General features: G+C 43.7%; 60 protein-coding genes, 1 tRNA gene and 1 pseudogene (1 of these 62 cut by a window edge). 11 read left to right on the forward strand and 51 right to left on the reverse strand.

The annotated features are described in order from the left end of the window. The 9 genes from ICN14_RS04335 to ICN14_RS04375 form a co-directional block, all read right to left on the reverse strand. Positions 1–752, reverse strand: the 5' portion of a protein-coding gene (locus ICN14_RS04335) for a transporter substrate-binding domain-containing protein (RefSeq protein ID WP_216225148.1). Its footprint begins 28 nt before the window's first position; only the first 752 of its 780 coding nucleotides appear in the window; the start codon lies at positions 750–752; its stop codon lies beyond the left edge, outside the window. 31 nt (positions 753–783) lie between these two features. Continuing rightward, complete coding sequence (locus ICN14_RS04340; RefSeq protein ID WP_216225150.1) at positions 784–1,197, reverse strand: carboxypeptidase-like regulatory domain-containing protein; 414 nt, start codon at positions 1,195–1,197, stop codon at positions 784–786. 144 nt (positions 1,198–1,341) lie between these two features. Then, on the reverse strand, positions 1,342–2,322 hold the full coding sequence (locus ICN14_RS04345) for a zinc-binding dehydrogenase (RefSeq protein WP_216225152.1): 981 nt from the start codon (positions 2,320–2,322) through the stop codon (positions 1,342–1,344). A 29-nt stretch (positions 2,323–2,351) separates the two neighbouring features. After that, positions 2,352–2,804 carry a DUF2452 domain-containing protein gene (locus ICN14_RS04350; RefSeq protein ID WP_216225154.1) on the reverse strand — a complete coding sequence of 151 codons (453 nt, stop codon included), beginning with the start codon at positions 2,802–2,804 and terminating at the stop codon, positions 2,352–2,354. A gap of 69 nt (positions 2,805–2,873) precedes the next feature. Next, on the reverse strand, positions 2,874–4,400 hold the full coding sequence (locus ICN14_RS04355; protein ID WP_216225156.1) for a cryptochrome/photolyase family protein: 1,527 nt from the start codon (positions 4,398–4,400) through the stop codon (positions 2,874–2,876). A 26-nt stretch (positions 4,401–4,426) separates the two neighbouring features. Further along, positions 4,427–4,981: a DUF3833 domain-containing protein gene (locus ICN14_RS04360; RefSeq protein ID WP_255535967.1), complete on the reverse strand. Its 555-nt coding sequence runs from the start codon at positions 4,979–4,981 to the stop codon at positions 4,427–4,429. Beyond that, positions 4,982–5,530, reverse strand: a complete 549-nt coding sequence (locus ICN14_RS04365; RefSeq protein WP_216225158.1) for a chalcone isomerase family protein — start codon at positions 5,528–5,530, stop codon at positions 4,982–4,984. Positions 5,531–5,534: 4 nt separating this feature from the next. Beyond that, a complete protein-coding gene (locus tag ICN14_RS04370) occupies positions 5,535–5,921 on the reverse strand; it encodes a thiol-disulfide oxidoreductase DCC family protein (protein ID WP_216225160.1) in 387 nt (128 codons plus the stop codon). A 5-nt stretch (positions 5,922–5,926) separates the two neighbouring features. Continuing rightward, complete coding sequence (locus tag ICN14_RS04375; RefSeq protein WP_216225162.1) at positions 5,927–6,196, reverse strand: TIGR03643 family protein; 270 nt, start codon at positions 6,194–6,196, stop codon at positions 5,927–5,929. A 60-nt stretch (positions 6,197–6,256) separates the two neighbouring features. Between ICN14_RS04375 and ICN14_RS04380 the strand changes: the two genes are divergently transcribed. From ICN14_RS04380 to ICN14_RS04390, 3 genes are read left to right on the forward strand one after another with little or no spacing between them, the layout of a single operon-like run. After that, on the forward strand, positions 6,257–6,952 hold the full coding sequence (locus ICN14_RS04380) for an SDR family NAD(P)-dependent oxidoreductase (protein ID WP_216225164.1): 696 nt from the start codon (positions 6,257–6,259) through the stop codon (positions 6,950–6,952). A 13-nt stretch (positions 6,953–6,965) separates the two neighbouring features. Next, positions 6,966–7,541, forward strand: coding sequence for a histidine phosphatase family protein (locus tag ICN14_RS04385; protein ID WP_216225167.1), 576 nt, complete (start codon positions 6,966–6,968; stop codon positions 7,539–7,541). Between the two features lie 37 nt (positions 7,542–7,578). Continuing rightward, the gene (locus ICN14_RS04390; RefSeq protein ID WP_216225169.1) at positions 7,579–7,959 is read left to right on the forward strand and encodes a DUF2237 family protein; all 381 of its coding nucleotides are present in this window, start codon (positions 7,579–7,581) and stop codon (positions 7,957–7,959) included. A gap of 4 nt (positions 7,960–7,963) precedes the next feature. On the opposite strand, the gene ICN14_RS04395 is transcribed toward ICN14_RS04390, so the two are convergent. Both ICN14_RS04395 and ICN14_RS10430 read right to left on the reverse strand, forming a co-directional pair. Beyond that, the gene (locus ICN14_RS04395; protein WP_216225171.1) at positions 7,964–9,220 is read right to left on the reverse strand and encodes a DASH family cryptochrome; all 1,257 of its coding nucleotides are present in this window, start codon (positions 9,218–9,220) and stop codon (positions 7,964–7,966) included. Positions 9,221–9,223: 3 nt separating this feature from the next. Further along, positions 9,224–9,403, reverse strand: coding sequence for a DUF2256 domain-containing protein (locus tag ICN14_RS10430; protein ID WP_216225173.1), 180 nt, complete (start codon positions 9,401–9,403; stop codon positions 9,224–9,226). Between the two features lie 57 nt (positions 9,404–9,460). Between ICN14_RS10430 and ICN14_RS04405 the strand changes: the two genes are divergently transcribed. Beyond that, complete coding sequence (locus ICN14_RS04405; RefSeq protein WP_216225919.1) at positions 9,461–10,360, forward strand: histone deacetylase; 900 nt, start codon at positions 9,461–9,463, stop codon at positions 10,358–10,360. Between the two features lies 1 nt (position 10,361). On the opposite strand, the gene ICN14_RS04410 is transcribed toward ICN14_RS04405, so the two are convergent. After that, positions 10,362–10,985, reverse strand: a complete 624-nt coding sequence (locus tag ICN14_RS04410; protein ID WP_216225175.1) for a hypothetical protein — start codon at positions 10,983–10,985, stop codon at positions 10,362–10,364. A gap of 220 nt (positions 10,986–11,205) precedes the next feature. Between ICN14_RS04410 and ICN14_RS04415 the strand changes: the two genes are divergently transcribed. After that, on the forward strand, positions 11,206–12,036 hold the full coding sequence (locus ICN14_RS04415; RefSeq protein ID WP_216225177.1) for a transporter: 831 nt from the start codon (positions 11,206–11,208) through the stop codon (positions 12,034–12,036). Positions 12,037–12,063: 27 nt separating this feature from the next. Here the strand turns inward: ICN14_RS04415 and ICN14_RS04420 are convergent, their stop codons facing one another. From ICN14_RS04420 to ICN14_RS04555, 28 genes are all read right to left on the reverse strand, one after another. After that, the gene (locus ICN14_RS04420) at positions 12,064–12,519 is read right to left on the reverse strand and encodes a potassium channel family protein (protein ID WP_216225179.1); all 456 of its coding nucleotides are present in this window, start codon (positions 12,517–12,519) and stop codon (positions 12,064–12,066) included. Between the two features lie 37 nt (positions 12,520–12,556). Then, a complete protein-coding gene (locus ICN14_RS04425; RefSeq protein WP_216225181.1) occupies positions 12,557–12,961 on the reverse strand; it encodes a translational machinery protein in 405 nt (134 codons plus the stop codon). Positions 12,962–13,009: 48 nt separating this feature from the next. Continuing rightward, positions 13,010–13,276 (reverse strand): DUF1488 family protein, encoded by a 267-nt coding sequence (locus ICN14_RS04430; RefSeq protein ID WP_216225184.1) that lies wholly within the window; start codon positions 13,274–13,276, stop codon positions 13,010–13,012. Between the two features lie 95 nt (positions 13,277–13,371). Then, positions 13,372–14,178 (reverse strand): hypothetical protein, encoded by an 807-nt coding sequence (locus ICN14_RS04435; RefSeq protein ID WP_216225187.1) that lies wholly within the window; start codon positions 14,176–14,178, stop codon positions 13,372–13,374. A gap of 101 nt (positions 14,179–14,279) precedes the next feature. Then, positions 14,280–16,073: an amidohydrolase gene (locus ICN14_RS04440; protein ID WP_216225189.1), complete on the reverse strand. Its 1,794-nt coding sequence runs from the start codon at positions 16,071–16,073 to the stop codon at positions 14,280–14,282. Between the two features lie 274 nt (positions 16,074–16,347). Beyond that, positions 16,348–17,004 carry a cupin domain-containing protein gene (locus ICN14_RS04445; RefSeq protein ID WP_216225191.1) on the reverse strand — a complete coding sequence of 219 codons (657 nt, stop codon included), beginning with the start codon at positions 17,002–17,004 and terminating at the stop codon, positions 16,348–16,350. A 148-nt stretch (positions 17,005–17,152) separates the two neighbouring features. Then, positions 17,153–18,031 carry a hypothetical protein gene (locus tag ICN14_RS04450; RefSeq protein ID WP_216225193.1) on the reverse strand — a complete coding sequence of 293 codons (879 nt, stop codon included), beginning with the start codon at positions 18,029–18,031 and terminating at the stop codon, positions 17,153–17,155. Between the two features lie 18 nt (positions 18,032–18,049). Then, positions 18,050–18,859: a hypothetical protein gene (locus ICN14_RS04455; RefSeq protein ID WP_216225196.1), complete on the reverse strand. Its 810-nt coding sequence runs from the start codon at positions 18,857–18,859 to the stop codon at positions 18,050–18,052. Positions 18,860–18,895: 36 nt separating this feature from the next. Next, entirely contained in the window at positions 18,896–19,375 is a 480-nt protein-coding gene (locus ICN14_RS04460; protein ID WP_216225197.1) for a hypothetical protein, read from the reverse strand. Positions 19,376–19,495: 120 nt separating this feature from the next. Continuing rightward, positions 19,496–20,179, reverse strand: a complete 684-nt coding sequence (locus ICN14_RS04465; RefSeq protein ID WP_216225199.1) for a response regulator transcription factor — start codon at positions 20,177–20,179, stop codon at positions 19,496–19,498. Then, complete coding sequence (locus tag ICN14_RS04470; RefSeq protein ID WP_216225200.1) at positions 20,164–22,002, reverse strand: 7TM-DISM domain-containing protein; 1,839 nt, start codon at positions 22,000–22,002, stop codon at positions 20,164–20,166. The genes ICN14_RS04465 and ICN14_RS04470 overlap by 16 nt, the downstream gene beginning before the upstream one ends. Continuing rightward, positions 22,002–22,805: a hypothetical protein gene (locus ICN14_RS04475; protein ID WP_255535968.1), complete on the reverse strand. Its 804-nt coding sequence runs from the start codon at positions 22,803–22,805 to the stop codon at positions 22,002–22,004. Before ICN14_RS04475 ends, ICN14_RS04470 begins: the two co-directional genes overlap by 1 nt. 13 nt (positions 22,806–22,818) lie before the next feature. Next, the gene (locus tag ICN14_RS04480; RefSeq protein ID WP_216225202.1) at positions 22,819–24,282 is read right to left on the reverse strand and encodes a patatin-like phospholipase family protein; all 1,464 of its coding nucleotides are present in this window, start codon (positions 24,280–24,282) and stop codon (positions 22,819–22,821) included. 93 nt (positions 24,283–24,375) lie between these two features. Then, positions 24,376–24,774: a hypothetical protein gene (locus ICN14_RS04485; RefSeq protein WP_216225205.1), complete on the reverse strand. Its 399-nt coding sequence runs from the start codon at positions 24,772–24,774 to the stop codon at positions 24,376–24,378. Between the two features lie 26 nt (positions 24,775–24,800). Next, on the reverse strand, positions 24,801–25,340 hold the full coding sequence (locus ICN14_RS04490) for an OmpA family protein (protein ID WP_216179849.1): 540 nt from the start codon (positions 25,338–25,340) through the stop codon (positions 24,801–24,803). 151 nt (positions 25,341–25,491) lie between these two features. Beyond that, entirely contained in the window at positions 25,492–26,796 is a 1,305-nt protein-coding gene (locus ICN14_RS04495; RefSeq protein ID WP_216225207.1) for a lipase family protein, read from the reverse strand. Positions 26,797–26,941: 145 nt separating this feature from the next. Beyond that, positions 26,942–28,648: an amidohydrolase gene (locus tag ICN14_RS04500; RefSeq protein WP_216225210.1), complete on the reverse strand. Its 1,707-nt coding sequence runs from the start codon at positions 28,646–28,648 to the stop codon at positions 26,942–26,944. A 251-nt stretch (positions 28,649–28,899) separates the two neighbouring features. After that, positions 28,900–30,003 (reverse strand): linear amide C-N hydrolase, encoded by a 1,104-nt coding sequence (locus ICN14_RS04505; protein ID WP_216225213.1) that lies wholly within the window; start codon positions 30,001–30,003, stop codon positions 28,900–28,902. A 223-nt stretch (positions 30,004–30,226) separates the two neighbouring features. Further along, positions 30,227–31,330: a linear amide C-N hydrolase gene (locus ICN14_RS04510; RefSeq protein ID WP_216225215.1), complete on the reverse strand. Its 1,104-nt coding sequence runs from the start codon at positions 31,328–31,330 to the stop codon at positions 30,227–30,229. A 176-nt stretch (positions 31,331–31,506) separates the two neighbouring features. Then, positions 31,507–32,196: a response regulator transcription factor gene (locus ICN14_RS04515; protein WP_216225217.1), complete on the reverse strand. Its 690-nt coding sequence runs from the start codon at positions 32,194–32,196 to the stop codon at positions 31,507–31,509. Next, positions 32,181–34,019: a 7TM-DISM domain-containing protein gene (locus ICN14_RS04520; protein WP_216225219.1), complete on the reverse strand. Its 1,839-nt coding sequence runs from the start codon at positions 34,017–34,019 to the stop codon at positions 32,181–32,183. The genes ICN14_RS04515 and ICN14_RS04520 overlap by 16 nt, the downstream gene beginning before the upstream one ends. A 152-nt stretch (positions 34,020–34,171) precedes the next feature. Then, a complete protein-coding gene (locus ICN14_RS04525; RefSeq protein WP_216225221.1) occupies positions 34,172–34,786 on the reverse strand; it encodes a membrane integrity-associated transporter subunit PqiC in 615 nt (204 codons plus the stop codon). Further along, positions 34,783–36,402: an intermembrane transport protein PqiB gene (locus ICN14_RS04530; RefSeq protein WP_216225223.1), complete on the reverse strand. Its 1,620-nt coding sequence runs from the start codon at positions 36,400–36,402 to the stop codon at positions 34,783–34,785. The genes ICN14_RS04525 and ICN14_RS04530 overlap by 4 nt, the downstream gene beginning before the upstream one ends. Beyond that, entirely contained in the window at positions 36,395–37,045 is a 651-nt protein-coding gene (locus ICN14_RS04535; protein WP_216225224.1) for a paraquat-inducible protein A, read from the reverse strand. The genes ICN14_RS04530 and ICN14_RS04535 overlap by 8 nt, the downstream gene beginning before the upstream one ends. Continuing rightward, a complete protein-coding gene (locus ICN14_RS04540; RefSeq protein WP_216225226.1) occupies positions 37,042–37,668 on the reverse strand; it encodes a paraquat-inducible protein A in 627 nt (208 codons plus the stop codon). Before ICN14_RS04540 ends, ICN14_RS04535 begins: the two co-directional genes overlap by 4 nt. Positions 37,669–37,759: 91 nt before the next feature. After that, entirely contained in the window at positions 37,760–38,260 is a 501-nt protein-coding gene (locus ICN14_RS04545) for a hypothetical protein (protein WP_216225229.1), read from the reverse strand. Positions 38,261–38,317: 57 nt separating this feature from the next. Beyond that, positions 38,318–39,130 carry a hypothetical protein gene (locus ICN14_RS04550; RefSeq protein WP_216225231.1) on the reverse strand — a complete coding sequence of 271 codons (813 nt, stop codon included), beginning with the start codon at positions 39,128–39,130 and terminating at the stop codon, positions 38,318–38,320. Positions 39,131–39,236: 106 nt separating this feature from the next. Then, positions 39,237–40,370 (reverse strand): linear amide C-N hydrolase, encoded by a 1,134-nt coding sequence (locus ICN14_RS04555; protein WP_370624812.1) that lies wholly within the window; start codon positions 40,368–40,370, stop codon positions 39,237–39,239. A gap of 432 nt (positions 40,371–40,802) precedes the next feature. On the opposite strand from ICN14_RS04555, the gene ICN14_RS04560 reads away from it, so the two are divergent. Further along, positions 40,803–41,420: a hypothetical protein gene (locus ICN14_RS04560; RefSeq protein ID WP_216225232.1), complete on the forward strand. Its 618-nt coding sequence runs from the start codon at positions 40,803–40,805 to the stop codon at positions 41,418–41,420. Positions 41,421–41,489: 69 nt separating this feature from the next. Here the strand turns inward: ICN14_RS04560 and ICN14_RS04565 are convergent, their stop codons facing one another. The 5 genes and pseudogenes from ICN14_RS04565 to ICN14_RS04590 form a co-directional block, all read right to left on the reverse strand. After that, positions 41,490–42,632 (reverse strand): linear amide C-N hydrolase, encoded by a 1,143-nt coding sequence (locus ICN14_RS04565; RefSeq protein WP_216863229.1) that lies wholly within the window; start codon positions 42,630–42,632, stop codon positions 41,490–41,492. A 132-nt stretch (positions 42,633–42,764) separates the two neighbouring features. After that, on the reverse strand, positions 42,765–43,874 hold the full coding sequence (locus ICN14_RS04570) for a choloylglycine hydrolase family protein (protein WP_216225235.1): 1,110 nt from the start codon (positions 43,872–43,874) through the stop codon (positions 42,765–42,767). 113 nt (positions 43,875–43,987) lie between these two features. Then, positions 43,988–44,372, reverse strand: a pseudogene (locus tag ICN14_RS10355) (pyridoxamine 5'-phosphate oxidase family protein). A gap of 190 nt (positions 44,373–44,562) precedes the next feature. Beyond that, positions 44,563–44,799: a hypothetical protein gene (locus tag ICN14_RS04585; RefSeq protein ID WP_216225239.1), complete on the reverse strand. Its 237-nt coding sequence runs from the start codon at positions 44,797–44,799 to the stop codon at positions 44,563–44,565. Positions 44,800–45,113: 314 nt separating this feature from the next. Then, positions 45,114–45,395, reverse strand: coding sequence for a DUF427 domain-containing protein (locus ICN14_RS04590; RefSeq protein WP_216225241.1), 282 nt, complete (start codon positions 45,393–45,395; stop codon positions 45,114–45,116). A gap of 95 nt (positions 45,396–45,490) precedes the next feature. On the opposite strand from ICN14_RS04590, the gene egtD reads away from it, so the two are divergent. The 4 genes from egtD to ICN14_RS04610 are packed head-to-tail and all read left to right on the forward strand — an operon-like array spanning position 45,491 to position 49,459. After that, on the forward strand, positions 45,491–46,438 hold the full coding sequence (gene egtD / locus ICN14_RS04595; RefSeq protein ID WP_216225244.1) for an L-histidine N(alpha)-methyltransferase: 948 nt from the start codon (positions 45,491–45,493) through the stop codon (positions 46,436–46,438). Beyond that, on the forward strand, positions 46,428–47,666 hold the full coding sequence (gene egtB, locus ICN14_RS04600; protein ID WP_216225246.1) for an ergothioneine biosynthesis protein EgtB: 1,239 nt from the start codon (positions 46,428–46,430) through the stop codon (positions 47,664–47,666). The genes egtD and egtB overlap by 11 nt, the downstream gene beginning before the upstream one ends. Beyond that, complete coding sequence (locus tag ICN14_RS04605) at positions 47,656–48,792, forward strand: MalY/PatB family protein (RefSeq protein ID WP_216225248.1); 1,137 nt, start codon at positions 47,656–47,658, stop codon at positions 48,790–48,792. Before egtB ends, ICN14_RS04605 begins: the two co-directional genes overlap by 11 nt. Before the next feature lie 10 nt (positions 48,793–48,802). Then, on the forward strand, positions 48,803–49,459 hold the full coding sequence (locus tag ICN14_RS04610) for a DsbA family oxidoreductase (protein WP_216225249.1): 657 nt from the start codon (positions 48,803–48,805) through the stop codon (positions 49,457–49,459). A gap of 86 nt (positions 49,460–49,545) precedes the next feature. Here the strand turns inward: ICN14_RS04610 and ICN14_RS04615 are convergent, their stop codons facing one another. Continuing rightward, complete coding sequence (locus tag ICN14_RS04615; RefSeq protein ID WP_216225251.1) at positions 49,546–50,148, reverse strand: nitroreductase family protein; 603 nt, start codon at positions 50,146–50,148, stop codon at positions 49,546–49,548. 146 nt (positions 50,149–50,294) lie between these two features. Between ICN14_RS04615 and ICN14_RS04620 the strand changes: the two genes are divergently transcribed. Then, the gene (locus ICN14_RS04620; RefSeq protein WP_216225253.1) at positions 50,295–51,320 is read left to right on the forward strand and encodes an alpha/beta fold hydrolase; all 1,026 of its coding nucleotides are present in this window, start codon (positions 50,295–50,297) and stop codon (positions 51,318–51,320) included. Between the two features lie 195 nt (positions 51,321–51,515). On the opposite strand, the gene ICN14_RS04625 is transcribed toward ICN14_RS04620, so the two are convergent. From ICN14_RS04625 to ICN14_RS04645, 5 genes are all read right to left on the reverse strand, one after another. After that, complete coding sequence (locus tag ICN14_RS04625) at positions 51,516–52,136, reverse strand: hypothetical protein (RefSeq protein ID WP_216225255.1); 621 nt, start codon at positions 52,134–52,136, stop codon at positions 51,516–51,518. A gap of 103 nt (positions 52,137–52,239) precedes the next feature. Continuing rightward, positions 52,240–52,316 (reverse strand) — tRNA-Ile (locus tag ICN14_RS04630). Between the two features lie 13 nt (positions 52,317–52,329). After that, positions 52,330–54,915, reverse strand: coding sequence for an RNA polymerase sigma factor RpoD (gene rpoD / locus ICN14_RS04635; RefSeq protein WP_216225257.1), 2,586 nt, complete (start codon positions 54,913–54,915; stop codon positions 52,330–52,332). 224 nt (positions 54,916–55,139) lie between these two features. Then, a complete protein-coding gene (gene dnaG / locus ICN14_RS04640) occupies positions 55,140–57,089 on the reverse strand; it encodes a DNA primase (protein ID WP_216225258.1) in 1,950 nt (649 codons plus the stop codon). Positions 57,090–57,128: 39 nt separating this feature from the next. Next, positions 57,129–57,575, reverse strand: a complete 447-nt coding sequence (locus tag ICN14_RS04645; protein WP_216225261.1) for a GatB/YqeY domain-containing protein — start codon at positions 57,573–57,575, stop codon at positions 57,129–57,131. Between the last annotated feature and the right edge of the window lie 96 nt (positions 57,576–57,671).

Genomic DNA, 57,671 nt, shown 5'->3' on the forward strand with positions numbered 1-57,671 from the left:
TTTGCAACGGATAGGCCTTGTACCTGATATTGACTAATCAGACCCGCCACTAAACCAGATTCAATAAATTCCGCCACACATGCATTTAAAAATTCAATCGACTCAAGGTGGGATTTTTGAGCAGCAACCGCCTGCTGAATTCCAGTGAATTGACCATCCAGAATTCTAGATCCAGGAATATCTCTAGCAACGGAAACTAGACCAGTTTTCAAACCTGCTAAAGCATCTAATTTTTCACTGATAAACAATTCATTGCTCGCTTTCACGCTATCAGCATGCACTAAGCTGGCATGCTTGAGGTTGCGCTGCAACCAAAGGTCATAAGCACTCTTATAAAAAGAGGCAATCCGAATGCCTGGCTGATCTACCTGCGATACCTCAGTAATAGGTGAATTGGCGGGCACCAAGTAAGTAGCCGCTAGCTCGACATAAGCAGGTGTGAATGTAATCTTTTGAGCGCGAGCGGGATCGGAACCCAATAATGAGATGCCACACCTCCCACTAGCGACAGCTTCAACCACTTCGACCTGCGTACTAAAGCCTATCAGGTTTACCTCTACACCCAAACGCTTTGCAATGGCTCGACAGATATCCGGTGAGATGCCAGTCGGCTCGCCAGTGGATGATCGACCAGTAACCAAAAGGATGTTGCCCAAATACACCCCAGCAGATAAAACACCGCTAGGCGCGAGCTGCTCTAGTACTTTAGGTGAAACGGTATTCAAAGACATCTCCAAATTTTTATCAGTCACCGAAACTATACCTAAGTAGAAATAGAATGAACTAGGATTTCCAAAAGAGATTGATCTTCTGTGGCGATTCTGTCTTGACAGTAACAGACCTCTTCTGAACCACGCCTTGATAGCTTCCCTCAAGCAGGTAATCGCCTGCAGGTAAATTCATGAGCATATAGGGGCCATCAGCTTGCGCATCAAGTACGACCTGATTCTTAGCGTTCAGAACTTTAATCTTGGCGCCGAAGATCCAAACACCGCGACCATTCTCTAACTGCGATAGCTCTAGCAATACAGGCCACTGCTTAGCCTCAGCCAAAATTGCTTGTGATTCCTCTTCCCCTACCCCGCCAGAGATGTAAGAAATTCCCTGGGAATATTGTGTATTCGGTATTTGCGCGAACACTATTGAGGAACAGGTAATACAGACCGCAGAAAGAATCGACTTGATATTGAAGTTCATGTGAGTCTCTTTTAGTGAGTCTAAGTGCTTCAATTCATTTTACAGTTAAGTAGATCAGTTGAGCAGGCATATAAAAAGTAAAAAACCCCGCACAGGCGGGGCTTTTCAATAAACCACATCAGATCAAATGTTCGGTAACCCACATTAAGGGGTAATCACAATCGCTCCCGAAACTTTTCTTCCCTCAGCTGCCTTGTGTGCTTCAGCAGCTTGCTCAAGAGTGAACTTAGCACCGATTTGCACTTTTACACGGCCTTGCGCAATCGCATCAAATACCGCGCGGGCATTTTCTTGAAGCAACTCAGGAGTGGCATTGTGAGGGAACACAGAAGGTCTTGTTAAGAAGAGGCAGCCCTTCTTATTGAGAATCTCTGGCTGAATCTCTGGCGCTGGGCCAGAAGCCGCACCAAATAAAGCCACCGTACCAAATGGAGCAGCACACTCGAGAGATCCCAGGAAAGTAGTTTTAGCAACAGAGTCGTAAACCACATTCGCCTTGCGACCACCTGTTGCCTTGATAACTTCCTCAACCCAATTGGGTTTTGAGTAATCGACCACAGCATCACATCCAGCTTCTTTTGCTGCAGCAAACTTAGCTTCAGAGCCAACAGTGCCAACTACAAAAGCACCTAATGATTTTGCCCAACCCGCTAAGATTTGGCCAACACCACCAGCAGCAGCATGCACAAGCACAACATCACCAGCTTTGACCTTGTAGGTCTTTTGAATTAAGTATTGCGCAGTCATTGCCTTGAAGAACACAGCAGCAGCAACTTCATCAGAGACATTGTCTGGTACCGACACCAGCTTATCCACCGCCACATTACGTGCGCTGGCATAAGCGCCGATACCAGCATTCATATACACCACACGATCACCCACCTTAAATCGAGTGACACCTTCACCAAGCGCCTCGACCACACCAACCGCTTCGTGGCCTAAGCCTGTTGGCAATTCCAATGGGTAAACACCTGAGCGCTGATAGACGTCGATAAAGTTAAAACCAATTGCAGTTTGACGAAGCTGTACTTCGCCTTTTCCTGGGGCTGGCAGCTCTTTATCAATTAACTGAATTACATCGGCACTACCGAGTTCTGAAAGACTAACAATTCGAGCAGTTGTCACAAGTCACCTTATTATTTTTATAGAAAAATTTATCTTACCGCAACAGAAGAAGATGGGATCTCTTCATCCTCAACGATAGCCCAGGTACTATCACCGAGCTTTTTAACTGCCATGACATAGGTCCAGGAATCAGGTATGCCACAACTCCATTGATCGGGGCCATTCTGAATCAATACATTTGCACCAATGCGGCTATCGAAATATAGGTGATAGGTTTTGCCATGTAGAGGATTGAAGCCAAATTTAGCGCTATGCACCATTTCTGTTGCGTCTAATCTTGCTTGAAGAGCACGCGCCTGCTTCATCAATACTTCCGCCTGCTCCATGATGCGGTCGTATTCAAGCTTGGCATTTTGGCGAGCGACATTGACCGCCTTGTCTTTCTCTTCCAAGACTTTGATCGGCGCAAATACAGGTGCACCCACTTCCATGGGATATTCAATACCAGCATGTCGTGCTGGATCGGTGTCTTCTATTCGCATTGCAATCTTTAAGCTGTTGATTTAATTGGTCAAAGTGTGACACAAAACCAAAAACTGTGCCGCCCCTGCCTATAAGGCGTTCAGATTGCCCAAAATGGTCTTAGCGTGATCCTGAATAGACCGTTGATCTGACTCATCAATTCTGGATAAGTTGGCGGTCATCAAACGGGTCCGCGGGCTTGCCTCAAATTGCTTGCGATGGTTAATGAGGAAGTTCCAATACAGGTTAGTCATTGGACAGGCCCCCTCACCAAAGCGGATATCAGGCTTATATTGGCATGAACCGCAATAGTTACTCATGCGCTTGATATAAGCACCGCTCGCAATATAAGGCTTGCTAGTGAAGCGGCCACCACTGGCAAACAAGGCCATACCCGCAGTATTGGGCAACTCCACCCATTCAATCGCATCCACATAAATAGCCAGATACCAATCACATACTTCTTTAGGCAGAATCTCAGCGAGTAGCGCGAAGTTCCCGGTGACCATCAAACGCTGGATGTGATGGGCATAGCCGTACTGCAGCGTTTGCCCAATAGACTCCTGCATGCATTTCATCTTGGTATCGCCGGTCCAATACCAGTCCGGCAAAGAGTTCTGGTGCTTGTAAAAATTGTCTTCGGCCATTTGCGGCATATCGAGGTAGTACATGCCGCGCACAAATTCTCGCCATCCTAAGATCTGGCGAATAAATCCTTCTACAGTTGCCAGCTCTAAGTCATGTTTTTTCCAAGCGAGTAAAACGGCATCGATGACTTCTCTGGGATTAAGTAATTTCAGATTGAGCGAGCTAGACAACAGCGAGTGCCAACCAAAAGGCGTATCCGTCCACATCGCATCTTCATAAATACCGAAAGTTGCTAAACGATGCTCCACAAATCCCTCTAGGGCTTGCAGCGCTTGCTGGCGAGTCACAGGCCACTGGAAGTGTGCCAATGATCCTGGGTGGTCTGAGTAACGCTCTTCCACTTCAGCCAAAACAGTTTTGGTAATAGCGTCTGGTTCAAATAATTCTGGGGGCGGGATCAAGCCGGGACCCTTCTTTGGAAAGGGCTTGCGATTATCTCGATCAAAGTTCCACTGGCCACCTTCAGGATTGCCTTCTTTGTCGACCAAAATATTGTGAGTCTTACGCATTAGTCGATAGAAATACTCCAGACGTAATTCTTTCTTACCAGCAACCCAGCTAGAAAATTCCTGACGTGAGCAATAGAAATGTGGATCCTCCTGCATTTCTAATTCAATGGTTAATTCAGAGGCTAATTTTTCAATTTCACACTTGAGTCGATATTCCCCCGGCTCAAGACAAACCAAATGAGTACATTTTTCTTTTTTAATAATCGCTCGTAGCGTGTCGCCAATAGATTTAGGAGACTGCTTGATATATTGCAGCGGTATACCAAGCTCTTCTAGCTGCTTGGCAAAGTGGCGCATTGCCGATAAAAACAAAGCAATTTTTGCCTTATGAGACCAGACATACTGAGCCTCATCCGCAGACTCAATCATGACTACCTGATCGGTCTTAGGATTGATTTTTTTTATTACCGGGCTATTGATATCTAATTGATCACCCAGAATGAGAACGAGCTTCTTCAAGTATCTATCCTCGCTAATTGCCGGGCCTAGCGCTTGTAAAAGCTCAGGGTAACCTCGCCAAGATCAATACCAAACTTACTCATCTTGGCTTTATTCAGCATGACCTTAGGCGTTACCAGGTACATCCAATCATTAAATTGCACGTGATAGATCGTCCCATCTACTGGTAGTGCCAAGGTGTATGTCCAATTGAGTGCATTGCCTGCTGATTCCCCTAATGCGTCACCTACAACATCATCTGCCCTACCAATATATTTACCAGGGGCAGTTTCAGTCAAAGTCCAAATACGCTTTTGCTTAGTGCCATCGGAGTATTCAAAGCTCTCATCAAGGGTGCCTACTTTTTTACCGTCAATCACTTTCCACTGGGCAACCAAAAGGACGGTAAATCGTTTTTTTACCTCACCACTTCGATCAGTAAAGATGCCATAGGCATCTATCGTGCCATTAAAGTATTCACTAAGATCTAAATTGGGTTTCTCATTTGCATACTGCGTTACTGATGGTGAGGAGCAGGCAAACAAACCTGAAATCACTAAACCTAGGATCATCCATTTTGCAGCGGTATAAGTTTTGCGCATTTAACATGCTCCTGAAATAAGCGGTGGCGGGCAACCTTGCCCTAATAATTCTGTCCTGAGTTTTGGCGCACTCGTTTTTGAATCCAACCAAATGCCAAAAAAGGCTTTTGCAAAATCAGCTCCCTGAATTTGCGATATCTTCCTGCCCTCATAAAAGAAGCTGGTGCCCTGCTTAGGGATATAGACAGCAGCAATAGTCTGGCCGGGCTCCACATTAGGAAGAATGCTTGCTAACTCCTTACCCCAAGATGCCGCTTGAGAATCAGAGACGCCTAAATTTTTCATCTCTTCGGCCGTACGGTTGGCAATTGCTTCGCCCGTGAATGATCTCTGATACTTCAGCTCGAGAGCAAACTCTTGAGAATCCTTGGCTGCGCCACGGTACAGATTGGCATCGTAAACATGAAAACCCCAAAAGTTCAGTCTACCCAAACCCTGTAATTGGACTTGACCCATCATGCTCTTAATATGTGGCGGTTCCTTAGGGAAACTGTTTGGAGTGAGTACGCTGAGAGCTAAAGTAAGTACCAATGCACTGGAGAGCTTCATATCTTTATCCCTTTCTATTTACTAGTCGTAAAGCAAGGGGTCCAAACAAGGCGGAGATCGCATGGCGATGCTTTGCGAAGAATCGATAGCCTACGTTCCAAAAAGGCTTGAGAGCTGGTCTAGAAAAAATCCATGCGAGCTTAGGGAGATTTGCTCGACTATAAGCTGCTGTAAATACCTCAACCCCTTGGATCAGTTCACCATCATCATATTGTGCACACATAGAAGCCAGGGCCTGATCACAAGAGACGCCAACACGATCAGGGATGTATTGGTCAGAATTAATATCAACAAAGCTGAGCAAGCCTGCCTGATTACGCCCAGAGAGAAATTGAATTTCCGCCTGACATAAAGGACAAAGACCGTCATAGAACATAGTCAGCTTTTTCATGATGCTTATTTTTGCTTGTACTGAGTTGCGCAATAAGCGCGAGTAACCAACTTACTGCGAAGGGCAACATGCTTGGTTGCCCTACCAGTGACTCGCTTGCGCCATAGCTCAAATGAATTGCGTTTGAGATTTTTCCTCATTAAGGCCTTGACTTGGGGCTCGGAATACCCAAAAGTAGCTTCGATCGCATCAAAAGGGGTGCGATCCTCCCAAGCCATCTCAATCAATCTCGAGAGATCGGCTTCTGATAGTGTCTGAGGAAGGCGTGTTGTCATCAAGCAAGTTTAAGACTTATTCAATAAACTGGCTGAGACCCCATTCATTTCCCCTCATACATGCCATTAATCCCTAAACCCTTCCGCGCACTTGTAATTGGCTCCTCCGGAACCATCGGCTCTGCCTTTGTGGAATTACTGGAAAATGATCCGGCATGCTTAGGGGTAACGGGAATTCATCGAAACTCCGATAACCCGATTGATTATCAAGATCTGAGCACCATTGAATCTGCGGCAAAGGCCCTCTCAGATGAAGCGCCCTTTCAGCTCATCATCAATACCATCGGCATATTGCATTCTGCCGATTGGATGCCTGAAAAAAAGCTCGATGATCTCAATGCCGAACAATTGCAGATGTTGATGCAAATTAATGCCATCGGGCCTGGATTGAGTATCAAACACTTTTCCAAGTTACTCGACCCCGCTCACTCTGTCATGGCAACGCTCTCTGCCAAAGTCGGGAGTATTGAAGATAATCGCCTCGGTGGGTGGTACAGCTACCGCGCCTCTAAGGCAGCATTGAATATGCTGATTAAGACAGCATCGATTGAATTCTCTAGAACTAAACCCAACACTGCTTTGGTGGCAATGCATCCAGGGACAGTCAATTCCCACTTATCAAAACCTTTCAAGGGCGAGCAAATTGGCAGACCTCCTTTGGAGGCTGCCATGGATATGTTGAATGTTCTTCTCTCGATCACCAAAGAAGATTCAGGAACCTTTCTAACTTACTCTGGAGAAAGATTACCCTGGTAATTCACAACACCTTATGAAATATTATTCCCAATTTTTAATTGCTCTACTCATGCTTGTCGGGGTGCAGACCACGACCCTCGCTCAAACTGAGTTAGCTAGCGCGATGCAAGATGGTCAACATGTCTTACTCATGCGTCATGCTGATGCGCCTGGATATGGTGATCCTCAGGGCTACCAACTGAATCAATGTGCCACACAACGTAATCTAGGAGAGCGTGGCAGAAAACAAGCTCAAGCGATTGGCGAGTGGCTAACCAAGCAGGGCATTACCAAGGCCCAGGTCTATAGCAGCGCTTGGTGTCGATGTCTTGATACAGCAACCCTTCTTAATAAGGGTTCAGTTAAAAAGGAGGCAGCGCTGGGGTCTTTCTTTGATGATATGAGTCAATCTAAAAAGCAGACTGAAGATTTAGCAAAGCTCATTCAGGCTGAGCGCATCAAATATCCAAACGCACCGATCATTATGGTGACCCATCATGTCAACATCGAATCTTTCACGGGCAAGGTTCTCAATTCAGGTGACATGATCTTAGTTAAGGTCAATTCCTCTGGACAAGCTGTATCGCACAAGCTCTACCCTAGCCCATAACTTCATCAATCAACACATCACTTCCACAAGAGCGACCATGTCAACTGAATTACCCCTCAATGTTTTAGGCCAACCACTGGTTCCCTGCTCCTTTGATCCATTAACAGGATTTTTCAGAGATGGTTGCTGCAAGACCAATGAGCAAGATGCCGGAAGTCATTTGGTTTGCGCAATAGTCAGCAATGACTTTTTGCAATTTAGCCTGAAGCGCGGCAACGATCTGATTACCCCAAGACCGGAGTACCAGTTTCCAGGACTGATAGCAGGGGACCAATGGTGTCTATGTCTTAATCGCTGGATCGAAGCTCTAGAAGCCAACTGTGCACCAATGATTAAACTAGAAAGTACGCACATTAAAGCTTTGGAGAAAGTCTCCCTAGAAGTGCTAGAGCAATATGCGGAAGTAGAAAAACTGTAAAAACTTACTCAGGTGAGAGCCAAAGTTTTCGATAGATTTCTTGAGGATCGTGATCCTGAGTTTGCTTGGCCACATTAAATGGCCTGCCTCCCCTAGGGTCTGTTCCACGTCCAGCGATATACAACCAATTACCTTGATTACTGTAAACGTCATAGTCTATTAATTGGGATTCAAACCAGGCTGCGCCAGCGCGCCAGTCACCTTTCATATCGTATATCCAGTAACTCGCCACAATCTGACGCATCCGATTAGAGAGATAACCGCTTTGCTGAAGCTCGCGCATACCAGCGTCCACTAAAGCAGTTCCAGTAGTTCCTGTGCGCCACTGCTCAAAGCTGGGTGCGTAAGATGGTTTTACGGGTACACCGGTTAAGCCACTAGCGCGATACAACTTCTGACCATACTTAAAGTGAATAAAGCGGAAATAGTCACGCCACAGTAGTTCAAACCAAAGCCAATAGGTACCATCATTCGCGCCGTAACAATGCTCGTACTCGTGGAGTTGCGCCGCTATATCGCGCGCGGAGATGCAGCCCAAGACAAGCCATGCTGAAAACTTACTGGAGTAATCCATGCCAATGAGTTGGTTACGAGTCTCCTTGTAACTATCTGGTAAACGACGCCCAAAATATTGCTTCAGGTGAGCATGCGCATGACTGGCTCCCCCTATTAAATAAGGGTGTAAAAATGAATGGGCTCTAGAAGGCAATATGGAGCCCTGAGGCAAGGTTGCCGGTAGCGCAGGAATTTTCTTGGGCGCATTGATGGGCTGGGCGAACTTGAGCTGAGCCTTTTCAACCTCGCGACGAAATGCAGTAAATACATCAGGCATTTTTTCCAACTCAAATGGGAAGGTCTGTGGATCCAACATGCTGGATTGCCAGAACTCTTCAACATCAACACTCTGCTCCTGCAACATTCGCACTTGCTCAATTTCTTCTGGCGCTTCGATTTGTTCACAATAGATTGCTTGTGCAGACGTATCTTTGAGTAAGCGCAGCAGCACCTCCGCTGGCTTGCCAGAAAACTCCAGCAAATCTGAACCCTGTGCGCGCAACTGAGAATTTAAGTCATCCAAAGATGCTCTCAAAAAAGCCTGGCGATGCGGTCCTTGTCGCTCAAAACCATAAACTGTTTCTTGCTCTTTGGAGTCATGTATATAGACCGGCAGAAGATGATCTGCGCTTAAGCAGGCCTGCGTAAATGCAGGATTATCTGCCAAGCGCAAATCATTGCGAAACCAGTAAATCAATGTCTTCATAGCTTAAGCCTCAGTCTTGCCAGTAGGCTTTTTAGAGCGACAAGCATCAGAGCAATACTTCACTTCATCCCAATTTTTAGCCCAAGACTTACGCCAGGTCATCTCTTTGCCACAGACGAGGCAAGTCTTACTGGGCAAAAATGATTTATTTCCCTTAAAACCTGCTTTTTCAGATCGAGACATACCTACCTATAGAAAAACGAATAGACTCTTGTGCATACCGCATACGTGAGACAGTCTTTGAAAGCTTTTTATACCGACCACTATGTTTTACCACTTCCACCGGGACACCGCTTCCCGATGGAAAAGTACAGCCAGCTACGAGACCTGGTCACCAATCTAGATGGAGTCAAGCTTGTCGAGGCGCCAGCTGCTACGGATACGCAGATTCTCTATGCCCATGACCCTCACTATCTAATTAAAGTCATTTCAGGAGGCCTTAGTCCAAAAGAGCAACAGGAGATTGGCTTTCCTTGGAGCGAGCTCATGGTGGAGCGCTCTAGACGCTCGGCCGGCGCTACTGTCGCAGCCGCCAAAGCCGCCTTAAATGAAGGCTTAGCAGCAAATCTTGCGGGTGGTACACACCATGCCTATCGCAATATGGGTAGCGGCTTCTGCGTGTTTAATGATTCCGCAATTGCAGCAAGAGTATTACAAAAGGAAATTCATGCAAAGCTCAAGGTAGCCGTTGTGGATTTAGATGTACATCAAGGTAATGGCACGGCATCTATCCTACAAAATGATGCCTCTATATTTACCCTCTCCATCCATGGGGAAAATAATTTCCCATTTACCAAAGAGCGGAGTGATTTAGATATTGGGCTGCCTAATGGATGTGAGGATAGCGATTACCTTAGGGCCCTTGATCAAGGCTTAGAAATGCTCAATAGATTCAAACCTGATTTCATTATTTATCTGGCTGGGGCCGATCCACATGAAGGAGACCGCCTAGGAAAACTCAGTATTAGCAAAGATGGCATGCGCCAGCGAGACGAAGCTGTTTTCCAGTATGGGCTAGATCACCAAATCCCGATTGCATTTAGCATGGCAGGTGGCTATGGCAGGGAAATCCAATCAACCGTAGGTATTCACTTTCAAACCATTCAAACTGCACTGCGATACCAACAACAATTTTTATAAATTACTTGCTCTTCGTTGGCAAGGAGTTCAAAGTTTTGACATCGTTTAATTGCTTGTCTACAAGGTACAGCGTTCCACCATAATTTGCCTGTAGATCATATCCAGACAAACCCACTGTATAAATTGAAATATACGGATTGAAAGAGCGTACAGTTCCGCCAGAACCTGCAGAAAAATTAGCGTCAACATCCATACCACCACGTTGCCCATCAATTGAAGTTAATAAGAACTGATCGATGGCATCTGTATTTTTAAAGATGATGACTTGGTACTGCTGCTGATATCCCGCGCCAACTCCCTCACCAGTTTTCATTGCCTCCATAAAGATAGGGGTTGGACGACGCTTATCAAATAGCACGCCCTCACCCCTGGCAAGCACCAGCAATACAACATTCACGTTGGTGGTATCAAAGACGGCATAACCTGGTGCGGCTTCAATCTCTTTTTGGATCGCCGGATTTTGCTTAATTAAAGCAGCTAGGCCCGTCTTCGACATCGCTAGAGTAGCTTGTCGTTTCTGCAGAATCTCTTGCTCGGTCAAGGGCTTTCCATCAATCCCGGTTGACTGACAGCCCACTAGAATGAACGCACAAAGAGCAGCCAACAACCTTGAGAGAAGCAACATAAAGCCTTAAATGAGAAGAATTAAAGTCCACAAAACTTATAAGGATTATAGATTAGGCATAAAAACCATATTTTATATGGTTTAGAGAAGCAATATTAATTAGTAATAATTGTAAATACCCACCAAAATCATCGCCTTTATAGCAAGCACTCGCTAAAATGCAAACGCTATGTATTTCGTTCGAGTCACTTTTCTCTTTTGCATCCTTTTCACGTCATTCATGGCGTGGGCAGTCGACTTGCAACCTAACGATATTGTTGCCCCCCTGCCCAATAAAAATTATGTGACGATTAGTTATCTAAATACCGAGAACTCAACGCTGTATAAAAATGGTTCAGCGCAAGCCGGAAACCCAGTCATTGATACGCAAAGTGCAATTTTTCGTGGGACGCGAAGCTATGATCTTGGCAGTCTGCCAGCAGTCAGCTTCATACAAATACCTTATGGATCAATTCAACCAGCGGGCTCACTAGCAAGTCAAGCAAGTACTACCGGAATTGGTGATCTCACTCTTGCAACAGCAATATGGCCATATCACAACAGAGCTAGCAGAACCTACCTTGGCCTAGCGGGCTATCTGATTAGCCCGACCGGCAGCTATTCCAGTCAACGAGCTTTTAACACTGGTGAGAATCGCTTTCGCACAGACTTTCAGATGGGCTTCCAAACGCCGATCACCTCTAGCGTGGATGGCATGATTGCAGTCGATACCATGTGGTTTGGCGGCAATAGCCAATGTGCAGCTACCTGCAATTCGCTGACCAATGTATCGCTGAACCAAAAGCCCCTAACCACTACACAGCTTGGTCCCATTTATCGTATTAATGAAATTTTCACCGTAGCGGCTTCGTACTTTTATGTAGCAGGTGGTGCAACTTCAATCAACAATAACTACATGAATAACGTGACTAACACGCAAAGATTTTTATTAAGTGGACAAGCTCACACACCAATCGGAAGATTCTCCCTACAGTACGGACGAGATACGGAAATTAAAAATGGCTTTGTTCAAACTCGCTTGCTAGCTGTACGACTCATGAAAGAGTTTTAAGAAATAAGCCTGGCTTATTTATATTGCTTAGTCTGAGTGTTTTTTGTAAGTGGTCCAGTATTTCTGCATCTCAATAAATAGAAATGAAGCGGACCAAGTAATGAGGATGAAGCCAGTTAGCGCCTCGACCCCAGTGAGATACCTCAAGTAGCCTTGTGCCACAATCTCTCCGTAACCCAAAGTGGTAAAGGTAACGAATGATAGATATGCACAATCGAGCAAGATGCCGTGCCCTGAGAGGTTGCCGACTAGACCTCCCATAGAGGGAAACTGCAAGGTAAAGAAATAGCCAAAGGCGAACAACCAGATCTCCACCACGTGCGCCATGAAGATAGCGCCAACCCCTACTAGCACCCTAAAACGGGGCGCAATATGGGCCAACTTAGGCAGCAATCTATCCAACTGAAAAAGCGCCTCGTAATGAAGCAGAATCGCTAAGAGCGCTAGCGATGCATTGACGATGAAAGCAATAATCAGCAGCATGAATAAATTATCCCCCATTTACAGGGGGATAAATAAATCAACCAGTAATGATGGTGTCGCCTTTTAAAGCATCAACTTTGGCAAAGTATTTTTTTGCATAAGCTAATAACTGACCATCACTTGGATGATCAACCGTCTCAATACCAACCACTTTTTCAGCAATAGCATGATCATGCTTAGTAGCATGCTTCATTAAATCCAATTTTGCAGAGCCCGGCCCCACAATCAAAATCTCTTTAGATTCCATGACCGCTTGAATGACTTCATGCAAGTAATGCTGATCTGGTTCAGTACGCGCACCACTGACAGAACCACTTTTGTGATGAACATTTTTATGAGTAGACCTAGTCTTAATGACTTCGCTCTCACTTGCAGTCGGATTGAAATAAATAACGTGAGCTTCTTGATGATCAATCCAAATAACTGAGTGATTAAATGACATATTTTCTCTTTCTAATTAAAAAACGGTTTACTACAACAATAAAAATAATTAATCCAAAATCAAATCATGGCTAAATAAGTGAACAGCACCATCAATAGCATGGCCATTCAAAATCTTTTGCTCGGCTATCGAAAGTAGCTTTAATTGATGGGTCTTAAACAACTGCAATGCATTTGTTTCAACACCATCAGGATCTAAATCTTGCAGAGCCTCATAACTAAAGCTGCACTTCAGAGGCTTTCCTTCAAGCATTGCTGGGTAAGAGACATCGCCGTTATCTAAAACAGCTGCAGGACCGAGAAATTCAAGCTTCATGGGGGCTCACTTTATTAAGAATAATCAAATAACTCTAATATTTTGAACCTAATAGGAAGAGTGTACTTGATGCAAATCAACTCACCCACCCTTAACTAGCCTGCATCTAGCTTTCGTTGGGCTAAAAAGTTCTGAATAGTTCTAGCTAGATGAATATCGTGAACTTTACTTAAGGCTGCAGATCGCCTCAGAAGATCCTCTGCTGGGGTTTTAAGGCATGGGTTATTGCTCACAAATAGAATTTGATTCATCCGGTCATCCTCCACTACCAGTACGGATGGATACTCAAAAACTCGGTCGATTCGCTCTTGATAAACCTGGTTGAGCCCTGCTGCGCCAGAGAAATTAATTACCAAGACGCCATTGGGGTTTAAGCATGCCAAGCAACTGGCATAAAAATCTTCACTGCAGAGTTGGGATGCCTGCCCCGACTTGGTGTACCCATCAACCAGCAGCACATCAAACTTCTCCTCAGAGTCTCGCAAGTACGCTGCACCATCAGCCTCTAATACCTGAAAATGAGCGCTATTTTCTGGGACATGGAACTTATCTTTGAGGGCAATCACTTTGGGATTGTTTTCCAAAACTAGGATGGATGCACCTGGTAAGTAATGATGGCAGTATTTGGCAAGCGATCCACCACCCAAACCGATCATCGCAATACTCTGAGGATTTTCATGAAAAAGCAAAAAGCCCATCATCGTCTCGGTGTAGCTGACCACTAAACGAATAGGGGTCTGCATATCCATCAGGCTCTGAGTCGAGTCGCTATCAAAATAGAGCGCCTTAAACTTCTTGCTCTCTACGACATAGGGCTCACCTTGGGTGCCGTCAAACCGCTCTTTTAATTTAGAAAGGCTTTCCTTAAGGCTTTGGATTCCTGCTGAATGGATGAGCGACATCCCTCATCATAAAGCCCTTCACTAGTATGAAAGCAAAAGTATTTTCTGACAAAAAAATACCAACCCGGAGGTTGGTATTCTTTAACTAAAACTAGATTGAATTACTGAAGTGGTCTAGGCTTCTTAGTTTCTGAAACCGGAATGACCTTGCCACCCAAGACTGTTGCATACACTCCTACATCCTTGATCTTGATGGCAGGTACGGTTTGCGGGTCAGCATTAAGTACTGCGAAGTCGGCAAATTTACCCGCTTCAATACTACCTACTTTATCTTCAACCCCTAATGTATAGGCAGCATTAATCGTTACCATCTTCATCGCTTCTGCTGAAGACAAAGCTTCTGCTGGAGCCCATACTTTGCCGTCGTTATAAACATCGCGACGAGTAACAACAGACCACGCCTCCTTCAATGGATCAGGCGCAGCAACTGGGGCATCTGAATGGATGGAGGTGACGATGCCACTACGAACCAATGTACCAACGCGGGTTGCGTATGATGCTCGATCCACTCCAAGGGAGTTATATTGAAGTTTTGCTCGCTCGGATACATAAGTAATATTAGCTGTTACAACTGCGTTCAGGGCTTTAATCTTAGCCACCATTGCAGTAGTTGGAATGCCAAAGTGATTCACTGTGAAGCGATGGTCAAAGCGCGGCTTAGAATCCTGCAAAAGCTGCAAGGCATTAATGGTATGGGCATTACCCACATCACCATTACTATGAACATGAATATGAAAGCCCGCATCCCACCAAGGCTTCATAGCGGCTGAGAAATCCTGAGCTGATTTGTAAGTTGATACGCCAGCGCTTCCATTGATAAAGCTAGGATGCGCCATTTTCATAGTCTCAGGCATATATCCTGCATCGCTATAGAATTTAACGCCCTGAAAAATCAATTGATCGTTATCGTTCTGACTTAGGTTTAAAGCCTCTTGAATTGCCTGATCGCCATACTTTGCCTTAAACGGATCGGCATAGATTACGGGAACTACTCGAATTGAGCTGACAGGTGATTTAGAAAATGCCTTAGCCATTTTCATTTCAGCCTCAAGATTAAGTGACCCGAAAGCCAAATCGCCTGTAGTGGTAATACCCGCCTGTTGCATCAGATCACTCATATAGAGGTAATCATTTGGAACTTCATTTGGCTTCAAGATATCCTTGCCAGCAACTTTCATCACATACATTACGGCAGCCAAATCAATAAATTGTCCATTGAGCTGACCGTTCTTATCAATGCCTACCCCTGGAATATCTTTTACTTTATCTGGAGTAATACCATAGTGATTGATCATCCCGCTGTTGACATACATATCATGTCCAGAGCCATTCCAAAGAATGATTGGGCGAGTGCTGGAAACTTGATCTAGTAACTGGCGATCAGGTACTTTGCCCATCGCGACCTCATCCCAACCCCAAGCCAAGAGCGTTTCATTGGGGTCCTTAATATCGTTGGAGTACTTCTTCAATGCATCCATAGCCGCCGGTAGATTAGGCACGCCCGCAAAAGGAGCCCCCCAAGGGTTAGGCATTGGTGAGGGAGTAACCAAGGGCTTATTAAATAAAATTCCGCCCAATAACACGTGAGCATGAGGCTCAACAAAGCCTGGATACATCACTTTGTTAGCAAAATCACGATTAATCTGAGTTGGATACTTATCAGTCCAAGGTTTCATATCGTCCAATGAACCAACGGAAAGAATGCGGCCATCAGCAACAGCAACGGCAGTGGCATTCGGAATCGCAGGATCCATCGTGACAATTTTTTTAGCCACAAATACAGTGATATTAGAAAGCTTAGGCGTAGATGGAGGATCGATTAACTGAACTGCACTAGCTAGGCTAGAGAAGATTCCAAGAATGCCAAGAGAGATAAGTTTAGATTTGAGATTCATAAGTATTCCTGAGATGAGTCGTTTTCAAACATGATACTAAATAAGATAGCTTCAACAAACTGGGATTTGTAAGGTGTTGCTAATGTAAACACCCGCCGAAGCGGGTGCATAGTTTGTCAAAAAAGCCTAATAGGCTACATATCCCATGTTAAATAAAGTTAATGCCAAAATCCTACCAATCCCTACAAGATCTAACCTATAAATACAGGGTTACAGCTCAAAGTTATCTCTTACCACTAACCAAGCAACTCTTGAGTAACGATATCCCCTAGATTCAATTATTTAAAAGATGTCCTGTTTTCACAAAAATTGTGCAGCCCTCTTTACTAAAAGGCTGATGCAGGCTCATATGAGGGCTTCGAATCCATGAGCCAGCAGGATACCGCCCATGCTCATCTTCGAATACGCCCTCCACTACAAAAATCTCCTCACCGCCATAGTGCTTATGGGGATTGAAGTAGGTTTGAGGTGCCCACCGCACTAATGTAGAGCCTGCACCCTGCCTCATTAAAGGCATTACGGTTAAGCCTGGAACCATCCCCTGAAACCATGGCGTTGAATGTGTATCCACAATCTCTCGCTCAACTTGCTCAGATCCAAGGTGTCTCAACTTAACAAAAAGAGTGCAGCCATTCTCGCTAAAAGGCGCGTGGGAAGAGCCAGGGGGATTCATGATGTAAGTGCCAGCAGGATAGTTTCCTGTCTCATCACTAAATACACCCTCTAATACAAAAATCTCTTCACCAAACTCATGGCTATGAGATGGAAACTTTGCACCAGCCTCATAACGCACAATTGAGGTGGCCTTAGCCATCTCATCTCCTTGACGATCCAGCATCCGCCTCTCAACGCCCATAGAGGGACTTGAAATCCAGGGTAAATCATGATGATTGAGAACTACACGCTTACTGTAGTCAGAATGTATATCCATTGATAAATATTTAGATTAATTGATATGAATGTCCAAGAATACCAATGGAACAGAATTGCCGCTCAAAGAAAAACCCTCATCATCTCTGACGAGGGTTCTTTTAAGCTACTGGTCTACGCAATAGGGTACTAAACCCTAGTCATTGCAATTACTTCAAAATAACCAGAGTTGCTGTAGCTCTTGCACCCCAACCCGATGGACCACCAGGAGTATTGCTGACGTAATAGATTGGACCACCGCCAATCGAGAATGGGACACCATCAACTACAAATAACTTAGAAACTCCCGCGTAAAGTGGATTAGTCGTACGATGCGCATCATAGTTATAAGAGGCTTCCATATTGGCCGTGTAAGTCCACGCAGTTTTGGTGGTGTACGCAACAAAAGGCTGTCCATACAAATTATTCTGCGTGCCATACGTGGGATTACCGCCCACATTCCAGGACTGGTAAGCCAAAGCGCCATAGGTCCAAGGGCCATCACGATTGAGCACTACCGCAGTCACACCGGCACCAGTTTGCTGCGAGCCGAATTTTCCACTGTTACCGGATGGTGATTGCGCATAAGGGCCAATACCCCAAATCCATGAGGAGTTGGTATTAGGAGCATAGAAAGATTCCAGAGTCACGCTGGCAATACCGTAACCCGAGAACGCTTGTCCATTAGCAGCCTGAACACTAGTCTCTCTCACACCAGCGACGATTGGACGGACAATAAATGTATCGCCTCCACCCAAGTTAAAAGGGGCTACCGGTTGGAATAACAGGGTTTGCTCTGAGCCGCCTTGATTTTTACCAAGGCCGCGACTGAACTCATACTGAAACGGTACGGAGATCATATCAGCGATTGGGTTTGCTAATTTTTTAGCGATATCTACGCTATCTACCGCTGGCTTAGGAGGAGTCAATACTCCTGAATTCTCAACGGCAACAGTGCCAGCACGCGCAGGAATTTCTTGGGCGAAAGCAGAAGATGCAAAAGTCACAGCAGCAGAGGCTATTACTATACTTTTAATAATGTTTTTCATGGGGTTGTAATTAAAAAATTAGAAGTTAAAGGTTGCCATCACCTGCGGGCCATGGAAGATACCCTTGAGCAATGTTGAATCGTTGTTGCCGCTCTTGATCTCAAAGCCAATAGCGCGATAGGTCAAGGATAGGTCTACCATTTTGCTGAGCGCAACGCCTACACCGGTTGATGCCTGCCAAGTTTGATGATTTGGACCGCCAGCAGTACCAATATCGGCATAAAGAGGAACGTACCAATTAGAACCCAGGATGCGGTAACGGCTGTTAAAGCCGACAACACCATAAGTCGCATGCATAGCCGATGAGACATTTTCTCGCACAGAAGGATCAGCCTGCAGCGCCACATCATATGAAGTTGTCAAACCGACCCAACGCACACCAAGCAAAGCATCCACATAGGCATCTTGGTTATTGAATACAGTGTAAGAACCCATCAAGTTAAACAATGATGCTTGGAGAGTTGATTTATCACCAGCTCTATATGCCGGATCGCCTTTGAAATTAAAGCTACCTGATTTTTGCAAGGTAGCAGTAGCAAAGTCAGCCAACACGCCCCATTTACCGTAATGCGCTTCACCCGCAATCATCGCACCTGACTTGAGATTGCTAAGTAGATTATTCATCGAGATGTCGGCATTTTTAGATCCAGCGCCACCAGCACTAACAGTGGTGTTTACCTGTGGAATCCAGCCGTATGGAGAGACTGAAAAACGCCACTCATCTGTAACTTGAGGAATTGGTGAAAAAGCTTCTTGAGCGTGGGTAGTACCAGCAGAAGCAAACAATGCTGAAGCCGAAAGAATGGCTAGTAGGATTTTCTTATTCATAAAAGGACTGTTGTAGTTAGGTTGAAGAGAGGTTAATTAAAGATTTGTATTTCTTGTGGTGTCTAAGTAGCTATTCAAGGAGCTGACCATAGACATGGTTGATGAAGCGGCCCAGGCAAATGAAAAAAGACCTGAAAATGCAATGAAGACAGGAATCAAATGCCAGCCTTCCGCCATTGCAGCAGGAAAATCTCCCAAGGTTGTATAGCTACTCGCACTTAAATGAAGTGCATTAAACCAGTTAGGCACAATTCCAATTAGCTGCAACGAGAGAGCCCAGATACATACGGCCCCTAATTGAGCAAGCGCAAGCAATTGAGTGCAGACAACAAAGAAAAAGGTAGAGCGTAATTTAGAAGGTATGGGGTGGCTCCCTACGGTACTTCTAAAAAAGGAAACAATCGCCGCGAAAGCAAAGCCGTCAATGGTCAATACCAGCCCAATCATGAAAATGCCAAATGCAGTCTGAGGGACTGAATTATAGAAAGCAAGATCAATGCTTGAGGTAGGCGACATGGGGTCCGGAAAGTCAAAAATCAAAACCTAGTGATTTTAGACCTGAATGATTTATATGACTGAAATATATACAAAATTTATTAGGAAAACCTGCAAAATCATTCCAATCCTTACCAATCCCTACAAGACTATATGAATATCCACCAAAAGCTGATATCCGTCGCCCCGGAGAGCCCGAAGCGACTTATCCACCCCTGCCTCCACGAATTTCTTGCGCAACCTTGCAATTCTGACCTCTAAAGTGGCTTTAGAGGTTTCATCCACAGGTTCGCTACAAATCTCCAATAGCTGGTAATAAGGCAAATTTGAGGAGGATGACTCACTTAGGGCCTTAACAATCAAAACTTCCTGCCGATTAAGATCAACCGTTTTAGCGGCAGTCAAAGTCATATTTTTGAGATTGAGGACAATTTCTGGCTTCGGCTTTTGAGTGCTAACTCGCCTAGCAATGCTGCCAATAGCAGCCAATAACTCGAAATTAGACACTGGCTTAGTCAGATACAAATCAGCGCCAGCCTCATAGCCACCAACCTTATCCTCAACTGCAGTACGGGCAGTCAGCATCACAATCGCAAGATGAGGGTGATACTTTTTATAACGCGCGGCAATACTAAAACCATCCTCGCCCGGCAAATTGACATCAGCAATCAAGATATCAAAGATATCGGCTGCAAATAATTCATCTAATTGCTTAGCTGAATCCGCGCCTTGGACAAAGTAACCTGCAATCGATATATCTTGGATCAAGATCGACCTGAGATCGTCATTGTCCTCAACAATAGCTATTTTTAAATTGGGATCCATACCGTAAATGTAATTGAGTCTTGATTGATATGGCACTTTATATCACCAGCCAAAGCATAGGTTAACTCTCGCACAAGAAATAATCCCAGGCCAGATCCACTAATCTTGGCGGCCGCAGGACCCCTGTAATATTTATCAAACACCAAGCTTGGGTCTGGGGCGCCGATAGGGCCGATCTCATTTTGAATACTGAATTTCAGGCGGAAATTATCTTCAATGCCGTCAATACTGCTGCTGATCTGAATTTTGCTATCCGGCGCTGAATATTTCGTAGCATTAATAACTAAGTTAGAAACAATGATACGCATAATATCTCGATCAGATCTGATATCAATATGATCTTCACCCAGAATTACAAATCGCCCCTCTAATTGCGTGTCTGATGTCACAGACAACAAGAGTTCTGAAAAATTAAAGGGGGTTTTATTAATCGATAAAGCATTTAAATCAAGTTGATCAAGCTGGATGCACTTGTCAATAATGGAATCAATATTGCTAACAGCCCTATTGGCAAATTCCTCGAGATCTGAACCCGTTACCTTACGATCCACAACTAACTTAAGAACAGATAAAGGAGTTCTGATTTCATGGGTCAACATAGCCATCAGCTTGCCCTGCTCTTCTCGCCGAAATTTTTCATATTCAGCTTCTTTTTTAAGAGCTTCTGATTTCAGAGTCTCATTCTTCAAGATCGCCCTGGCACGGTACTGTAATAACAAGAAGAAAATAAGTGCACTAAAGACGTTATAGAGAAGGTATGAGTGGAGCGTTAATTCTTTACCCTCCACTATGCCAAGTAAGGGCAATACCGAAACCGACCACATCAATAGATTCAAGGAATAGTAAATTCGTAAAATATTCACTGGCAGATTGATATTTTTCTGATTGTTGCTATCAAAAGTTCCGAACCATGCCGTTAAACAGAATACGCATATTGTTGCCATGACTAAATTTGCATTGAATTTCAATGATTCATTGGTATACCCAAGAAGCAGCAAAGAAATCACAAGCAGGGAGGCGATAGATAAGCCATTGAATATAAAACGGTAGGTACGCTTAAGCCCATACTCCTCAAACAATAATTTATTAGCCAAAATTGCAATGAAGGGATAGCTCACCACCACTACATAGGCTAAATAATTGATCGTAGAAACATCAATATATCGATCCAGAAAAATACGTGCATACCCAACTACAAAGAAGGTATGAAAAAACGCAAAGAACTGTTGAATCGTAAAAACACCAAGAACCAATTCACGATTCGTAAGCCAAGCGCCAAGAAGGCCCAGCGCTAAAGTGAATGTAAAAACAATGTAGCCGATGTAGAGCAAGCCATCAATGTGATCACCGCCCAAGTATTCCGCTGCTGGCATCACGTCAAATGAAAGCAAATAACTTCTATTAGACTTAACACTCAAGAAAATTTCCCGCTCTTGTTGCAAGGACCCCAACTTGAAATTATGGTTATAGGATTGAATGTCAGATTCTTTCCAGGGATGCTTAGCACCAGTAACTCTTTTTGAGACGGCGCCTTGAGGGTCAAAAAGCTGAATCGTTTCAGCGAAGGTTGGGCGTATACGTAAAACTAAATCTTGATCCGAGGGACGAATGCTTAATTTAATCCAATACGTAGAGGCGCTATAACCTTTGGCAAGCCACCCTGTATAGGAAGTAAATTTTTCGTTTCGGATCTGATCAAGACTGAGTGCATTGGTCTTGTCTTCAAAAAAGGCTTGCTGAAGAATGTAGTCCTCATCTGCCCTGACCTGACTAACAAAGGAAATGAGTGCTATTGCAACTAACGAAAGAAGTGCTTTAAGCATTAAAAGTTGAAAGAAATTTTCGCGTAACTGGACCAGTCATATTGACGATAAGTTTGCACAAGCTGCTTACTAGCTCCTACTGCAACTACCCAGTGCTTTGAAAGCCGATGAGTCACCATGGCATCAATTGGCACAAACCACCCTCCTCCAGCGGAGTTATAGACCATCCCATTCTCATCCCAAAACCGCAACATAGTATCTGGCGTTAACTGAAAACCAATTGTAGGGAATAACTGCAAACTCCTTAACAAGGCCGGCTGGCTAGGATTAGCAGTCATGCTATTGTTTTTCGTATCAAAGCCATACATATAGCGAATTAATGGCGAGAAATCGGTTACATGCAAGAGGGTGTCGATTTCTGGCTGGAATGACCATCCCAACTGAGGCCCCACTGCCCACTGCCCATTATTACCAAATGGGAAAATCACGCGCCCACCAACTAATGCACCTAGGGACTTTAATAAACCATTGTCTTGCCCCCAGATGGTGACCATGGTTTGACCAGCGCTGTACTGCCCTGAATTATTGGCAGATGATATTGAATTGAAATTAGAAGAATAAGCGGTATCCAAGCGAATACGCCCACGCCATTCACCAAGCGCTAAAGGGTTGTAATAGCGCAGCCTAAGCGTATTTTGATAATTGTCATCACCGTTGTAATTGTGATACGCCCAAACTTCCAGTACCTTACTATCTGAGAGCTGCTGAGAATCATTGTCAAATTTTGAAACGGGCACTAATAAATCTTCGGCATGTGCTGCCGAGATAAATAAGCAAAGGAGGAGTGATAAAAAATATTTCATTACTAGGGGCTAGTTACTGTTTGACGATTCTCATGTTGTCATCCTTCATGATCTTTTGAACTTCTGGAGAGCTGAGGATAATTTTTTTAGCAGCGGCTCTTAAGCGATCTACGGCCTCAGGCGGTAATGAAAACGAAGTTGGCAAGCTATTGAGGTATTCATACTCTGCTTTGTCATCCAGCATATTAAATGCGACATTAACGGCATATAAATCAATATCAGGCGTATTTACAATTTTGGCTAATACAGGGTCTTTGTTGCTAGTAAACAATTTAGATTTACGTAATTTTCGCATGCCATTCCAGCGGGCCTGAGTATCCTTCAGGGTCTCAACCTCTTCATAAGAATAGTGATCAATCGGAACGCCCGTAGCCTTAATAAGCAAATCAATACTGCCTGGGCCATTCACCGATCTATTCCAAGAGGTTTCAGGGGAAGAAAGAGAGTTGACTACCACGACAATAATTCTCTTTACGCCATCAAATGGTGTTGATAAGCCTGCGAGTTGCATGGCCTCGAGTCCCTCTAAAAATTCCAGCAACTCACGCATTGCTAGATTATCTGCAAGGCCACCATCTACTACATGTATATAGGGATTATCTTTTTGGTCATGATAGGCCTTTAAATCTTGCATTGATTTAATTAAACGCGCGGCCGGCCTTGGCGCATTGGCTGAACTTCCAAAGTAATGAAGATAATCAGGCTCAATAAATTTACACTGGCCAGCGTAATTGTTATAGGTTACCGGCGATAGAATAAAAGGTACAGCAGAAGAAGATGCAGCTGCACGCGCCAAAGGCACGCCATAAACATCTGAGCAAAGGTAGTCAAAAAAATCTTGATCAAAAGCAAAGCCAGCGCCGGAGGAAATATCGGTACCTGAGGCTAAAACAAAGGGAGAGTTGCGCTTTGGTAAATCGCCATAGGTAGCACCATGAAACAAAATCTCATCATAGAGTTCGGCAGCTAATTCAGAACGCCCCCAACCTGTTGAGGCCAAGTTGGTCCAATTTACAGGATTGACTGCTCTACTTATTAACTCCCCCTGCACATCACGCTTTAAAAAATCGGCATCGTAGAAATCAAATAGCTTTTCACCGTGTAATCCATAGGCAAGTGCGGTAAAGCTACCACCTGATACACCAGTGATGAAATTGACCTGATCGATCGCGCGCACTTTTCGACCGTTTGATTCAACCAGCTCGATATCGCGAAGCGCCTCAAGTACGCCATAAGAAAATGCAGCCGCTCTTGTGCCGCCACCAGAAAAAGCCAAGACCACCAAAGTCTCTGGCATTTTTCCATTTTCAAATCTATCTAGATTTAAGAAACGATAGCCCTTTTGCAACTCAATCTTATCTATGGCTGGATTGATTGGCCTGTTGGCGCATCCCACCGCACCTAAAAGTAAAAATGCGCTTACCAGCAGTAGGAGCGCAGATCTTGCCTTGTTAGGGGTGGCGTTTAGTAACTTCAAGAAATTATTTCAATCTAATTGCGATTAATCGACATTTAAAAATGCAAAGAAACCACCCGTAGGTGGCTTCCGATTCATTGCATTAGCAATAAATTATGGCGTTACAACGTGCCATACATTATTGACGTTATCACCAGTCTTATCTCCAGGATTCTTATCCTTTACGAAGAAATAGAGTGGCTTGCCCTTGTAGGTCAATTGCTTCTGACCATCGTTTCGAGTAATCGAAGAAAAATTTCCGGAAAGCATAATACCTGGCTCTACATAAACTGGAGGCCAATTATCTGCACACGTAGATACGCACTCTGATTTACCAGAACCAGCCTGATCTTTATCAAAGGTATAAACGGTTTTGCCATAACTGCTTGTCAAAATTCCATTAGTAACTTTTACAAAATCCGCTGAAGATGTTTTCACATCAGGCGTACCGGAGCATGCAGCTAATGACAGTGCTACAACTGCTAGCGCACAAATTTTTATTAAATATTTCATTCTTTATCCTTTACTTGTGCTGTGAATTAATTACCTGGTCCAACCAAGGTAACTTCAATACGACGGTTTTGTGCGCGACCATCTGGGGTTGCGTTAGAAGCTACAGGATTGGACTCACCCATGCCTTGTGCAGAAATTAAACTTTGACTTACACCTTTGCGAATCAGGTAATCAACTACGTTATCTGCACGCTTAGAAGATAAATCGAGATTGGTTGTAATCCCTTGGTTGCGCAATTCAGGTCCAATTGAAAGATTGTCTGTGTAACCACGAACAACTACTTTAGTATTTTGGAAACCAGAAAGTGTTGGCGCCATTTTTGCCAGCACTTGATCAGCTTTTGCATTCAAACGGTAACCACCCTCTGGGAATAAAATCTTGTCGCGAATAGTAATGCGCAATTCACCCTGGAGTTGACGAATCTCAACTTCGTCACCCTGATAAGCCTGTTGAAGCTGGGTGTACGCCTGGTCCAACTGGTTGTATTTATTTTGACTTACACAGGCACTCAACAATGCAAGTGCTGCGATGGAAAACGCGATAAATCCTTGTTTCATAAAGCTCATGTATTTTCTCCAGAATCTTTAAAAATGGTTACTTAGATGCTTACTTAATATAGCCCAAAGGCGTACTTAAACCTTACAAAAGCCTACAAAACCCAAAAAAACAGTCAATAAAGGGGTATTTTCAGGGTCCACCATTCATAACAACACCCTACTAGTTTTGAGGACAGCCATTAGCCAATGGCTTACCAGCCACTCGATCCTTCACCCACTCAAGATACATAGGCGCTGAAACGCCAGGGGTTGTAAAGTGAGTTTGCTCTCCAGGCAACTGGTTTCTTCCTACGTTCGCACCCATGGCACACATTTGCTTTTGATACAGCTCATGCATGACTGGAGGAACTGCAGTGTCTTTGGTGCCCCAGTAAATTACAACCGGCGCTACTGGCTTAACAGGCTTCACGCTACCATCAACGAATGCCTTCACCCACGCTAAAGAATTACTGGGTTCTGGCTTTAAAAGAGATTTATAGCTATCTCCATAGGCATAACTAAAGGTATCAGCCAGTACATGCATACATTTATTGCTTGCTAGCTGATTGATAACCTTTACGCCGTCATCGGTCAATACATCAGTCAACTGCAAACTAGGGAATGCCGCTTGAGTACCCCAAAGCCCCATCATATAGTGTGCAAATAAAAATACATTTGGGACATTTGCCTGAGTAAATCCATTCATGAGCTTGGTTGCACCAGCTTCATCAGTAGGTACATTTGGAAGCATGGCTGCAACATCTTCAGGTGCTAAGGCAACAAATCCAAGGTACTGTAGGTTATCGGCAGCAGTGCCTTGAAGAGCATGGTACTCAGGAAGGCTCGCAGCGGCAATAGTAGCTCCACCACCCTGCGACCAACCGTACACTAGGGTCTTCTTGCCGGCCCCCACTTCTTGCATAGAGCTAGCTGCCCTTGCAGAGTTAATTACATCTCTACCGTTTGTTTGTGCCACGGCATATTGATGCTTGCCACCACCACCTAAACCTTGGTAGTCGGTAGCAACAACAACATAGCCTTGATTAATAAACTCTTGACCATTCGGAATGCCGTAATCAGTCCAAGAGTTGCCGCCCATCAAGAAATATTCATTTAAAGCCGCTGTTGGATCAATGATTTGCGATGGCCCACAATTTTGCGCTGATCCCGTTGTGCCATGAGCCCAAGCCAGAATAGGCCTACCCTCTTTTGGAGCTGAACCAACTGGAGCAATGATGGTTCCTGTAGCAATCGTTTTGCGTCCCGCCACATCAGATGAGATATAGGCAATCTTCCAAGCCTGTGCACCCTTAATAGAAGTCTCTATTTTTTCTTTCTTGATCACCTGCCCCAACTTACCTTCGGGGGCCATTTTCATGACAGAGGCATAAAAAGGTGGCATTGGTGGATCTGCATATACAACCGGGGAAAGAATACTCAAGACTGTACCGAGCGCCAAAACTGAAAGGATAGAAATTGTTTTCATGGTCTAAGGGAAATTTGGCTATAAAAGTTATATTAAACACCAAACCCATATGGACTCACAAATCACATATGAGTAATTCAAATGCTTTAGATGAATAAAGAAAAAACCGCCAGAAGGCGGTCTTAATCTTGGATCAATTAAAAGATTATTTCAAGGCAACAGGCTTGCCATCAATATAAGTACCCATTACTTTGATATTACGAATTTCAGCAGGAGGCGTTGTGCGTGGGTTCTTAGCAAGAACTACCAAGTCAGCCTGCTTGCCTACTTCTAAGCTACCGACAAGCTTATCTGTGAACATGCTATATGCAGGATCAATTGTTACCGCACGGATTGCATCATCAACAGAAACAGCCTGATCAGGACCCAGTACTTTTTGTGGTGGTAACTGCCATAAGCGTGTCACTTCTTCGGAGATGTAATTTAAAGGGCTAACGTTAGATACTGGAGCATCACTATTCAATGTAAATCTTCCACCTGCACGTTTAAAATCTCCAGCAGAATCAATGTGCTTAGCGCGGTCTGGACCGAGGATTTCATTATTAAATGCGGCACCCCAATAATCTACGTGGCCAATCGTAAAGCTCGGTACTACACCTAACTTAACCGTCTTCTTAATTTGTGCTGGGTTGCTCACAGTGTAATGCTCAATACGCAAACGTCGATCTTTTGAGTTGCCACCGCCTGACAATAACTTCTCATAGTTCTTGAGGGTTTGGTCAATCGCTCTATCGCCATTAGAGTGAATGGCAATCTGCCAGCCTTGGTCATAGTAAGGCTTGATTAAGTTGTAAAGCTCATCATCTTTAAAGTTGAGAGTTCCTTTTGACTTGCCACCCTTAGGGTAAAGGTATGGCTCGTTTACTGCGCCTGTTAAGCCCTGAACAGATCCATCTGAAACATATTTAATGCCAATGAAGCGCAAATAATCATCGCCTTCATTGGGTTTAATTGCGTTAAATCCTGCTGGCATTTGCGTGCCATATAAATAGCCACGCAAACGAATTGGTGAGGCATTTCTTCCAAAAATATCCCTATAGATGGCTACTTCTTTTTCTACGCCAAAGTTACCACCAACCCCAAGATCAGCAACAGACGTAACACCTTTGGAGGCCATCGAATTCATCGTAGCTTGAACTGCCTCTATGAGCTTAGGCTGAGTAGGCACTGGAATCTTGGCGAACACAGGGTAAAAGGCTGGCGCCTCCATCATCTTCCCGGTTAACTTGCCTTTGGCATCTCTCACATAAGAGCCACCGCCCGGAGGATTCGGTGTGCTGTCCGTAATACCAGCTAATTCCAAAGCCTTATGGTTTGCATAAGCAAGGTGGGCAGATTGATTCACAACAAAGATTGGAACTTCCGTGGAGACTTTATCTAAATCATCAGCAGTAAGTTCGGCCATAAAAGGCGAAGTGCGGGATGGATCAGTACCAAAAGCAGCTAACCACCCTCCTTTTGGAACATTTTTTAAGTTTGCCTTCAGCTTGGCAGTGATGCTATCAACCGTGTCATAAGGCAAATCGAAATTGGTCAAGTTCAAATACGTACGCTCAAACACCGTCGTAAGAATGACGTGAACATGAGGCTCAACAAAGCCCGGCATCAAAGTTTGACCTTTGAGATCCACTACCTTGGTGTTATCAGCTTGCCATTCTTTAGTAACAGCGTCCTTAGATCCAACAGCAACGATTTTGCCGTTTTGCACTGCAAGCGCTTGAACTTCTTCATTCTTGGCGTTTACAGTAACAATTGGTCCACCATAAAAAATGGTGTCTGCATTGCCTTTGGCAAAAGTCACTGCGCATTGAGCCATCAACAATGCGGAAAGTAGTTTTGGTGCAAATTTCATATTTAACCCTTCGATATTTAGGCAACTTAGAAATATATCAACTAGGGTTAATGAAAGCTTTCAAAAACTTACACACCTTTTCATTTATAAGGAGCTCCTTTTGAAACCCTATATCTTGGGTGTATTGCAATATGAAGTGCGTGGAGACTGCTGTCTACTTATTGGATAAACGAACATTTCTTTGCCAACAAAAAGCCACCCCGAAGGATGGCTTTTCTTGAAGAGCACTTTCACTCTAAAACGGCAATCAATTACGGAATTGATTTGTAGGTAGTAGTTTGCTTGACTTCCCACATTTTGACTTCTTTAGCATTCCAATCGTGGTCTTTCATCTTGAATTTCACGATGTCATAGCCACCGAAGAATCTCGCATAGTATTCAAGATTTTTAGGATCAGCCACAACGGATTGCTGAGTGTAGTCATAAAAATATTTACCCTTCGCATCAGGCTTGCCACCATTAGCAACGCTTGAACCAGGAGGAATATCAAACATATTCAAAAAATGCCATGCAAGCTCCACTCTTGGTAAGTCTGCAGCATATTGGTCGGCGTTTTGTGTATAAAAAGCAGCTCTTAAAAAACGGCTTGATGGTAAAAAGTCGCCTGGCAATCCATGCATACCACTGCCAGCACCTCTAGGAGCGAATTTAACGCCACCAATTGTTTTAGATGCAATATCAATGGGAGATAAATTCAAATAATTTTCAAGATTCATCAACTGCCAATCAAACGGAGGCTCGTTTGCCATTGCTCCGGTTGGATTGTCGTAAATATTGAGATTACCTTTAACGTACTCAATGACTATGCTCTTACCTGTCATATCGTGGAAGCTATAGTGCATTTTCGCAATCATTTTCCAAGTGCCAAACTCAACATTGCTAACAAAAATCTTTGGTAGCCCCTTTTTAATGTCTTCTACATTATCAAAATTACTTAAAACATAATTGACGACTTCAAATGAAGCAATGCTGTTTTTAACATCTGCGCCTGTTGGGTTTTGATAAGCAGATGAAACTGGTAAATACTGCATGCCACCAGCCAAACCTTTTTCATTAATGCCGTCAATGATAAGTTCTTTGTCGTATGCATTCAGACCTGCGAAGGCATACTTACCCGTCCAATGCTTGCCAGAACCCCATACACCGTCGGTACCAGTTCCTTTGTATTGATGGGCTCTTGGATACAAAGCCATTTTCATCGGCAAATACTCTGCAAACTCAACGGTTCTGCCATAAACATAGCTACCATCTTTAGTTTTTAATGTAAAACTAGTGCAAGCGTTGCTTATTGCAGGTGTAATGGCAAATGTAGCGATCAGCAATGTGCTAATGACCTTAGATAGCCTAATCTTCATGGAGTCTCCAAATAGAGTTGTAATTAGCTGCGAAATTTAACAAAAGCAGCTGGAGATTTCTTACAAAACATTTCATACCCGTGAAAACCAGATGAATTGGGGGTGTTTTAGACTAATTCTAGGGTTTAAGCATCAAAATCGGCTTTTTATAGACCCCAAATAGAAAAACCACCCCAAAGGGTGGCTTTTCTTGTTAAATCTTAAGTCCAAGAATCAGGACAAATTACTTCATCTTTTTATAGGAAGAAGTGCTTTCGTTATCCCATTGCCTTACTTCTTTGGCATTTAGGTCATAGTCATTCATATTAAATGCAAAGATATCACTTCCACCAAAGTATCTTGCGTAGTAAGTGAGCTTCTTGGGATCGGCAACAGTAGTGTATTGCGTATAGTCTGAGCCATAACTTCCTTTTGCATCAGGCGTAGCACTTCCCAATACTGATCCAGGAGGAATATCAAACATATTGATGAGATGCCAAGCCATCTTTACTTTATCAACATTTGGGGAGTACTCATCTGCAGCCTGTGAGAACTGTACGGCTCTCAAGAAACGACTTTGACTCATGAAGTCACCAGGCAGTCCATGTAAACCACTTCCAGCACTTCTTGGTTTCAAGGGAACACCATCAATTACTTTGGTTCCAATCTCGACAGGAGATAGATTCAAATAATTTTCTAGATTCATCATCTGCCAATCAAATGGAGGCTCATTGGCCAGAGCTCCAATTGGGTTATCGTAAATATTCATTTGGCCTTTAACGTACTCAACCACAATACTCTTGCCGTTCACATCATGAAATGAATAGTGCTGTCTAACTACATCATTTCCCCACTGCGTGAACTTTGAGTTGTTGACAAATATCTTCGACAAGCCTGCCTTAATCTCGTCTGTATTTGCAAAATTACTCAAAACATAAGCAATTACTTGATATGAAGCGATACTATTTTTTGCATCATTTCCGGTTGGATTTTGATATAAAGCTGCAACAGGTAAATTCTGCATGCTACCTGTTAAACCCTTCTCGTTCATACCATCGCCGATAATATCCATATCGTATGCACGCAGACCCATAAAGGCATACTTGCCATTCCAAGCTAAGCCAGAACCAGCTACGCCATCGGGTCCAGTTCCTTTGAATTGATGACTTCTTGGTGTGAGAGCCACTTTCATCGGTATTACATACCCATACTCGATTGTTCGCGCATAGACATAACTACCATCTTTATTTTTTAAAATAAAACTAGTACACGCGTAGCTGATTGCCGGCGCCACAGAAAAAGTAGCAATCAGCACAACGCTGATAGCTTTAAATAATTTCATCTTCATTGGATCTCCAAAGTGATTTGTAATGGAGATTGCAATCTAACAAAAATTATTTTTAATTACTTACAAAAAATTTCATGGGCATGAAATAAGGAATGGCACTCAAGCGAGAGAGTGGCTTACTTAGGGTAAATAAAAATACTCTGAAAATATTTCAAAAGATTTCAAATCATTACAAATTATTGCAATACGATCTGAACGTCCACAAGAAGCTGATAGCCATTTCCACGCAAAGCGCGGATAGACTTTTCAACACCGGCCTCAACAAATTTTTTACGTAGTCTGGTGATTCGAACTTCTAGACCGCCTTTAGCAGCTTCATCAAGATCATCGTTACAAATCTCTAATAGCCTGAAATAGGGCAAATTAAATGATGGGGACTCACTCAAGGCCTTAATCATTAATGCCTCTAGTTTGCTTATGTCAACGGTTTTTAGTGGCCCTGTGAGGGTTAGACTTTTGAGATTAAGCAATATGTCCGGTAGAACACTTTGCGCATTGACACGCCTTGAAACACTCCCAATCACTGCTAGTAATTCAGTATTGGAAACTGGTTTTGTCAGGTAGATGTCTGCTCCAGACTCGTAACCAATTACCTTATCCTCTTCTGATGCCCTAGCTGTCAGCATCACAACGGTGAGGTAGGCATTCTGTCTTTTGTAGCGAGCCGCGATATCAAAACCGCTCTCACCTGGCAGGTTTACGTCGGCAATTAAAACGTTAAAGCTATCCAAAGAGAATATTTCCTCTAACTGCTCGGATGATTCCGCCCCTTTAACAAAGTAACCGGCGCTCGATAAACCTCTTATCAACAGGGCTCTTAAGTCAGCATTGTCTTCAACAATAGCAATTTTTAGATTGGAATCCATACTGTGAATGTAATTAAATTATCCTTGATGCTGAACTTTACCTCACCACCCAAGACATGCGTTAACTCTCTCGCAAGAAATAAGCCCAATCCCGAACCGCTAACCATAGTGGCAGAAGGACCTCGGTAATACTTCTCAAACGCGAGCTCTGGATCAGGCGCACCCATGTTGCCGATCACGTTCTGAACACTAAATTGAAGGCATCTTGGTAAGTTGCTGTCCAGAATTTCCGTATCAATAACTATATTGGTCTCTGGAGCGGAATATTTAATAGCATTACCCAAAAGATTGGAAACGACAATGCTCAGAACCTGCAAGTCAGATTCGATATCAATATCTGTCTGCTGCAATATTGAGAATCTATTTTCTAGTCGAGTATCAGAAATGTTTGATTTCAATAAATCTGAAAAATTAAACTTTGTCTTGTGAATTTGAATTACATTTAAATCAAGCCTATCAAGCTGAATACATTTATTGATAATAGAGTCAATATTAGTCACTGCCCTATTTGCATATTCCTCAAAATCAGACCCGACAACCTGCTGATCTATGACGAGCTTTAAAACTGACAAAGGTGTTTTGATTTCATGGGTGAGCATTGACATTAACTTGCCCTGCTCTTCACGCCTGAGCCTTTCATTTTCAAATTCTTTTTTAAGGGCGGCAGATTTAACAAGTTCATTTTTTAAAATAGATTTAGCGCGGTACTGAAGTATCAGGCAGAAAAAGAGACCGCTCAAAACGCCGTAGACTAAGTTGTAATGAATCGCCAAATCATTAGACTGAGTAAATCCAAGTAAGGGCAGAATCACAATTGCCCACATTGCTAAATTGAATGTGTAATAGAGTCGCAGAATGTTGATAGGGAGATAAATATTTTTTTGTGAGCCAGAACTACTGGTGCCAAAAAAAGAGGTTACCCAAAACAATATCCCCATTAGGATGATGAAAGTTGCATTGATTTTTAGAGCGGTGCCGGTGTTACCTGCTAATAACAAGGCAATAATCAGCATTGAAATACAAATCACACCATTAAACAAGTATCTATAGAAACGCTTTAAAGAATACTCACTAAAGAGAAATTTGGTTGCCACAACCGCAGTAAACGAGTAAGTCACCACCAATACAAAGGTCATGTAATTAATGACAGATTGATCGATGAAGCGGCCTAATAAGAGCCTTGCATAGCCATACAAGAAAAACGCATGGAGAAATGAGGCGAATTGCTGGATAACAAACATTCCCAGCACGAGCTCACGGTTACCAAGCCAAACCCCGAATAGCCACAAGGCAAGCAAAAATATAAAAATAATGTAGGCCGCATAAATCAGGCTACTGGTGTACTCAGCACTGAAAAATTCTGAGGCCGGCATCACCTCAAAGCCCAGCAAATAGGTGCGGACTGATTTGACCTTTAAATAGATTTGACGCTCATGCTCATTCGACCCCAAATTAAAGTTGTGATTGAGCGTCTGTATCTCTGAATCTGATACCTCGTGCTTAGCCCCTGTAACTCTGTTGGCTTCCAGGGCAGATGAATCAAAAAGTTGAATGTACTCTATAAAGACTGGTCGTATTCTGAGAACTAAATCTTTATCCGAAGGACGAATATCCAACCTAATCCAATAGGTAGATGGCTGATAGCCTTTTGCCAACCATCCCTCGTAAGAGGTAAATTTTTCTTTCTTTACCTCTTCGAAGGTAAGCGAATTAGTCTTATCTTCAAAGTAGGCCTGACCCAAGAGATAGCCTTCACTTGCACTGGCGCAGCCAATGAAGAGAGCAATAACTAAAAAGAGGGATTTGACTAAAGTCTTCAGCATTAAAGTAAAGGCAATTTCTTAAAGTGAGTCAATCATACTGGCCTCAGGCTACCCCACAAAGCATATTTACCTGTGACCACAAAGCTCGTAAGAGCTATGCAATGATTAAGCAGCAGCCTTTGCAATACCCTTTAGGGCCAGAAAGAGCTCGACTAATTCGGAACCGAACGTGCGATTTCCTGGCTCACCTTAACAAATGCCCGGGTCTGCGCACTTACCAGAGCATCTACCCCAGTACCAGTAACTGGCTCACGCACTAATGAGCGACCCATTAAGTTTGCTGACTTTGGTGCCGCATTTTGACTTGGAGCCTTTTCGGCAGATTGGTTTTTAGCTAAGGCTGGCTTGATAGTCCAGAGCACATCAACTACAACGCTATCGCCTTGTTTGCTCTGAAGATTTTGCACATCCACTAGCACTTGGTAATCAAAATTGGTTTGGGTGCTTTGTGCGAAATTCCAAACATTGGAAGTGCCGATATCCTTAGCTAGATTTGAGGCAATCACGCGCCCAATTTCACTTTTGAGTGAACCAGCCCAACGATCGTATTCATATACTTGAACCTGATTGTCGCTACCTAGGATGACCATTTGCGGCTGATCGATCATCTCAGGCAATGAAACCGGCCCAACCATCACTCGCGTATTTTTAGCCCCTGCTAGTGCTTGAGGTATAGGTTCTGCGTGGAGTGTGTAGAAAGTCGTTTTAGGCGAGCTACATCCATTCAATACGAGCATCAGCAATGCGGCCGTTAAAAGGATCCTCATTTTTTCACCGCCTCTGCAGGCTTACCAAATATCAAGGATTGCGGTTGTTGATCCAGCATGTCTGTGAGTGTTTTCATTGAGCTAGCTGCTTTTGCAATTTCTCTTAATGAATCTCGCATATCCGTTTGCAATGGTGAATCACTCGCAGTTACAGCATTCAAATTCTTCAGAGTTTTATTCAACTCAGGGACCAATTCTGTATCAAGCTTCTTCATCAAGCGATCGGAATTTTTAAGAACATTAGCCACCGTCTTTTCAGCATCCTCAAGGGCGCTTGGAACCACTGGTAATTCAGGTGGATACAGGGAAGCATTAAAAGTATATTTTGGAGCATCCGTGAAAAAGTCTATGGCGATGTACTGCTGACCGGTTAAGTAACTAGCAGTCCGCATTTGTGCGCGAAAGCCTTTTTTAATCAATGCCTTCAATCGCTCCACTTCATTCACAGGAGGCGGCAATATTCCCCCAGTTTTCAGTGAGCGTATTTTGAGTCGATCAGGATATAAGAAGATTTCGACAGGCTGAATTACTTCATAAGTCTGCGGGTCCATAGCAGTATTAATGCTGACCACCTCACCGACATTGACCCCCCTAAACTCTACTGGGGCACCCACAGATAAGCCGCGCACAGATTCCTTAAAGTTCAACACAAAGCGCTGAATACGCGTATCAGGCTGCTTCATGGCCAGTACGCGAGTCTGGAATAGCGTAAATGCCGCATCCTCTTTTGCGCGTTCAGTAAGGGTGGAGGTTGTGCGTGAAGAATCAGTCACATCCGCCTGACCCGGATGATTGGTGATTCGATCAGTATGGTCCTCAGTGCTATGCGGAGCCTCAAATGCAATGCCGCCAGCTACAACTGCAACTAAGGACTCTGTTTGCAATTGAATGCCTGTAGCGCCGATGCTCACATCAATGCCGCTGGCATTCCAAAAGCGCGTATTGTTAGTTACATATTGATCATAAGGCGCGTCGATAAATACTCTAATAGAAATATTTTTGCCATCCTTATCAAGATCGTAAGCCACCACTTGACCAACATTGAGTCGACGGAAATACACTGGTGTACCGATACCATGAGACCCCAAAGTCGGTGCTCTTAATATGAACTCACGCCCGGGATTGCCATCCGTTAAGATTGGCGGGACTTCAAGCGCCACAAAGTGATCACCCTTTGAGGCTGATTTACCCAAATCGGCGGCAATAAAAGGTCCATCAAGTAAGGTGCTTAATCCCGAAACCCCACTAGCGGTGATGCGTGGCCTCACAATCCAAAAACGCGTGTCATCTCTTGCAAAATCCGCTGCATCTTTATCGAGCTTAATGGTAGCTATGACCTGCTGATGATCTTCAGACAAGACTACTGTCTTCACTAAACCAATATTGACCTCTTTGTACTTCACAAAGGTTTTTCCGGCTATCAATCCATCGCCAGATTTAAAAGCAACGGTAATCGTGGGGCCATGATCGACTACCGCTTTATATGCGAGTCCAAGACCCACCAAAATAGCTATGATCGGAATAATCCAGATTATCTGCGGTGCCCAGCGTCGCTTAGCCCTCGCTAGCGCAGATGGAAGATCAGAAAGCTTGGGGCCTTGAGACATATCAGACATGTAAATCCTCAGCTAATTGATTATTTTTCTCTGGAAGATCCGCAGCATCCCAAATGAGCCGAGGATCAAAGCTTTTTGCAGCAAAAATAGTGATCACCACTACTGTAGCAAATGCGATGGCACCAGCACCAGCACGAATAGTCATTAAGTTACCAAATTGTACGAGAGCCGTCAGCATAGTGGCCACATAGACGTCAATCATGGACCAACGGCCAATTGCCTCCACCATACGGTACAGGCGTGCACGGAATCTCGGGTTCCAGCGTGAATGACGCTGGACGGATATCAGGAGGAAGGTTAATGAAAAGAGCTTGGCAAAGGGGATAACAATACTTGCGCAAAATAGGATGATTGCCAGTATCTGCGAATCGGAAGTCCATAAAAAAACGACCCCGCCAAAAATAGTGTCTTTTTCAGTGCCAAATAGCGAGCCCGTAGCCATTACGGGCATTAAGTTAGCAGGAATAATCAAAACATAGGCCGCAATCACCAATGCCCAAGTTCTACTAATGCTATTGGGCTTGCGAAAATGCAAGCCAGTGCCACAGCGGGTACAGTGCAATTTTCCTGAATTAGGTGATTCTTGCTGAACCAGACCGCAGGCTTCACAGCCCACAAGATTTTGAGAGGCTGCCGAGCTCATGATGCCCCCTCCACTTGCTTAAGCTCATCAACCCGTCTCCAGAAAGTATGGGGATCAAAGTTAGCAGCTGCGGCGGTTACTGAGATCATTAGCAAGACAAATGAAGCCAAGGCAATATCTGGTGTGACTGAAGCAAAAGCATTGAGCTTAGTAATCGTTACCAATAAGCCCATCATGAATACCTCTACCATCGCCCAGGGCTTGACTAAATAAATCAACCTGAATGCCAAGTTTAAGTGAGGGGGAAGACGTCCTAACTTTACAGGCAACAGCAAATAAATTAACGCTGTAATTTCCAAGGCAGGCATCAAGAATGTCGTGATAAATACTAAAAATGCAATGCTAGGTATGCCATCACTTACCAACCTCTCGGCTGCATCCAATAGGGTTGTTGAGTTAGTGAGGCCTTGTGAGCTAATAGAGACAATAGGGAAAGAATTTGAAATCAGGAACAAAGCTGCAGATGTCAAAGAAAAAACGAGGCTACGCTCCAAGCCTCTAGGTTGTGAGCGAAACAATACATTGCCGCATCTGCCGCACATGGCGGTGCCACCCGGCTCCAATAACGCTTGTCGCTGCAATAAGTCGCATTGCTCGCAGACTACTAGCTCATCTAATTTCATGCTACCTATACCCAGCCATAAAAAGAATCTCGCCGCCCTATATAAGACTTGCGCCTAATATATTTATGGGATTTGATAAGGATACAGGGTTTTATTTATGATCTTTTGGAGCGGCAAGAAAAAAGCTGAGCATGGTGTAAAGCCCAGCCCCTGAGATAGCAAAGGAAAATAAGCCCGCAAAAGCGATGATGATCGATAAACTTTGCAACTCTTCCCCGGGCTGGTTATTAGAGCCGATAGTGGTGTACATTCCGCTCACGTAATAAAGCGTAGTAGTAGGGTCAGGGAATATTTTTAAAGAATCTAGAACCCAAGTCAAAATAAAGATATCGTCAAAGTGGGCAATCACAACAAGCACAATTGCCAACAGATAGGAAAAAAAGCTTGCTTGCCAACTATTATGCAACCTTGAATCAATAACAAATCTCTTGAACCAGCGCGTTAGTACCAGTATGTAAATCCCATGGATTGTCAAAATAATAATGACATCAAGCAATACGAGTTGAAATTTCTCTCCAAATGCATGACTTAGATAGAAAGACGCCAGCTCAAATGGGTTTGATAGCGAAGTGATGTGGTCTAACCAATTCATAATGAGTTACCCATTTTTATCGATATGTACATTTTATAAATATTAAATTGCACTTCATTACTTTGGTAGCAATACAGTTAAACCTGCGTAAGCCCCAGCCCCCTTAGGGCTATAAGGATTGCTTGTGACCATATAGGTTGGACCGACTTGCCACTGAATGTGATAACCCATCACTTTGAATGTTTTACCACCACTAAGAGTCAGTTGATTAGTTGCTGCTTTGGAGTCGTAGTTGTATATGAGTTGGCTAGAGAGGTTGTAAGTCCACGCATGATCCGTTGTAAATGAAATCGTTGGCTGCACATTCAAAATATTAGCAGTACCACCAGAAATGTTATTGCCAATACCCCAGGAGTTAAACATAGCAGCACCGATAACCCAGTTATCAGGGGTAAAGAATGCACCAGCCGAAACCCCAAGCCCAGTTTGTCTAGTGCCATTATTGGTATTACTAGCTGGCGTCTGTATATAAGGGCCAATTCCGTAGTACCACTTATTTGCATACCTTGGCGCAAAAAAAGTAGCTAACTGTATTGGTTGATTTTGGTTGGTGACCTGCTGATCATTCGCGTTATGGTTGTAGGTCAGCATAGGATTGACTATCAACTGCAAATCACTATTAATATCGACAGGAATGATGGGATTAAATCCTATCTCAGTTTGCTGGGAGCCATTATTCAAACCCAATTTAGGGTTGTAGTTATATGTTATCGGCAGCTGTATCTGAGGATATAGCGGGTTCTGCATTTTTTGTCCGGCTTTGGCCTCTTCGCTCATCGTGCTACTGGATGTTTGCGATATAGCAAAACCAGCCAACCCTAAGAGCGCTAAAAAAACACTGAACTTGAGAGTGCTGGTCAAAAAATTCATGTAACTAATATCTTATTTTCTGGAGGTGCTTCATCAATGAAAATATTCTAAATTCGAGAAGAATAAAGCCACCCTGAGGTGGCTTTATTCAATGCAGTCAATGTACTTATTGATTCAATACAACAAAAACATCGGCGCCTGCTTTATCCACATCATAGCTTGAGATTGATTTGATTTGCTTAATATTCGCTAGCTTATTCATATCAACCACAGCAAAATTCATGTGGTTGATACTGCGCACATAATATTGATTGCGATTTAAATCGCTCATCGTAGTCCAAACAGTCACTTCACTTGAATAACCTTTCCCACGCACTCCATCACCAGATCCGCCCGCTCCATCAACTGTTAAATCATAAGGGCGATCAAAGTTATTCATCACATGAGCAAGCATATTCATCGCTTCATCAGGCGTCTTACCTTTGCGAACATAGTTAACATAGAAAGCGGCTTTTACGAAACGGCCTTGTGATGTTTGTGCGGACGGTAATGCTGTGAGCGCAATACCGGCATCCTGAGTTGATAATTTCAGTGTACCCAACTGACCAGTATTTTTATCCACATTGGTAAATGTATAGTTACTCAGATTTTGTAAATGCCATGGAAAATCAGGGCCATTTGTTAACACGCCAACGGGATTGTCATACACATTCATTTTATTGTTTGTAAACTCTACAACCAGATTACCGCCGGTTTTATCTACAAAGTGATAGTGCTGAGGCCATGGATTCGGACTAAAATCTTTTAGGATTGGTAGCCAAAATTCTGTTTCTTTACTTGCAAGTGCTGCCTTGAGCTCAGTAGCGCTCTGAAAATTACCCAGCGCCCAAGATCCAAAATCGGTGATAGATAACAGCTTGGAGTCTTCGGCTGTAAAAGGGACTGCAGTCGTTGAATTTAACCAGTTTATTTTCATACTGAGGCCATGGTCATTCATGCCATCTGCAAAGGTTACTTGCTTGGCAGTAGGGAGCGCAAGAGCAGTCATGCCCAAAATCGCATACTTGGTATTAAACGTTTTACCCTGCTTACCTGCTGGTGTAAAAGACTCAATTTTTGTGCCGGCAGGAAAATAGGTCATCGAAGTAGGAAGAACCGAACTAAATTCCAGGGTTCGACCATGATATCCATTACCCTTTACATCAGTCATCATCAAAGAGGTACATGCAACTGCATTACCGATGGACGCCACAATCAATGATGAAGCAGTCAGCAAACTAACTATATTTTTAATATTCACGCACTACTCTCCTTTTTGATAAAAGATCAGGGCCATTAATAACTAAAGACTCTAGGTAATCGACATTATTAAAAATGACAGCTCTGACTGCATATAAAGCCCAGTGCTCGAAGCATACATTACTTTTATATCAATTTATCGAAGATATTGTGTGTGAATCATGGGCATACAAATACAAGCTCCGCGGAAAAAGGCAGACTTTAACCCCATGAGCAGAGGGCCGTAGCAGTAATAGCAACTGAGTGAACTAGCATTGCCCTTAAATGTAGATATGAAAAGAGTAGCTATTCATCTTGAAATACCATTGGATATCTGAATACTCGCTAATGGTAAACCCGACATCACATTCACCGTTTTAAAACCGCTCCAAGGGGAGCTCATAGGCAGCGATAAAGACGCTTAAAATACTCAAATTGATATTGAAAGATAAATATGCTTACCGAAGAAAAAAAATCTTTAATTCAAGCTGAAGAACGTTACCGCCATGAAATGGCTAGCAAAATTCGATCAGAGCTTGGCATCCTAGGACAAGAGGTGCGCGACATTGAACGTGGCATTTGGGACAAGGTCAATGAGTTTTTAAATAGCAATGTGGGGATGTGGCTTTTATCTACCGTCTTAGTTACTGGTGGAGCTGGTGCTTATCAAACCATGCAACATCACTATGAAATGAAATTGCGCAATCGCACTCAATTAATTACTCATCAATTTGAAATCGCTAACCGCATTCAAAATATGAAATATTTTTTGCGTAAAGCCCAAACCATAGGTGACGCTCAGCTTGCATTGAAGAGCGTCTTTCTCAGCAAAACTCCAGTCAATCCAGATGTTGAAAAACTGAGTCTCTCAGTAATCTATTTTAATTTTTATCAAATGTTGGGCGCTCAAAACAAAGAGGCTCTTGAATTAGTCAGGAAGCTAGAGGATCAGGAATATATTCTTCAATCAGAAAAGGCAAGCGACCCATTACCAGATGCAGAAAAACAGAAGTTACTAGGATGGGTTGATGCACTAGAGCAAATTGAACTTAAAGAGTCTCATACTCGTTAAGCCCTCTATTAAGACCCCAAAAAAAACCACCCGAAGGTGGTTTTTTAATTTGGCAATTAGTACCCAGTCTTATTTGTAGAACAAATTAAACGTATCAGCACCAGCCTGATCTACCTCATATGTTGAGATAGACTTCATTTGCGTCACATTCTTTAGCTTGTTCATATCAATCATGGACCAGTTCATGGCATTAATTGATTTGACATAGAACCTATTTCTAGACAAATCACCCATAGTGGTCCATTGAGTAACCTCACTAGAGATAGTCTTAGCTTTTCCGCCATCACCAGATGACCCAACTGGATCTACAGTGAGTTCATTTGGTCTATCAAAGTTATTGATGATGTGTGCCAATAAATTCACAGCCTCATCAGGTGTTTTGCCTTTTTGAACATAGTTAGTATAAAAAGCACCTTTTACAAAACGTCCTGTAGCAGTTTGAGATGATGGCAAGGCTGTGAGAGCAATGCCCGCATCCGCTGTTTGTAGCTGCTGCTTACCTAATTGACCAGTATTTTTATTGACGTTATTAAATGTGTAGTTATTTAGATTCGTCAAATGCCATGGGAACTCAGGGAGGTTAGTCATTACGCCCACAGGATTGTCATAGACATTCTTTTTATTGTTCACAAACTCAATAACCAGTCCGTTGCCAGCTTTATCAAAAATGGCGTAATGCAATGGCAATGCCAAGTTACCTAGAAATGCTGTTGGCGGAAGCCAATGTTCGATGTCACTGCTCAACACCGCAGCCTTCAACTCAGCGACCGTCTTGTGATTGCCCAGAATCCAAGTTCCAAAATCATTTGTAGACATGATTTTTGCTGGGTTATTGCCCACAGGAGGTGCGGATGATGGAATCATGGCGTTAGCTGAAAAGCTCAATCCCTGGTCATTCATTCCGTCTAGCAGCAAAGGCATCTTGGCGCCTTTCACTAAGGCTCCAGTCATTCCTAAAATAGGATATTTAGTATTGAAAGTCATGCCTACTGCGCCTGAGGGCGTTACAGACTCAACTTTGGTTGCTGCTGGAATATAAGACAAAGAAGATGGGATTGGAAGCGTGTAAGGCAACTCCATAGTTCGTGCGTAATAGCCTTTGCCATTCACGTCCGTGACCATGAGGGCTGTACAAGCAAATGCATTTCCCACGGAAGAGAGAATGAGTGAGCATGCCAGCGTGAGGCTAGTAAAGATCTTGATATTTTTCATATTTATATGTGTATTCAGTTTGTTAATGAATCTGAGGAAATAGTACCATCTATGCCCTCCCTCGACCAAAAGAAAAACCACCCGAAGGTGGTCTTTCTATGTAAATAATCCGCAGAAGATTAACTCATGAGGTTAATTTACCGGGACCATTAATTTTGGTTGATTCAACTTTGTGTACTTAATTTCTTTAGCATTCATATCCATTTTTTTCATATCAAATGTATAGATATTATTGTTTTCGTACATCTTGATGTTGTAGGTCATGCTCTTGTTGTTAGCAACAACAACCCACTCGGTAGTTTCATATCCACCTGCGCCACCACCATAAGGATTGCTGGCTGGCAATGTAACTGACCCTGGAGGAATATCAAAGCTACCTAAGATATGCCATGCCGCAGAATCCATGTCGGCAGTTGTAAATGTCTTTGGAACTGAATCGGCCAAGAAGAGTGCACGAATGAAGCGGCTTGGGCTTAAGAAATCCCCTGGCAGGCCATGTAGGCCATTACCAGAACTAGGCGCTGGGAATGCAACGCCATTGATAACTCGAGGTGGCTGCTCTACCTTAGAGAGGTTGGAGTAGTTGCCAATACTATTCAGATGATCTTGAAATGGTGGATCATTGGTCATCACGCCTACGGGATTATCGGCCAGCACCAACTGCCCTTTGATGTACTCAACAACAACACTTTTTCCAGACGCATCATGGAAAGTGAAATGCGCTGCAGGAACTTGATTGCCATAGAACCCAAGCTTTGCACCATTCACTTTGAGGCTGCGTAAGCCAGTCTTAATCTCATCTACAGATGAATAATTAGTGAGTACGTAAGTTAGCACCTGACTTGCGTTGATGCTATTAGCGGAGTCCGCTGGAGCAACTACCGGAAAAGAGGCGCTAGTTGGGAAATTCAGGAGTCCGCCAGTTAAACCTTTTTCATTCATGCCATCAAACAAGATGGGTTGATTGAGGCCATTCATTCCTACGGCAGCGTACTTGGTAGTCCAGCTCATTCCAGAACCATACTTGCCATCAGTACCGATGCCCTTAAATTGATAGCCTTTTGGAACGGCCATCATCTGCGAGGCAAGCTGTATACCAAACTCCATTGAACGGCCGTAAACAGTACCGCCATCACTCCCCTTCAGCAAGAAGCTGGTGCACGCATTACTTGTCAGAGGTGCAAAAGCTAGAGTTGATGCAACTGATGCAGCCAGTATTTTTTTAATCATTTTTTGTTTCACTGTTACGCCCCTAAAGTAGGTAATTTGAATATTAAAATCATAACATTTAAGAGTCGTAAGTCAAACCCTGAGCACTAGAGCCCAGATGATAATAATTAGGCTTCAAAGTGGCATTAGGTCATATTGACTTTTGAGTGTTGCTCAGCATCCGGCCTTGGTCTTTCTCCGGCCACATAAGCCTTGGCAGCAGCATAAACATATTTCCAGCCTTGAATCCCCGTGCTATCCCAAAACTCCCGTTCGCTTGGGGTAAATTTCAGTAAGGCAATATTGGGATCAGTCTTACCAAGCGGAAACCACACCTTCCATATTTCCTTCCATAATTGCTCGATTAATGCGCGGTCATTCTCTATGGTCAGCTTACTGCTGACAGTGGCAAATTTCCTCCACCTTAACTGAGTTGAAATCCGTTAATAGATATGCAGTCATTCCCTCGTCCAAGCGTGCAATTGCCATAGGTCGCGCATGAATTCCACGCGAACTATGAGTAACCAACATAGCCTCATTAAAATCCTTGACCACATCATGCAAATTATTTTCTTTGTTCTTATCCGTCAAAACTGACTCCCTTATATTTGAAAAGTTTGATCCACTAACTACCCTAAAGCTTCATCCAGAAATAACAGTGCGCTAGCCAACATATCTACTGGCTAAGCAATGCGGCGGGTGACATTACTTCAAAGACTCATTACTTCCAGTTGATGTTGATTTTTTTATGCTGACCATTCGTCACATAAAAATTAGTAAGCAATTTTTGAGTGCCGTAAGTAGATTCAGATGAATACTTGCCAGACTTTAAGTCAAGCAAAATAAATGGACCATCTACCTGATGGGAGAGCAATTGAACGCCTTTGGCGTCCTTCACTACCAGTAAAACATTGGATACCCACTCGGATTGATTGCCATTCGTCTGGGAAAATTCCAAAAATAAAGGCTAGCGCTTTGCCTCCATTTCAATGGTCTCGGACTCACCCTACTCAACACCACCTTCAATAAAGCGAATTTCATTGGATGTTTGCAATGGCGGTAATTGAGCTACCGATAACAATGACACTAATCCTAAGCACAATCCAACAATATATTTTTTCATTTGTTCGTCTTCTATTTAGCTAAGTTCAAGAAGACTTAGACTAACAAGTCAAAAATAGTTTGTATGTCTGTTGCAAGACACAGCAAAAGAAAAACGACTTAGAAATTTCTCCCTAAGTCGTTGATATTGCTAGCGGGCTTATTAGAACCTTAATCAGTGACTTGCACGCCCTTCCAAAAAGCGATGTAACCAGCAATGTTATTTGCGGCAGATTTGGGTTCAGCGTAGTACCAAGCTGCATCTTTATTGGATTGGCCATTAACCTCAATATCGTAGTAACTTGCAGTTCCTTTCCAGGAACAAACTGTCTCTTTTTCTGATTTCTTAATAAACTGAGTTTTTAGGCTAGCAGGTGGGAAGTAATGATTGCCCTCCAGCACGATGGTTGCGTTTGAATCTGCCAAAACTTCATTATTCCAAATAGCTTTCATGCCACCTCCTCTTAAGGATTTAGGATAAAGCAAATATTAAATTTATGTTGTATAAAGATTGACGACTTTGAAGCTGATCCCGTTATAAAGAATTTATGAATACAACAACCCTCTCAGAAGCCACAGCAACAATGGATCAAGACTTTATTCCTGAGATCGAGTTGGGTTTACTGGCTGAGCGCGCATCTATTTCTCCAAAGTTTTTATACGATCCATTGGGATCACATCTATTCACTGCAATTACCTTGCTACCTGAGTACTACCCAACCAATACTGAAAAAAATATTTTTACCCAATATCAGAATGAAATTGCGCAGATAGTAGGTATTGGCGGAACTCTCATAGATTTGGGTGCTGGAAATTGCCAAAAGGCAGAATCTTTTTTTAACTCTCTCAAGCCCTCAAACTATATTGCAATTGATTTTTCAGTTGAGTACTTGCAAGACGCCTTAAATAAACTTGCCGGGAAGTATCCACATATTCAAATGCAGTGCATTGGGATGGATTTTTCTAAGCATCTCTCAGTTCCTGATACATCTAGCAATACGAAAAAAACCTTTTTTTATCCTGGCTCGAGTATCGGCAACTTTGTTAGCTCAGAAGCGCTTGAACTTCTCAGTCAAATCAAGAAGCAAGCAAATCAGGGCGGATTACTCATAGGCGTTGACCTCATGAAAGAGGACTCTGTTCTGATGGCGGCATACGATGACCCACTTAAAGTGACTGCCGCTTTTAATCTTAATATTCTGAGATCGATTAACTCGCATTTAGGCTCTAATTTCAGGGTTGATCAATTCCGCCATACAGTCAAAATTAATCATACTGAAAATAGGGTTGAGCTCTATCTAGAAGCCCTCGAGGACTTGACTGTTACGTGGAATGGAAACTCTAGGGTATTCAAAAAAGGTGAGTTGATTCATACTGAGTATTCTCATAAATACACCATTGAATCCATCAAGCAATTATTGAAAAATGCAGGTTTTGCATCAACCCATATTTGGAAAGATCCAAAAGACTATTTTGCAGTGATCTATGCCCAATAAAAACCGAAATGAACCGCTTTTGTCGGATCAATTACTTGAGCAATTCCATCGCTCCAGAAAGCACTCCCTAGATCTCGTCCTCAATCTGAGCCCTGAAGACTGCCAAGCGCAGTCCATGGAGGATGCTAGTCCTGCCAAATGGCATTTGGCCCATGTCACTTGGTTTTACGAAGTCATGGTTCTAAGGTCATTTGAGAAAAATTTCTCCTACTGGAATCCGGAGTTTGCGGTTTTATTTAATAGCTATTACAACGGCATTGGAGATAAACATCCACGTAGTAAGCGAGGCTTACTCACCCGCCCCTCTTTAGCTGAAGTGCTTGAGTGGCGTAAAAATGTTGAGGACCGAATTGCAAAACTTCTAAAGGATCATTTTTGCGAAGATTTGCCATGGTTAATGCAACTCGGAATTAACCACGAACAACAGCATCAAGAGCTGCTATTAACGGATATTCAGCACCTGTTCTCTAATAACTCTCTTGATCCAGCTTACTACCCCCAAAGCAAACCCACACTACAAAACGAGAAGTCATTTCAATGGCTAAAGGGTGTTCATGGTTTAGTGGAAACTGGCTATGAAGGCAGCGAATTTCATTTTGATAATGAAGGGCCTAAACATAATGCCCTCAATCAGATGCATTCCATTGGCAATCGACTAGTGAGCAACTCGGAGTGGCTTCAATTCATTGAAGATGGAGGGTATCAAAATTTCCGATGGTGGTTAGACGCCGGCTGGGCATGGCGCCAGGCAGAAAATATTTCCTCCCCACTGTATTGGAGCAAGGATGAGCAAGGTCGCTCTTTACGCTTCTCACTTCATGGCAATAGACTGCTAGATATGAATGCCCCGGTATCCAATATCAGCTATTTTGAGGCAGATGCTTTTACCCGCTGGGCTAGCGAGAATCTCCCAGGCTTTTCTGGGGCACGCCTACCAACAGAATTTGAATGGGAGGCATTTGCCAAATCTAATGCTGATCAATGCAATGATCTCTTTGGTGAGGTCTGGCAATGGACTAGCAGCAACTACACCCCCTACCCCGGATATCAGCCATGGGGCGGTATCGCTGGAGAGTACAACGGTAAGTTTATGGTAAATCAGATGGTCCTTAGAGGCAGCTCTGCCTTTACGCCTACGCAACATTCCAGACCGACCTACCGCAACTTTTTCCCAACCCACGCCCGTTGGCAGATGACAGGTTTAAGGCTTGCTAAAGATGGCGTTTGATTTTGATGCTCCCACCAACCGACTAGAAACGGATTCTATTCGCTGGGATAGTTTTGGTGTCAAAGAGGTGCTTCCTTTATGGGTAGCGGATATGGATTTCAAATCTCCTCCCTGCGTAATTGAAGCTCTAAATAAAAGAGTGCAGCAGGGAATATATGGCTACACCCATAGCCCCCATCAGATGAATGCGCTGATTGCTGGCTATCTACAAGAACAGTACCAGTGGCAGGTAGACCCCGATTGGATTGTGATTCTGCCTAGCGTTGTCTCTGGACTGTATACGGCCGTACAGCAGCTTTCCAACAGCGATGAAAACGTTCTGATACCCAACCCTGTTTACCATCACTTGCGACTTGCTTGCACCAGCTCAAATAGGCCATTTCAAGAAATGCCCCTTGAGCTCAAGGATGATCGCTGGGTATTGCCAAGTAATGGGTTATCGGGCCTGCTTAACGGTAAGACAAAGTTAGCTTTGTTCTGCAATCCTCAAAATCCAGGCTCTACCGTATTTACTAAAGAAGAGCTGCAAGAATTTGGAGATTTTTGCGTTCAAAATAATTTATGGATTTGCTCAGATGAAATTCATGCAGGCCTAGTCTTGGATGAAAATAAAAAACATATTCCATTAGCCAGCATCAGCAAAGATATTTCCAAGCAAACTGTAACCCTAATGTCTTTGAATAAAACCTTTAACTTTCCTGGCATTGGCCTTGCTTGGGCAGTAGCTGAAAACCCAATCTTACGTAAGGCTATTCAGGTTGGCCTTCACCAAACAATTGCGCCGCCATCTTTGCTGGCATATACGGCAACAATGGCTGCAATTACAGAAGGTGAACCCTGGAGGCAAGAGCTGATCGAATATTTAAGAGGCAATCAAAATAGGATTCATACAAGAATTAGCGCGATTCCTGGATTAAAAGTAGACAAGATGGAAGGTAGTTATCTTGCGTGGATTGATTGCAGCAGCCTTAACCTTCCAGATCCCTATCAACTCTTATTAGATGCAGGCTTGGCCACCTCACCAGGCAGCCAATTTGGTAGAGATCAGTTTGTAAGGCTCAACTTTGGAACGCAAAGAAGTCGTCTCAATCAAGCTTTAGATATTCTGGAAAAGACCTTTTCGTAGATTAGAACTAATGAAACCAACTATCAAAATAGATTTCGTATCGGATATAGCTTGCCCCTGGTGTGCGGTAGGTCTAGGTAACCTCAACAAAGCAATCGATTTGCTAAAAGATAAGGCTATTTTTGAGGTGCATTTTCGCCCCTTTGAACTGAATCCCAATATGCCCAAAGGTGGTCAAGATGTTATTGAACATCTCACTGAAAAGTATGGGTTATCGGCAGAGCAGGTCAAGGCCAATCAAGCGAATATTCGGGCCAAGGCATTAGAAGCTGGATTTGAGTTTCACCCAGAAGGTCGTAAACGGGTTTACAACACCTTTGATGCGCATCGCCTTTTGTATTGGACAATGAAAGAAGGCGATTTGCAAAAGCAAGCGGCTTTAAAAAATGAATTGCTCAAGACCTACTTCTGTCTTGCGATCAGCTTAGATGATCAGAATAATGTATTAGATGCAGTTACTCGTGCCGGACTAGATAGGGTTAGAGCGCAAGAGGTGCTGGCGAATAATGAATTTGCTAAAGAAGTTCGGGACGAAGAGGCTACCTATACAAACGCAGGCATCAGCTCTGTTCCCTCAATCATCATGAATGATCAATACCTCCTGCAAGGGGCTCAGCCTCCAGATTCATTTGTAAATGCATTTGAGCAGCTAATCCAAAAGAACTAAAAGACAAAAACCCTCACCATTACTGATGAGGGTTTGCTTTTTAGCGTCCATTAAGAATGGACGTTAAATCTTAAAAATATTTCTATTTAGAAATGGTTTTTAATCACCATTTCTGACTGAGGGATAAAGCCAGGTTTAGGCCACGCTGGTTTAACGCCTTTACCAATCACTAGCATTGCAGCAATCGCATAGTCTTTTGGCAAATGAATCAGCTCCGCCACCTTATCAAAATCAAACCCTACCATTGGGCATGAGTCATAACCCATAGCCTTTGCAGACAACATCATTGTTTGAAGCATGATTCCTGCAGAACGCATTGCTTCATCTCTTTGTAATTGATCTTTACCGGAGTAGAAAGGGTGAATCCAAGGCACCAGAATATCTTGGGCTTCCTTAGGAGCATTTACCCAATACCGAGCAGGATCTTTATCCCAAGCCTTGGTATCTACAGTCACTACAAATAGCAATGATCCCTCAGTAACCTGAGCTTGATCATGAGCAGCTTCTCGCAACTTGACCCTGAGGGCCTTGTCAGTGACATTTACTAAACGCCAATGCTGAATATTAAAAGATGATGGAGCCTGCATGGCAAGGTCGAGCAACTGCTCAGTCTCTTGCTTGGTAAATTGATGGTTTGGGTCAAAATGCTTGACTGCCCTACGTTCACGAATTGCATCAAATGTATTCATCAACTTCCTTGGTGAGATTAAAGTCTGATCATAAGGCAATTTTTTGAAAGTGATAGTCGGCTTCTACAAACGAAATAACCCTTACTGAAATTCCGTCCTTAGGCAGCGCTTGCTTATGACCTAAAGCAGTCCTTGATGGGCTGCAAATGAAGGTATTTGCAGCCTGCATTGAGATGCTAATATGGCATTTTGCGCAAACCATTCCAGGTCAAGACTCTATGATGCCTTTTAATAACACTGTAAGATTTTTCAACACCACTTTGATTCGAGGTGCTTACTTAACGATTGCAACCCTTTTCATTTCACTGGGCCTCAGTATTTCAGTGCAAGCTCAAGAAAAGGCTGAAGTTAAATATGCTCAAGTTGGGGATGTGAAATTAGCCTACTACTTAAAGGGTAAGGGTGACCCCATGATCCTAATTATGGGTTATGCAGCCACCATGAGCGCTTGGGATCCTGCCCTACTTGATGAGCTAGCAAAGAATAATCAACTAATCATTTTTGATAATCGCGGTGCTGGGCTATCTACCGATACAAAAGAAAACAATACAACCATTCCTCAAATGGCAGATGATGCCGCGGGCTTAGTCAAAGCACTCGGTTTCAAAAAGGTAAACATATTCTCATGGTCAATGGGCGCTCGAATTGGGCAACAACTTGTTATCAGGCATCCAGATTTGGTTAGCAAAGTCATTCTGCTCGCCCCAAATCCAGGCGGAAAATATCAGATTGCCATTTCCAAAAAAGTTGGTGAGGAGTTGAACAATCCAAGCCTATCACCGATGGAGAACTTCGAGTTATTGTTCCCAATTACACCTGAAGGTAAAGCGGCTGCCAAGACTGTGTATGCGAGGGTTATGGCAGCAAAAGCCGCAGGAACAATCCCTGATGATTTTGTCGTCTCCAAGGAAACCAAGGGGCGCCAAGTTCGTGCTCGCATCACCCTTTGGAATGCTGACAATCAGAATTACCAGGATTTAAAGAATATTAAGGTTCCTGTTCTAGTGGCAGATGGTCGTGAAGACATCATCGACAATCCTAAAAACTCAGTTGTTATTGCCAATCAAATTCCTTTTGCCTGGTTGGCTTTTTATGAAGGCGGACACGCATTCTTATTCCAAAGCTATAAGAAACTATCTGAAACTGTGAATGTATTCTTGCAAAAAGACTAACTAGGCAAATTAGCACTACCGCCCTAAAAGCCACTCAAGCATTACTTAAGCTTGTGCAAAAAAATACCAACCCGAGGGTTGGTATTTTGATTTCTGGTGGGCCCGCCAGGACTTGCACCTGGCAGCAAGGGATGATGGGGGCTTAGCCTGGTTAAGCCCAGCATTCAGCAGCGTTAAAACGGCAAGCACAACCGATTAGTGCCCTTTTACAGAAATTGCTCTGGCGGTTATGGAGGCGGTGATGTCATACATGACTTGGGCTCTATGTTGCTTATCACAATAATCACAATCACTTACCCGCCAGTACAGGTAATCATCAACCACCTTACCACTGGAATCCCTAATGATGGCTGCAATCTTAGAGTAGTTGACTTTAGCAAAATCAGCGACACCATCGCTTGCATTTGCAAGAATGATTGATCCAACAGTGTCTACCAAATTAGCATCAACCACGGTTAATTCAAGCTTCAATCCGCTACCACTTGATTCATTTAGGAGGCCCAATTGAACTAGCTTTTCTTTAATAGTTGAGGAAAATTTATCTTGCGAAAAACCACGCTGAGTCAATTCAGCTAAACCATTTTGAACATCAGGGGATAGGGACAATGTCATCGAAGACAATTGATTTTCTTGAGAAATCAGTAGGTCCTGCTGATGAACCCGGATAGTAAGGTTCATCATAGGGCTATCGCCAGTATATGAATGCGTTGCGTTTAATAAAACACTATTAGCACACCCGCCCAACAGTATTAGCGGGAAAATAATAAAGCACAAAGAAAATTTCACATAGACCTCAAATAATGGGGTTGCTTTCAAGTATTCAGAAATAGTACTCTAGGTTAAGCTGAACAGATTTAGCACCTTAATACTTCAAATAGAAAAACGACTTAGGAATTTCTCCCTAAGTCGTTGATATTACTGGTGGGCCCACCAGGACTTGAACCTGGGACCAAAGGATTATGAGTCCTCTGCTCTAACCAACTGAGCTATAGGCCCGTTAGTCTTTGGATCAATCTTCTTCGAGGAAGGTCTTGAGCTTGTCGCTGCGGCTTGGATGACGCATTTTTCTCAGGGCCTTGGCTTCAATCTGACGGATACGCTCACGAGTAACGTCAAACTGTTTACCAACTTCTTCGAGAGTATGGTCTGTGCTCATCTCAACACCAAAGCGCATACGCAATACTTTTGCTTCGCGTGGTGTTAATGAATCGAGAACATCTTTTACTACGCCACGCATAGAGTCATGCAATGCCGCTTCAGCTGGAGCCAATGTATTGCCATCCTCAATGAAGTCGCCTAAATGAGAATCTTCATCGTCACCGATTGGTGTTTCCATGGAGATTGGCTCTTTAGCGATCTTCATAATCTTGCGAATCTTGTCCTCAGGAATTTCCATCTTGAGTGCCAAGGTTGCAGCATCTGGCTCATGGCCAGTCTCTTGCAAGATTTGACGGCTAATACGGTTCATCTTATTGATCGTCTCAATCATATGAACTGGAATACGGATCGTACGCGCTTGATCGGCAATAGAGCGAGTAATCGCCTGACGGATCCACCAGGTTGCATAGGTAGAGAACTTGTAACCACGACGGTACTCAAACTTATCTACCGCCTTCATCAAGCCGATATTGCCCTCTTGGATCAAATCCAAGAACTGCAAACCACGGTTGGTGTATTTCTTAGCAATCGAGATTACTAAACGTAAGTTGGCAACAGTCATCTCACGCTTCGCTTCACGCGCACGCTTCTCGCCAGCGATCATTTGCTTGTTCACTTCTTTTAACTCTGGAAGTGGCAAAACAACACGGGTCTGAATATCAATTAACTTCTGTTGAAGCTCTTGAATTGCTGGAACGTTACGTTGCAACAATGCTGTGTATGGCTTGTTTTCTTTGAGTAACTTGGTAGTCCACTCTAGATTCATTGACATCTTAGGGAAGTCTTTTAATACTTCACCACGATTGACGCCAACCTTATCTACCAACAAGCTCACAATACCGCGCTCGAGTTTCCAAACTTGGTCTACTTGTGAACGCATGGTGTCGCATAACTTCTCAACACTCTTGGCAGTCAAGCGGAAGCCAAGCAACTCACCACGAATAGCTTCTTGTGCCTTGATATAAGCAGGGCAGTTGTAGCCCTCTTTATCAAAAGCACGGCGCATCTTGTCAGCTTGAGTGCGAACAATTGCAAATTTCTCTAAGGAGATTTGCTTCAACTCTTCTAATTGCTTAGCGTTAGCTGTAGCTGCACCACCGCCACCACCGCCGCCTTCATCTTCACCCTCTTCGCCACCCTCTTCAGCATCTGGGTCAACTTCTGGCTCTTCTGGTCCAAGCTTAATATCTTCAGCATTAGGGTCAACCAATCCATCAACAAACTGATCAATCTCCATCTCGCCACTAGCAATCTTGTCTACGTTAACCAAGATCTCACTAATCGTGACAGGGCAAGCAGCTAAAGCCATCACCATGTCTTTAAGGCCTGCTTCAATCTTCTTCGCAATGACGATCTCGCCTTCACGAGTCAAGAGGTCAACGGTACCCATCTCGCGCATATACATACGCACTGGATCGGTTGTACGACCAAACTCGGAATCCACAGTAGCTAAAGCAGCTTCCGCTTCTTCTTCAGCCTCTTCTTCGGAAGTTGTTGCCGAGGCGTTTTCATTGAGCAAGAGTGTTTCAGCATCTGGAGCTTGCTCGTAAACAGTAATGTTGATGTCATTTAAGAGGCTGATCAATGTTTCTAATGCATCTGCATCAGACAATTCATCTGACATCACGTCATTCATTTCGCCATGAGTTAGATAACCCTTGGACTTACCCATCTTGATCAAAATCTTAAGACGGGTACGACGTAATTCTTGCTGCTCTTCAGAGCCCAACTGCTGTGCTGCGAATTCTTTTAATAGTGCTTTTTCTTTTGCCTTACGCTCACGCGCTTTTTGACGATCAGTCAATACTGGCTCAGCACCTTCTGCAGGAGCATCCGCCTTTGGTTTACGACCCTTCTTCACTTCCTCAGTGGCCGCTGCCTCAACTTCCACTTCCTTAGCCTTTTTACCCTTGATCTCTTTAGCCTCTTTTACTGGCTTAGCTTCCTTCACTACTTCAGCTTTGGGAGCAGCAACTTTGCCTTTTTTAGCAGCCTCAATTTTTTCGACTTTAGCCGGTGCTTTTGCAGGGGCCTTTACTGGTTTAGCAGGTGCTTTTGCTACTGGCTTAGCCGGAGCCTTTGCTGGCTTAGCCGCTGCTTTTGCAGGAGCCTTTACTGGTTTGGCTGGCGCTTTTGCTACAGGCTTAGCTGGTGCTTTTGCTTTCGCTACTGGCTTAACCGCCTTTGCAGGAGCCTTTGCTGGTTTGGCTGGCGCCTTAGCTTTTGCTACGGGCTTTGTAGGAGCCTTTGCTTTCGGTGCTGGTTTAGCAGGTGCTTTAACTGGTTTAACTGCTGCCTTTACTGGCTTAGCCGGGGCTTTTGCCTTAGCAACTGGTTTAGCAGCAGCCTTCGTTTTTGCCACGGGCTTTGCGGGTGCTTTTCCTTTCGCTGCTGGCTTGGCTGGTTTAGCTGCTGGTTTTTTCTTGATATTTGGCATTTATTAGCACTTACTCACTTTACTGATGATTGTTCTCGACTGCTCAGGCGCAGCCACTTTGTCCACTTGCCCCAAATTTCTTCAAAATAAAGCGCAAGTGGCTGAATTAAATCGGTTTTTTTCTGGGAATAGAGGATTATAGTCGATTGCGACTTTTTTACCCCCTTCCATACTCAGAATATGGGGTAAATTTCGGGTTTTTCTAGGTTTAAATCAGAAAAATCTTAGGAGAATTTCAATCTTTCGCCCAGCTCGCGATATCGAGCCCGATCTTGCTCTGTGGCAGTAGTGGCAGCGATCTTTTGCGCGATTTCCGTCATTTCCATCTTGAGATGGGTAAGTTCCAGCTTTTTGAATGCTCCCTCAAGATCAGCGACTGCGCCATCAAGGTCTAAATCAGAACCCATCACCCGTTTTCTCAACACTTCATAGAGTGGGGCAAGCTCACTGCGGGATAACTGATCTTGGAATAGTGCAAATGCGCCAGCACCTACTGATGGTGGCTTGCCATTCTCACCAGGAATCAATTCAACCTGATCGCATTGAGCCAATAAATCCTTCATGAGCTCCAAGGCTTTTTCTGAACGCAATTCGGAAGCTTGCAAAGCAAGCGCTCTCTTATTGGCATCCAAAGCTTTTCCTAAATGCGGAAACTGAATCAAGACGCGCAACATCTGCTCCGCTAAATCTGTAGGGGCTTGAGGTGGTGGAATATTTTGTATTGGTGCTCTTTTTGCTGAACCTTTAGATGCTTGCCACGGTGCGCCTTGCGTGCGATTGCCACTATTGGCTTGAACGAAATTAGGTGCGCGTTGATTCGTTGTTGCATAAGAACCCTGCTGCACTGGTGCAGGCGCCACTGTCAATCCACAGAAAGACTCTAACTCTGCAGGCGTTGAATTGGTTCGAATAGCAAGCTCACGCAAAATTTGTGTACGCAAAGCGATTGGCGGCATTGATAGCAATAAAGGTTTTGCTGCGTGATGCGTTTGCGCTCTGCCCTCTGGCGTAGTCAACTCATGGTCTTGGCTGGCAATCTTGAAGAAGAAGCTTGAGATCGACATTGCCTCTTTAATCACTTTCTCAAAGGCAGGTGCGCCATAGGCTCGGACATAACTATCAGGGTCATGCTCCGTCGGCAAAAACAAGAAACGAATTTCTTTGTCATCAGACATTAATGGCAAACATGCTTCCAACGCACGCTGAGCGGCGCGCTGACCAGCAGAGTCACCATCAAATGAAAATACGATGCGATCAGTTTGACGTAACAACATACGTACATGATTTGCGGTACAGGCCGTACCCAATGTGGCTACTGCGTTAGGGAAACCCAATTGCGCAAGTGCCACGACATCCATATAGCCCTCACATACGAGAACATATTCTTGAGAACGAATTGCTTGTCTTGCTTCAAACAATCCGTAGAGCGTATTGCCCTTAGAAAATAGCGGCGTCTCAGGTGAATTTAAATACTTGGGCTCACCTTGATCGAGAATGCGTCCACCAAAGCCAATCGCCTGACCCTTGGGGTTGCGAATCGGGAACATGATGCGATCACGAAAACGATCATAGCGACGCGCTGTTTGATTGTTATCGCTTTGCTCGCTCTGAATAAGTAAACCGCCTTCAAGCAAAGTCTTCGCTACTTCATCATTGGCATAAGTACCAAATACTGCTTCAAGCCCTTGCCAGCCATCAGGCGCATAACCTAAGGCATAGCGTTTAGCGATCTCACCAGTGAGGCCGCGCCCCTTGAGGTATTCGACTGCGCGAGGCGCTACTTTGAGCTGTTGGCGATACCAATCTGCAGCTGCGCTCATGACCTCACTTAAAGCCATGGTTTGCTGTTGGCGAGCAACATCATTCGCAGTGCGCTCTTCACGCGGTACATCCAATCCTGCAGAACGCGCTAAGTCCTCAATAGCGTCTACATAACCAAGTCCAGAGTACTCCATCAGAAAACTAATGGCAGAGCCATGTGCTCCACAACCAAAGCAGTGGTAAAACTGCTTAGTCGGTGACACCGAAAATGAAGGAGACTTCTCAGAATGAAAGGGGCACAAACCTTGATAGTTTGCGCCCGCTTTTTTTAACTTCACGTGCTGCCCAACCACATCCACGATGTCAACCCGATTTAATAAATCGGCAATGAAGGTTTGGGGTATGAGAGCCATCAGTAGTAGATGAGGCTGATTTTTTAGCTTGCTTTCAACTTACTTAGCAAGTGCAGCTTTTACCAAACCAGAAACTTTACCCATGTCAGCCTTACCAGCCAACTGACCTTTGAGAACACCAATCACTTTGCCCATGTCTTGCGGTCCAGCAGCGCCTGTTGATGCAACTGCTGCAGCTACAGCCGCTTCCACTTCAGCATCAGACAACTGTGCGGGTAAGTAATCTTGCAGAATGACCATCTCAGCCGCTTCAATCGCAACTAAATCATCACGATTGGCTTTTTCAAATTGAGAGATAGAGTCTTTGCGTTGCTTAATCATCTTCTCAACGGTGGCGATCACACTTGCATCATCCATCACAATGCGATCATCTACTTCACGCTGCTTGATAGCTGCCAGCAAAAGACGAATAGTTCCAAGGCGCGCTACTTCTTTTGCACGCATTGCGTTTTTCATATCTTCGGTAATTTGATCTTTCAGACTCATGGCATTTTTCCTAGTATTCAGTATCTAATAAATTGCTGGTGATTCAAAAGCAAAAACCCGCTGCGTTTCACCGTCAGCGGGTTTCAAAGCCTCTCG

Source organism: Polynucleobacter sp. MG-27-Goln-C1 (assembly GCF_018881905.1).
Taxonomy (GTDB): Bacteria; Pseudomonadota; Gammaproteobacteria; order Burkholderiales; family Burkholderiaceae; genus Polynucleobacter.

What these genes read in the sequence shown, in the direction of transcription:
- ICN14_RS04565 (WP_216863229.1), bottom strand. Translation starts at nt 42,632, where the DNA reads ATGAAAAATATCAAGATCTTTACTAGCCTCACGCTGGCATGCTCACTC.
- ICN14_RS04460 (WP_216225197.1), bottom strand. Translation starts at nt 19,375, where the DNA reads ATGTCGCCTACCTCAAGCATTGATCTTGCTTTCTATAATTCAGTCCCT.
- ICN14_RS04430 (WP_216225184.1), bottom strand. Translation starts at nt 13,276, where the DNA reads ATGAAGCTTGAATTTCTCGGTCCTGCAGCTGTTTTAGATAACGGCGAT.
- ICN14_RS04620 (WP_216225253.1), top strand. Translation starts at nt 50,295, where the DNA reads ATGAAGGTATTTGCAGCCTGCATTGAGATGCTAATATGGCATTTTGCG.
- ICN14_RS04385 (WP_216225167.1), top strand. Translation starts at nt 6,966, where the DNA reads ATGAAATATTATTCCCAATTTTTAATTGCTCTACTCATGCTTGTCGGG.
- ICN14_RS04545 (WP_216225229.1), bottom strand. Translation starts at nt 38,260, where the DNA reads ATGAATTGGTTAGACCACATCACTTCGCTATCAAACCCATTTGAGCTG.
- ICN14_RS04615 (WP_216225251.1), bottom strand. Translation starts at nt 50,148, where the DNA reads ATGAATACATTTGATGCAATTCGTGAACGTAGGGCAGTCAAGCATTTT.
- ICN14_RS10430 (WP_216225173.1), bottom strand. Translation starts at nt 9,403, where the DNA reads ATGTCTCGATCTGAAAAAGCAGGTTTTAAGGGAAATAAATCATTTTTG.
- ICN14_RS04495 (WP_216225207.1), bottom strand. Translation starts at nt 26,796, where the DNA reads ATGAAAACAATTTCTATCCTTTCAGTTTTGGCGCTCGGTACAGTCTTG.
- ICN14_RS04450 (WP_216225193.1), bottom strand. Translation starts at nt 18,031, where the DNA reads ATGAAAAACATTATTAAAAGTATAGTAATAGCCTCTGCTGCTGTGACT.
- ICN14_RS04540 (WP_216225226.1), bottom strand. Translation starts at nt 37,668, where the DNA reads ATGAAATTAGATGAGCTAGTAGTCTGCGAGCAATGCGACTTATTGCAG.
- ICN14_RS04440 (WP_216225189.1), bottom strand. Translation starts at nt 16,073, where the DNA reads ATGAATCTCAAATCTAAACTTATCTCTCTTGGCATTCTTGGAATCTTC.
- ICN14_RS04475 (WP_255535968.1), bottom strand. Translation starts at nt 22,805, where the DNA reads ATGAAATATTTTTTATCACTCCTCCTTTGCTTATTTATCTCGGCAGCA.
- rpoD (WP_216225257.1), bottom strand. Translation starts at nt 54,915, where the DNA reads ATGCCAAATATCAAGAAAAAACCAGCAGCTAAACCAGCCAAGCCAGCA.
- ICN14_RS04455 (WP_216225196.1), bottom strand. Translation starts at nt 18,859, where the DNA reads ATGAATAAGAAAATCCTACTAGCCATTCTTTCGGCTTCAGCATTGTTT.
- ICN14_RS04485 (WP_216225205.1), bottom strand. Translation starts at nt 24,774, where the DNA reads ATGAAATATTTAATAAAAATTTGTGCGCTAGCAGTTGTAGCACTGTCA.
- ICN14_RS04420 (WP_216225179.1), bottom strand. Translation starts at nt 12,519, where the DNA reads ATGCTGCTGATTATTGCTTTCATCGTCAATGCATCGCTAGCGCTCTTA.
- ICN14_RS04530 (WP_216225223.1), bottom strand. Translation starts at nt 36,402, where the DNA reads ATGTCTGATATGTCTCAAGGCCCCAAGCTTTCTGATCTTCCATCTGCG.
- ICN14_RS04410 (WP_216225175.1), bottom strand. Translation starts at nt 10,985, where the DNA reads ATGTTGCTTCTCTCAAGGTTGTTGGCTGCTCTTTGTGCGTTCATTCTA.
- ICN14_RS04505 (WP_216225213.1), bottom strand. Translation starts at nt 30,003, where the DNA reads ATGAAGATTAGGCTATCTAAGGTCATTAGCACATTGCTGATCGCTACA.
- ICN14_RS04515 (WP_216225217.1), bottom strand. Translation starts at nt 32,196, where the DNA reads ATGGATTCCAATCTAAAAATTGCTATTGTTGAAGACAATGCTGACTTA.
- ICN14_RS04610 (WP_216225249.1), top strand. Translation starts at nt 48,803, where the DNA reads ATGAAACCAACTATCAAAATAGATTTCGTATCGGATATAGCTTGCCCC.
- ICN14_RS04445 (WP_216225191.1), bottom strand. Translation starts at nt 17,004, where the DNA reads ATGGATATACATTCTGACTACAGTAAGCGTGTAGTTCTCAATCATCAT.
- ICN14_RS04510 (WP_216225215.1), bottom strand. Translation starts at nt 31,330, where the DNA reads ATGAAGATGAAATTATTTAAAGCTATCAGCGTTGTGCTGATTGCTACT.
- ICN14_RS04520 (WP_216225219.1), bottom strand. Translation starts at nt 34,019, where the DNA reads ATGCTGAAGACTTTAGTCAAATCCCTCTTTTTAGTTATTGCTCTCTTC.
- ICN14_RS04535 (WP_216225224.1), bottom strand. Translation starts at nt 37,045, where the DNA reads ATGAGCTCGGCAGCCTCTCAAAATCTTGTGGGCTGTGAAGCCTGCGGT.
- ICN14_RS04500 (WP_216225210.1), bottom strand. Translation starts at nt 28,648, where the DNA reads ATGAAATTTGCACCAAAACTACTTTCCGCATTGTTGATGGCTCAATGC.
- ICN14_RS04370 (WP_216225160.1), bottom strand. Translation starts at nt 5,921, where the DNA reads ATGAAAAAGCTGACTATGTTCTATGACGGTCTTTGTCCTTTATGTCAG.
- ICN14_RS04395 (WP_216225171.1), bottom strand. Translation starts at nt 9,220, where the DNA reads ATGAAGACATTGATTTACTGGTTTCGCAATGATTTGCGCTTGGCAGAT.
- ICN14_RS04560 (WP_216225232.1), top strand. Translation starts at nt 40,803, where the DNA reads ATGCTTACCGAAGAAAAAAAATCTTTAATTCAAGCTGAAGAACGTTAC.
- ICN14_RS04605 (WP_216225248.1), top strand. Translation starts at nt 47,656, where the DNA reads ATGGCGTTTGATTTTGATGCTCCCACCAACCGACTAGAAACGGATTCT.
- ICN14_RS04645 (WP_216225261.1), bottom strand. Translation starts at nt 57,575, where the DNA reads ATGAGTCTGAAAGATCAAATTACCGAAGATATGAAAAACGCAATGCGT.
- ICN14_RS04390 (WP_216225169.1), top strand. Translation starts at nt 7,579, where the DNA reads ATGTCAACTGAATTACCCCTCAATGTTTTAGGCCAACCACTGGTTCCC.
- ICN14_RS04350 (WP_216225154.1), bottom strand. Translation starts at nt 2,804, where the DNA reads ATGCGAATAGAAGACACCGATCCAGCACGACATGCTGGTATTGAATAT.
- egtD (WP_216225244.1), top strand. Translation starts at nt 45,491, where the DNA reads ATGAATACAACAACCCTCTCAGAAGCCACAGCAACAATGGATCAAGAC.
- ICN14_RS04415 (WP_216225177.1), top strand. Translation starts at nt 11,206, where the DNA reads ATGGCGTGGGCAGTCGACTTGCAACCTAACGATATTGTTGCCCCCCTG.
- ICN14_RS04465 (WP_216225199.1), bottom strand. Translation starts at nt 20,179, where the DNA reads ATGGATCCCAATTTAAAAATAGCTATTGTTGAGGACAATGACGATCTC.
- ICN14_RS04340 (WP_216225150.1), bottom strand. Translation starts at nt 1,197, where the DNA reads ATGAACTTCAATATCAAGTCGATTCTTTCTGCGGTCTGTATTACCTGT.
- ICN14_RS04590 (WP_216225241.1), bottom strand. Translation starts at nt 45,395, where the DNA reads ATGAAAGCTATTTGGAATAATGAAGTTTTGGCAGATTCAAACGCAACC.
- ICN14_RS04375 (WP_216225162.1), bottom strand. Translation starts at nt 6,196, where the DNA reads ATGACAACACGCCTTCCTCAGACACTATCAGAAGCCGATCTCTCGAGA.
- ICN14_RS04470 (WP_216225200.1), bottom strand. Translation starts at nt 22,002, where the DNA reads ATGCTTAAAGCACTTCTTTCGTTAGTTGCAATAGCACTCATTTCCTTT.
- ICN14_RS04425 (WP_216225181.1), bottom strand. Translation starts at nt 12,961, where the DNA reads ATGTCATTTAATCACTCAGTTATTTGGATTGATCATCAAGAAGCTCAC.
- ICN14_RS04525 (WP_216225221.1), bottom strand. Translation starts at nt 34,786, where the DNA reads ATGAGGATCCTTTTAACGGCCGCATTGCTGATGCTCGTATTGAATGGA.
- dnaG (WP_216225258.1), bottom strand. Translation starts at nt 57,089, where the DNA reads ATGGCTCTCATACCCCAAACCTTCATTGCCGATTTATTAAATCGGGTT.
- egtB (WP_216225246.1), top strand. Translation starts at nt 46,428, where the DNA reads ATGCCCAATAAAAACCGAAATGAACCGCTTTTGTCGGATCAATTACTT.
- ICN14_RS04490 (WP_216179849.1), bottom strand. Translation starts at nt 25,340, where the DNA reads ATGAGCTTTATGAAACAAGGATTTATCGCGTTTTCCATCGCAGCACTT.
- ICN14_RS04360 (WP_255535967.1), bottom strand. Translation starts at nt 4,981, where the DNA reads ATGCGCAAAACTTATACCGCTGCAAAATGGATGATCCTAGGTTTAGTG.
- ICN14_RS04380 (WP_216225164.1), top strand. Translation starts at nt 6,257, where the DNA reads ATGCCATTAATCCCTAAACCCTTCCGCGCACTTGTAATTGGCTCCTCC.
- ICN14_RS04365 (WP_216225158.1), bottom strand. Translation starts at nt 5,530, where the DNA reads ATGAAGCTCTCCAGTGCATTGGTACTTACTTTAGCTCTCAGCGTACTC.
- ICN14_RS04550 (WP_216225231.1), bottom strand. Translation starts at nt 39,130, where the DNA reads ATGAATTTTTTGACCAGCACTCTCAAGTTCAGTGTTTTTTTAGCGCTC.
- ICN14_RS04435 (WP_216225187.1), bottom strand. Translation starts at nt 14,178, where the DNA reads ATGTCGCTCATCCATTCAGCAGGAATCCAAAGCCTTAAGGAAAGCCTT.